The 57,009-nt window shown below is 71.2% G+C and carries 50 protein-coding genes (1 of these 50 running past the window's edge); 30 read left to right on the top strand and 20 right to left on the bottom strand.

Features of this window, described 5'->3' with window-relative positions; all coding sequences use genetic code 11:
• The first annotated feature begins 29 nt into the window (after positions 1–29).
• Complete coding sequence (locus AB0J69_RS21085; RefSeq protein ID WP_364119479.1) at positions 30–1,265, top strand: adenosylhomocysteinase; 1,236 nt, start codon at positions 30–32, stop codon at positions 1,263–1,265.
• Between the two features lie 57 nt (positions 1,266–1,322).
• Here AB0J69_RS21085 and AB0J69_RS21080 read toward each other — a convergent pair whose 3' ends face one another.
• Positions 1,323–1,958, bottom strand: a complete 636-nt coding sequence (locus AB0J69_RS21080) for a DUF305 domain-containing protein (RefSeq protein ID WP_364119476.1) — start codon at positions 1,956–1,958, stop codon at positions 1,323–1,325.
• A 166-nt stretch (positions 1,959–2,124) separates the two neighbouring features.
• Between AB0J69_RS21080 and AB0J69_RS21075 the strand changes: the two genes are divergently transcribed.
• Both AB0J69_RS21075 and AB0J69_RS21070 read left to right on the top strand, forming a co-directional pair.
• Entirely contained in the window at positions 2,125–3,519 is a 1,395-nt protein-coding gene (locus tag AB0J69_RS21075; RefSeq protein WP_364119474.1) for a hypothetical protein, read from the top strand.
• Between the two features lie 89 nt (positions 3,520–3,608).
• Positions 3,609–4,991 (top strand): hypothetical protein, encoded by a 1,383-nt coding sequence (locus AB0J69_RS21070; RefSeq protein WP_364119471.1) that lies wholly within the window; start codon positions 3,609–3,611, stop codon positions 4,989–4,991.
• Positions 4,992–5,021: 30 nt separating this feature from the next.
• On the opposite strand, the gene AB0J69_RS21065 is transcribed toward AB0J69_RS21070, so the two are convergent.
• Positions 5,022–5,978 carry an RDD family protein gene (locus AB0J69_RS21065; RefSeq protein ID WP_364119470.1) on the bottom strand — a complete coding sequence of 319 codons (957 nt, stop codon included), beginning with the start codon at positions 5,976–5,978 and terminating at the stop codon, positions 5,022–5,024.
• A gap of 51 nt (positions 5,979–6,029) precedes the next feature.
• On the opposite strand from AB0J69_RS21065, the gene AB0J69_RS21060 reads away from it, so the two are divergent.
• Positions 6,030–7,022, top strand: a complete 993-nt coding sequence (locus AB0J69_RS21060; RefSeq protein WP_364119467.1) for a stage II sporulation protein M — start codon at positions 6,030–6,032, stop codon at positions 7,020–7,022.
• A gap of 8 nt (positions 7,023–7,030) precedes the next feature.
• On the opposite strand, the gene AB0J69_RS21055 is transcribed toward AB0J69_RS21060, so the two are convergent.
• The 5 genes from AB0J69_RS21055 to AB0J69_RS21035 form a co-directional block, all read right to left on the bottom strand.
• A complete protein-coding gene (locus tag AB0J69_RS21055) occupies positions 7,031–8,404 on the bottom strand; it encodes a DUF58 domain-containing protein (RefSeq protein WP_364119465.1) in 1,374 nt (457 codons plus the stop codon).
• An 86-nt stretch (positions 8,405–8,490) separates the two neighbouring features.
• Complete coding sequence (locus AB0J69_RS21050; protein ID WP_364119462.1) at positions 8,491–9,447, bottom strand: MoxR family ATPase; 957 nt, start codon at positions 9,445–9,447, stop codon at positions 8,491–8,493.
• 13 nt (positions 9,448–9,460) lie between these two features.
• Positions 9,461–10,639 carry a DUF4350 domain-containing protein gene (locus AB0J69_RS21045; protein WP_364119459.1) on the bottom strand — a complete coding sequence of 393 codons (1,179 nt, stop codon included), beginning with the start codon at positions 10,637–10,639 and terminating at the stop codon, positions 9,461–9,463.
• Positions 10,636–11,304, bottom strand: coding sequence for a DUF4129 domain-containing protein (locus tag AB0J69_RS21040; protein WP_364119456.1), 669 nt, complete (start codon positions 11,302–11,304; stop codon positions 10,636–10,638). Before AB0J69_RS21040 ends, AB0J69_RS21045 begins: the two co-directional genes overlap by 4 nt.
• The gene (locus AB0J69_RS21035; RefSeq protein WP_364119453.1) at positions 11,301–12,578 is read right to left on the bottom strand and encodes a glycerophosphoryl diester phosphodiesterase membrane domain-containing protein; all 1,278 of its coding nucleotides are present in this window, start codon (positions 12,576–12,578) and stop codon (positions 11,301–11,303) included. Before AB0J69_RS21035 ends, AB0J69_RS21040 begins: the two co-directional genes overlap by 4 nt.
• 269 nt (positions 12,579–12,847) lie before the next feature.
• On the opposite strand from AB0J69_RS21035, the gene mtrA reads away from it, so the two are divergent.
• From mtrA to AB0J69_RS21005, 6 genes are all read left to right on the top strand, one after another.
• Positions 12,848–13,525, top strand: a complete 678-nt coding sequence (gene mtrA / locus AB0J69_RS21030; protein WP_043620615.1) for an MtrAB system response regulator MtrA — start codon at positions 12,848–12,850, stop codon at positions 13,523–13,525.
• 17 nt (positions 13,526–13,542) lie between these two features.
• Complete coding sequence (gene mtrB / locus AB0J69_RS21025; RefSeq protein WP_364119450.1) at positions 13,543–15,291, top strand: MtrAB system histidine kinase MtrB; 1,749 nt, start codon at positions 13,543–13,545, stop codon at positions 15,289–15,291.
• On the top strand, positions 15,278–17,014 hold the full coding sequence (locus AB0J69_RS21020; RefSeq protein ID WP_364119447.1) for an LpqB family beta-propeller domain-containing protein: 1,737 nt from the start codon (positions 15,278–15,280) through the stop codon (positions 17,012–17,014). Before mtrB ends, AB0J69_RS21020 begins: the two co-directional genes overlap by 14 nt.
• A 52-nt stretch (positions 17,015–17,066) precedes the next feature.
• Positions 17,067–17,825, top strand: a complete 759-nt coding sequence (locus AB0J69_RS21015; protein WP_364119444.1) for a phosphoribosyltransferase family protein — start codon at positions 17,067–17,069, stop codon at positions 17,823–17,825.
• Positions 17,826–18,452: 627 nt separating this feature from the next.
• Positions 18,453–19,121, top strand: coding sequence for a ribosome-associated translation inhibitor RaiA (gene raiA, locus AB0J69_RS21010; RefSeq protein ID WP_364119441.1), 669 nt, complete (start codon positions 18,453–18,455; stop codon positions 19,119–19,121).
• A 252-nt stretch (positions 19,122–19,373) separates the two neighbouring features.
• Positions 19,374–20,021, top strand: coding sequence for a response regulator transcription factor (locus AB0J69_RS21005; RefSeq protein ID WP_364119511.1), 648 nt, complete (start codon positions 19,374–19,376; stop codon positions 20,019–20,021).
• A gap of 368 nt (positions 20,022–20,389) precedes the next feature.
• Here the strand turns inward: AB0J69_RS21005 and AB0J69_RS21000 are convergent, their stop codons facing one another.
• Together AB0J69_RS21000 and AB0J69_RS20995 are read right to left on the bottom strand one after the other, a co-directional pair.
• Positions 20,390–21,586, bottom strand: a complete 1,197-nt coding sequence (locus AB0J69_RS21000; protein ID WP_364119437.1) for a crosslink repair DNA glycosylase YcaQ family protein — start codon at positions 21,584–21,586, stop codon at positions 20,390–20,392.
• 429 nt (positions 21,587–22,015) lie between these two features.
• Positions 22,016–22,276 (bottom strand): HGxxPAAW family protein, encoded by a 261-nt coding sequence (locus AB0J69_RS20995; protein ID WP_364119434.1) that lies wholly within the window; start codon positions 22,274–22,276, stop codon positions 22,016–22,018.
• 223 nt (positions 22,277–22,499) lie between these two features.
• Here AB0J69_RS20995 and secA point away from each other — a divergent pair, with 223 nt between their 5' ends.
• Positions 22,500–25,289, top strand: coding sequence for a preprotein translocase subunit SecA (gene secA, locus AB0J69_RS20990; RefSeq protein ID WP_364119431.1), 2,790 nt, complete (start codon positions 22,500–22,502; stop codon positions 25,287–25,289).
• Positions 25,290–25,353: 64 nt separating this feature from the next.
• Here secA and AB0J69_RS20985 read toward each other — a convergent pair whose 3' ends face one another.
• From AB0J69_RS20985 to AB0J69_RS20970, 4 genes are all read right to left on the bottom strand, one after another.
• Positions 25,354–25,797, bottom strand: coding sequence for an Rv3235 family protein (locus AB0J69_RS20985; protein WP_364119428.1), 444 nt, complete (start codon positions 25,795–25,797; stop codon positions 25,354–25,356).
• Positions 25,798–25,991: 194 nt separating this feature from the next.
• On the bottom strand, positions 25,992–27,308 hold the full coding sequence (locus AB0J69_RS20980) for a PTS transporter subunit EIIC (RefSeq protein ID WP_364119425.1): 1,317 nt from the start codon (positions 27,306–27,308) through the stop codon (positions 25,992–25,994).
• A 90-nt stretch (positions 27,309–27,398) separates the two neighbouring features.
• Positions 27,399–28,712, bottom strand: a complete 1,314-nt coding sequence (locus AB0J69_RS20975) for a PTS transporter subunit EIIC (protein WP_364119422.1) — start codon at positions 28,710–28,712, stop codon at positions 27,399–27,401.
• Positions 28,713–28,850: 138 nt separating this feature from the next.
• The gene (locus AB0J69_RS20970; protein ID WP_364119420.1) at positions 28,851–29,591 is read right to left on the bottom strand and encodes a GntR family transcriptional regulator; all 741 of its coding nucleotides are present in this window, start codon (positions 29,589–29,591) and stop codon (positions 28,851–28,853) included.
• Between the two features lie 124 nt (positions 29,592–29,715).
• Here AB0J69_RS20970 and AB0J69_RS20965 point away from each other — a divergent pair, with 124 nt between their 5' ends.
• The 6 genes from AB0J69_RS20965 to nagZ all read left to right on the top strand — a co-directional run bounded on the left by AB0J69_RS20965 (position 29,716) and on the right by nagZ (position 34,941).
• The gene (locus AB0J69_RS20965) at positions 29,716–30,750 is read left to right on the top strand and encodes an SIS domain-containing protein (RefSeq protein WP_364119417.1); all 1,035 of its coding nucleotides are present in this window, start codon (positions 29,716–29,718) and stop codon (positions 30,748–30,750) included.
• A gap of 38 nt (positions 30,751–30,788) precedes the next feature.
• A complete protein-coding gene (locus AB0J69_RS20960) occupies positions 30,789–31,025 on the top strand; it encodes a PTS glucose/sucrose transporter subunit IIB (RefSeq protein ID WP_364119414.1) in 237 nt (78 codons plus the stop codon).
• 10 nt (positions 31,026–31,035) lie between these two features.
• The gene (locus AB0J69_RS20955) at positions 31,036–31,482 is read left to right on the top strand and encodes a PTS glucose transporter subunit IIA (protein WP_364119411.1); all 447 of its coding nucleotides are present in this window, start codon (positions 31,036–31,038) and stop codon (positions 31,480–31,482) included.
• 170 nt (positions 31,483–31,652) lie between these two features.
• Positions 31,653–31,913: an HPr family phosphocarrier protein gene (locus tag AB0J69_RS20950; protein ID WP_364119408.1), complete on the top strand. Its 261-nt coding sequence runs from the start codon at positions 31,653–31,655 to the stop codon at positions 31,911–31,913.
• Positions 31,910–33,577 (top strand): phosphoenolpyruvate--protein phosphotransferase, encoded by a 1,668-nt coding sequence (gene ptsP, locus AB0J69_RS20945; protein ID WP_364119405.1) that lies wholly within the window; start codon positions 31,910–31,912, stop codon positions 33,575–33,577. The genes AB0J69_RS20950 and ptsP overlap by 4 nt, the downstream gene beginning before the upstream one ends.
• Positions 33,578–33,639: 62 nt before the next feature.
• Positions 33,640–34,941: a beta-N-acetylhexosaminidase gene (nagZ, locus tag AB0J69_RS20940; protein WP_364119402.1), complete on the top strand. Its 1,302-nt coding sequence runs from the start codon at positions 33,640–33,642 to the stop codon at positions 34,939–34,941.
• On the opposite strand, the gene AB0J69_RS20935 is transcribed toward nagZ, so the two are convergent.
• Positions 34,938–35,732 (bottom strand): F0F1 ATP synthase subunit A, encoded by a 795-nt coding sequence (locus AB0J69_RS20935; RefSeq protein WP_364119399.1) that lies wholly within the window; start codon positions 35,730–35,732, stop codon positions 34,938–34,940. The genes nagZ and AB0J69_RS20935 overlap by 4 nt on opposite strands.
• Positions 35,733–35,873: 141 nt before the next feature.
• On the opposite strand from AB0J69_RS20935, the gene AB0J69_RS20930 reads away from it, so the two are divergent.
• From AB0J69_RS20930 to AB0J69_RS20910, 5 genes are all read left to right on the top strand, one after another.
• On the top strand, positions 35,874–36,515 hold the full coding sequence (locus AB0J69_RS20930) for an HAD family phosphatase (RefSeq protein WP_364119396.1): 642 nt from the start codon (positions 35,874–35,876) through the stop codon (positions 36,513–36,515).
• A gap of 101 nt (positions 36,516–36,616) precedes the next feature.
• The gene (locus tag AB0J69_RS20925) at positions 36,617–37,126 is read left to right on the top strand and encodes a hypothetical protein (protein ID WP_364119393.1); all 510 of its coding nucleotides are present in this window, start codon (positions 36,617–36,619) and stop codon (positions 37,124–37,126) included.
• A gap of 100 nt (positions 37,127–37,226) precedes the next feature.
• Positions 37,227–37,673 carry a DUF2690 domain-containing protein gene (locus tag AB0J69_RS20920; RefSeq protein WP_364119390.1) on the top strand — a complete coding sequence of 149 codons (447 nt, stop codon included), beginning with the start codon at positions 37,227–37,229 and terminating at the stop codon, positions 37,671–37,673.
• Positions 37,674–37,754: 81 nt separating this feature from the next.
• Positions 37,755–38,381, top strand: a complete 627-nt coding sequence (locus AB0J69_RS20915; protein WP_364119387.1) for an HAD hydrolase-like protein — start codon at positions 37,755–37,757, stop codon at positions 38,379–38,381.
• 90 nt (positions 38,382–38,471) lie between these two features.
• Positions 38,472–39,179, top strand: coding sequence for a haloacid dehalogenase-like hydrolase (locus AB0J69_RS20910; RefSeq protein WP_364119385.1), 708 nt, complete (start codon positions 38,472–38,474; stop codon positions 39,177–39,179).
• 409 nt (positions 39,180–39,588) lie between these two features.
• On the opposite strand, the gene AB0J69_RS20905 is transcribed toward AB0J69_RS20910, so the two are convergent.
• Positions 39,589–41,121 (bottom strand): penicillin-binding transpeptidase domain-containing protein, encoded by a 1,533-nt coding sequence (locus AB0J69_RS20905; RefSeq protein ID WP_364119383.1) that lies wholly within the window; start codon positions 41,119–41,121, stop codon positions 39,589–39,591.
• Between the two features lie 146 nt (positions 41,122–41,267).
• Here AB0J69_RS20905 and AB0J69_RS20900 point away from each other — a divergent pair, with 146 nt between their 5' ends.
• Genes AB0J69_RS20900 through AB0J69_RS20890 form a run of 3 tightly spaced genes read left to right on the top strand, consistent with a single transcriptional unit; the run spans position 41,268 to position 45,100 of the window.
• Positions 41,268–42,209: a LysR substrate-binding domain-containing protein gene (locus AB0J69_RS20900; RefSeq protein WP_364119381.1), complete on the top strand. Its 942-nt coding sequence runs from the start codon at positions 41,268–41,270 to the stop codon at positions 42,207–42,209.
• Entirely contained in the window at positions 42,206–43,084 is an 879-nt protein-coding gene (locus AB0J69_RS20895) for a serine hydrolase (RefSeq protein ID WP_364119379.1), read from the top strand. Before AB0J69_RS20900 ends, AB0J69_RS20895 begins: the two co-directional genes overlap by 4 nt.
• A gap of 57 nt (positions 43,085–43,141) precedes the next feature.
• Entirely contained in the window at positions 43,142–45,100 is a 1,959-nt protein-coding gene (locus AB0J69_RS20890; protein WP_364119376.1) for an acetoacetate--CoA ligase, read from the top strand.
• A gap of 6 nt (positions 45,101–45,106) precedes the next feature.
• Here AB0J69_RS20890 and AB0J69_RS20885 read toward each other — a convergent pair whose 3' ends face one another.
• On the bottom strand, positions 45,107–46,774 hold the full coding sequence (locus AB0J69_RS20885) for a zinc-binding dehydrogenase (RefSeq protein ID WP_364119373.1): 1,668 nt from the start codon (positions 46,772–46,774) through the stop codon (positions 45,107–45,109).
• Between the two features lie 107 nt (positions 46,775–46,881).
• On the opposite strand from AB0J69_RS20885, the gene AB0J69_RS20880 reads away from it, so the two are divergent.
• Entirely contained in the window at positions 46,882–47,820 is a 939-nt protein-coding gene (locus tag AB0J69_RS20880) for an AraC family transcriptional regulator (RefSeq protein ID WP_364119370.1), read from the top strand.
• Positions 47,821–47,847: 27 nt separating this feature from the next.
• On the opposite strand, the gene AB0J69_RS20875 is transcribed toward AB0J69_RS20880, so the two are convergent.
• Together AB0J69_RS20875 and AB0J69_RS20870 are read right to left on the bottom strand one after the other, a co-directional pair.
• Positions 47,848–48,510: a response regulator transcription factor gene (locus AB0J69_RS20875; RefSeq protein WP_364119368.1), complete on the bottom strand. Its 663-nt coding sequence runs from the start codon at positions 48,508–48,510 to the stop codon at positions 47,848–47,850.
• Positions 48,507–49,817, bottom strand: a complete 1,311-nt coding sequence (locus tag AB0J69_RS20870) for a sensor histidine kinase (protein WP_364119365.1) — start codon at positions 49,815–49,817, stop codon at positions 48,507–48,509. Before AB0J69_RS20870 ends, AB0J69_RS20875 begins: the two co-directional genes overlap by 4 nt.
• Before the next feature lie 136 nt (positions 49,818–49,953).
• Here AB0J69_RS20870 and AB0J69_RS20865 point away from each other — a divergent pair, with 136 nt between their 5' ends.
• From AB0J69_RS20865 to AB0J69_RS20850, 4 genes are all read left to right on the top strand, one after another.
• Positions 49,954–50,871: an ATP-binding cassette domain-containing protein gene (locus tag AB0J69_RS20865; RefSeq protein WP_364119362.1), complete on the top strand. Its 918-nt coding sequence runs from the start codon at positions 49,954–49,956 to the stop codon at positions 50,869–50,871.
• Positions 50,868–52,388 carry an ABC transporter permease subunit gene (locus AB0J69_RS20860; RefSeq protein WP_364119359.1) on the top strand — a complete coding sequence of 507 codons (1,521 nt, stop codon included), beginning with the start codon at positions 50,868–50,870 and terminating at the stop codon, positions 52,386–52,388. Before AB0J69_RS20865 ends, AB0J69_RS20860 begins: the two co-directional genes overlap by 4 nt.
• Positions 52,385–53,161 carry an ABC transporter permease gene (locus AB0J69_RS20855; RefSeq protein WP_364119356.1) on the top strand — a complete coding sequence of 259 codons (777 nt, stop codon included), beginning with the start codon at positions 52,385–52,387 and terminating at the stop codon, positions 53,159–53,161. The genes AB0J69_RS20860 and AB0J69_RS20855 overlap by 4 nt, the downstream gene beginning before the upstream one ends.
• 128 nt (positions 53,162–53,289) lie before the next feature.
• Positions 53,290–54,063 carry a L,D-transpeptidase family protein gene (locus tag AB0J69_RS20850; protein ID WP_364119353.1) on the top strand — a complete coding sequence of 258 codons (774 nt, stop codon included), beginning with the start codon at positions 53,290–53,292 and terminating at the stop codon, positions 54,061–54,063.
• Here the strand turns inward: AB0J69_RS20850 and AB0J69_RS20845 are convergent.
• A complete protein-coding gene (locus AB0J69_RS20845) occupies positions 54,017–55,429 on the bottom strand; it encodes an FAD-binding oxidoreductase (RefSeq protein WP_364119350.1) in 1,413 nt (470 codons plus the stop codon). The genes AB0J69_RS20850 and AB0J69_RS20845 overlap by 47 nt on opposite strands.
• 85 nt (positions 55,430–55,514) lie before the next feature.
• On the bottom strand, positions 55,515–57,009 hold the 3' portion of the coding sequence (locus tag AB0J69_RS20840) for an NADH-ubiquinone oxidoreductase-F iron-sulfur binding region domain-containing protein (RefSeq protein ID WP_364119348.1). It continues 92 nt past the right edge of the window; 1,495 of the gene's 1,587 nt are visible here — the last part of the coding sequence; the start codon falls outside the window, past its right edge; it ends in the stop codon at positions 55,515–55,517.

Below are 57,009 nucleotides of genomic sequence, written 5' to 3'. Positions count from 1 at the left end.
TGGCCGCGTTCTTCGGTTTGAAGGCGACCATGGATCTCAGTGAAAGCGGTGAGCGGCAGATCTCCTGGGCCGCTCGTTCGATGCCGGTCCTGACCGCGATCGGTGAGCGGTTCGCGCTCGAACGGCCGCTGGACGGGTTGAAGATCGCGGCCTGCCTGCACGTCACCGCCGAGACGGCCGTGCTCATGGGTGCCTTGAAGGCCGGGGGCGCCGAGATCGCGCTGGCCGCCTCCAACCCGCTGTCCACGCAGGACGACGTGGCCGAGGCGCTGCGGGCGTACGGGATCGGGGTGCACGCCCGGGCCGGTGTCGACCGGGCCGCCTACTACCGGCACATCCACCAGGCGCTCGACCTCGGGCCCGACCTCGTGCTCGACGACGGCTGCGATCTCGTGAACATCCTGCACACCGAGCGGACCGACCTGCTGGAGCGGGTGAGCGGCGGGTGCGAGGAGACCACGACCGGCATCATCAGGCTGCGGCAGATGGCGGCCGAGGACGCGCTGCGGTTCCCGGTCGTGGCCGTGAACGACACCCGGACCAAGCGCATGTTCGACAACCGATACGGCACCGGCCAGTCCACCCTGGACGGCATCATGCGGGCCACCAACACCATGCTGGCCGGGCGGACCGTGGTCGTGGCCGGGTTCGGGTTCTGCGGGCGCGGCGTGGCCGAGCGGGCCAAGGGGTTCGGCGCCCGGGTGATCGTGACCGAGATCGACGCGGTGAAGGCGCTGGACGCGACCCTGCAGGGCTACGAGGTGCGGCCGATGGCGCAGGCCGCGCTGCTCGGCGACCTGTTCATCACCGTGACCGGCAACCGCGACGTGATCAGGGCCGAGCACCTGGCGGTGATGCGGGACGGCGCGATCCTGGCCAACGCGGGGCACTTCGACGTGGAGATCGACGTGCGGGCGCTGGACGAGCTGTCCCACGAGGTGCACCGGGGCGTGCGGCCCAACACCGACGAGTACGTCATGCCCGACGGCCGGCGGCTCCTGCTGCTCGCCGAGGGCCGCCTGGTCAACCTCACGGCCGCCGAAGGGCACCCCGCGGCCGTCATGGACATGTCCTTCTCCGCCCAGGCCCTCGCCGTGGCCTGGCTCGCCGGGGAGCGCGCGAACCTCGCGCCCGGCGTCTACGACGTGCCGGAGGAGATCGACCACGAGGTGGCCAGGCTCAAGCTGGCGGCGACCGGCATCGGCATCGACGTGCTCAGCGCCGAGCAGGAGGACTATCTGCACTCCTGGCGAGTGGGCTCCTGAACAGGACGAAGGCGGGCGGCTCGCTGGGGGCCTGAGCCGGCCGAAGGCGCTCGGCTCCTAGAGTGCTGCCTGCATTTCCTGCATGCGCCGGATCTCGGCCGACTGCGTCACGTTGACGTCGGTGGCCAGCTCCTCGATCTTGATGTGCGAGCCGCCGGCCAGCACCTGCTCGGACATCTTGAGTGCGCCCAGGTGGTGATTGATCATGAGCTGCAGGAACATCCGGTCGAAGTCCTTGCCCTTGGCCGCCTTCAGCGCCTCCATCTGCTCCGGCGTGGCCATCCCCGGCATGCCCTCGTGCGCGGCATGGTGCTCGGGCACCTTCTGCTCCTGCTCCCGCAGCCACGTCGACATGTACTGGATCTCGGGGCCCTGAGCGGCCTGGATCCGGTCCGCCAGGCTTTTGAGCTTGGCCGACTCGGCCCGGTTCGGGGCGAGCAGTGCCATGTCCATGGCCTGCCGGTGGTGCACGACCATGTCCTGGACGTACTTGATGTCGGCCGCGTTGGCGGCGTCCGCGGGCACGGCGGTGGCGGCCTCGGACGGTGACAGCGTCTTGGCCGGCTCGCCCGGCCGCCCGGGGGCGATCACGGGCGCCGTCGAATCGGCCCGCGGGGCCTGTGGCGTCGTGCTGGAGCTGCAGCCGGCGAGGGCGACGACAAGGCCCACGATGACGATGAGCGCAGCGCGCACTCAGCCTCCTGACTGACTCGGTACAGAATGCGCACTCTAGGTCATAGGGGCCATGAATGAAAGAGGCCGAACAGGAACAAAAATTGACATGTTGGACGCTGGCCTGCGGGGTTGGTGAAAGGCGAGGATTACGTAGATTTATGCCCGCTTTATCGGAGGTTCCCGAGTGTTCACCCCCCGCAGAGCTCTAGTCCTGGTCGCGGCCCTGGTCGCATTAGCCGGCACCACCGTGCCGGCCCAGGCTGCGGACATCCCGGCTCCCGGCGAGATCGTCATGAGCCCCAACATCAAGCACGTCACCAACGTGCCCAAGCCCGAGGCCCTGGCCGACATCCACACGGACATGGCCTTCCAGGGCGACTACGCGTACGTCGGCAACTACTACGGCTTCTCCATCTACGACATCAAGAACCCGAAGCGCACGTCGCTGGTCAGCTCCGTGGTCTGCCCCGGCGGCCAGATGGATGTGTCGGTCTACGGCAACCTGCTGTTCGGGTCCGTCGACTCCTCCCGCAACAACGACTCGTGCAGCAGCACCGGTCAGAGCGCCACGATCAAGGAATCGTGGGAGGGCGTCCGCATCTTCGATGTCTCGAACAAGGCCAACCCGACCTACATCAAGTCGGTCGAGACGAACTGCGGCTCGCACACGCACACGCTCGTCCCGGACCGCAGGCGGGAGAACGTCTACATCTACGTCTCCTCCTACAGCCCGAGTGACACGTTCCCGGACTGCAAGACCCCGCACGACCTGATCTCCATCATCAAGGTGCCGCTGCGGGACCCGGGCGCGGCCACGGTCATCGCCACGCCCAACCTGTTCCCCGACGGCGGGTTCCCGGGCGTGCCGGGGTCGTACCCGAACGGCAAGTCGGCCACGACCGGCTGCCACGACATCACCGCCTACCCGGAGAAGGGCATCGCGGCGGGCGCCTGCATGGGTGAGGGCATCCTGCTCGACATCCGCAACCCGGAGCAGCCCAAGGTCACCGCGACCGTGCGCGACGAGGTGAACTTCGCCTTCTGGCACTCGGCCACGTTCAACAACGAAGGCACGAAGGTCATCTTCACCGACGAGCTCGGTGGCGGCACCAGGGCGACCTGCAACGAGGCCATCGGGCCGGACAAGGGCGCCAACGCGTACTACGACATCGTCAACGGGCAGCTCGCGTTCAAGAGCTACTTCAAGATCTCGCGGCACCAGGCCGACACGGAGAACTGCGTGGCCCACAACGGCTCGCTGATCCCGGTCAAGGGCCGCGACATCATGGTGCAGGCGTGGTACCAGGGCGGGATCTCGGTGGTCGACTTCACCGACTCCGCGAACCCGCAGGAGATCGCGTTCTTCGAGCGCGGCCCCGACAACACCGCTCCGGCGCTCAGCGGCGGCTTCTGGTCCGCCTACTACTACAACGGCTACATCTACGGCTCCGACTTCAACCTGGGCCTCGATGTGCTGAAGATCAACGACTGGCGTACGAACAAGGCCAACGGCGTCAAGATGCGCTCGCTCAACGCGCAGACGCAGGCGTCGTATCCCGAACACGGGCACGGCCACTGATCCAGCAGGTGGCGGGGGCCGTATCGGGCCCCCGCCGTCCTGTTTCCCGTGTGTTCCCACAGGACAAACGTGATCAAGGAGGCTCTCGAGTGTCCCTCTCGCGCCGCTCCCTCGTCGTGGCTGCGGCGGCCACCGTTCTGGCGCTGGCAGGAATGCCCGCGCTGGCCGCCGACATCCCGCCGCCCGACACCGTGGTCACCAGCCCCAACGTGACCCACGTCCTGAACATCCCCAAGCCGGCCCCGATCGCCGCCACCATCAACACCGACATCGCCTTCCAGGGCGACTACGCCTACGTCGGCAACTACGGCGGCTTCTCGATCTACGACATCAGGAATCCCAAGAGGGCCAAGCCGGTCAGCTCGGTCGTCTGCCCCGGCGCCCAGATGGACGTCAGCGTCTACGGCGACCTGCTGTTCGCCGCCGTGGACTCCTCCCGCAGCGACGACTCTTGCAACAGCACGGGCCTGACCGCGGATAACAAGGAGGCCTGGGAAGGCGTCCGCATCTTCGACGTCTCCGACAAGGCCAACCCGAAGTACATCAAGTCGATCGAGACGAACTGCGGCTCCCACACCCTGACCCTGGTGCCGGGCAAGGGCCGCGACCGGTACAAGAACGTCTACGTCTACGTGTCGTCGTATCTGCCGGCCGCGAACTTCCCCGACTGCCAGCCGCCGCACGACAAGATCTCGATCATCAAGGTTCCGCTGCGGAACCCGACCGCCGCCGCGGTCGCCTCCACCCCGGTCGTCTTCCCCGACGGCGGGAACGAGACCCAGCCCGGGCTCCTTCTGCCGACCAGCGGCTGCCACGACATCACCACCTTCGCCGAGAAGGACATCGCGGCCGGCGCGTGCATGGGTGACGGCGTGCTGTTCGACATCTCGGACCGGCTGAACCCGAAGGTCACCGCGAGGACCACGGACCCGAACTTCGCGTTCTGGCACTCGGCCACGTTCACGAACGACGCCAGGAAGGTCGTCTTCACCGACGAGCTCGGCGGCGGCGGGGCGGCCACCTGCAACGAGGCCACCGGGCCGAACCGCGGTGCGGACGCCATCTACGAGATCGTCAACGGGCAGCTCGTGTTCAAGAGCTACTTCAAGATCTCGCGGCACCAGGCCGACAGCGAGAACTGCGTCGCGCACAACGGCTCGCTGATCCCGGTCAAGGGCCGCGACATCATGGTCCAGGCCTGGTACATGGGCGGGCTGTCGATCTGGGACTTCACCGACGCCGCGAACCCGAGGGAGATCGGCTACTTCGAGCGCGGTCCCCGCTCGGCCGGCGGTGGCGGCGGCATCTGGTCCGCCTACTACTACAACGGCTACATCTACGCGGCCGACTTCCACGAGGGCCTCGACGTCATCAAGATCAACGACCCGCTGACCAACGGCGCCTCGCGCGTTCGTACCGACCGGTTGAACGTGCAGACGCAGGAGTCGTACCGAAGCTGGGGTCACCACTGAGGTGACGGCTCGCCCGCCCTCTGACCAAGCTCACTGAGGCGGTGCGAACCCGCCCGGAGTCGCCTTCGGCGGCTCCGGCGCGGGTGCGCCGGGACCCTGGGGATACGGCCGGGGGGCGGGAGGCGCGTACGGCGGCTGCTGCGGCTGAGGCACGGCAGGTCCGTAAGGCGCTTGAGGCGCCTGCGGTGCGTACGGTGACGACGGCGGGTACGACGGGACCTGCTGCGGCAGGCTCTGACCCAGCCGCTGGGCGAACCGCACCTCCTCGCGGCGGCGGCGCTCGGCCAGGACGGCGCTCAGGTACGCGTGCGGCGGCACCCCCGCCGGAGCCGCGGGTGAGACGAAGGCCGCCGTCTGGGTCGCGATGCGGACCCCCATCTCGTGCTGGACCTGCGGCGACAGGTCGTGCCAGCGCGACAGGTACTGCCGGGCCGCCTGCGCCACCTCGTCGGGAAGCTGGGACAGCTCCAGCGTGGCCGCCCAGCTCGCGAGCTGCGGCGGCATCATGATGACCTGCGCCGAGTCGCGCGGCGCCCGCTCGGAGATCACGATGGTGCCCGCGAATATGTCGCCGAGCCGCTTGCCCCGCTGCGAGACCAGCGACGAGATCAGCGCCGGAGCCCCCGAGAACATCCAGAACTCCACCACCCCGGCCAGCCCCCGGAACAGCGCCTGCCTGAAGCGCTCCGGGCTGCCGTCGTCGCCGACCACCCGGAGCCCGAGCGCCAGCTTGCCGAGGCTGCGTCCCCTGGAGAGGGTTTCGAAGATCACCGGGTAGCCGACGAGCGTCAGCACGACCATCACGATCATGACCGCCCCGAACATGGCCGGATCCGTGACCGCCGCGAACGCACCTAAGATCGTGTAGGCCGCGATCAGGACGGTGAGCTGCACGACCATGTCGATGATGATCGCCAAGGCCCGGGAGGGCATCTGCGCCACCCGCACCTCGACGACGACGGCGTCCCCGGTCACAACCTCTGACATATGTGGAGCCTAACGGCTATGTCCCACTGATTGAGCGGCCAGAATGTTCGGGTGGACATCGATGCGTTCGTCACAGCACACCGCCCCGTGTGGGACCGGCTCGACTACCTGGTCAAGAACCGCTCGTCGCTGACGGGCACCGAGGTGGACGAGCTGGTGGAGCTGTACCAGCGGGTGGCCACGCATCTGTCCATCGTCCGCTCCTCCTCCAAGGACCCGATGCTGGTCGGGCGGCTGTCGGCGATCGTGGCCCGGGCCAGGTCGGCGGTGACCGGCGCGCACACCCCGGCCTGGCGGGAACTGGTGCGCTTCTTCACGGTGTCGTTCCCCGTGGTGGCCTACCGGGCGCGGTGGTGGTGGTTGGCCAGCTCGGTGGCGTTCCTGGTGGTCGCGTGGGTCATGGGCGCGTGGGTGGCGGCCAACCCCGAGGTGCAGGCGTCGATCGCCAGCCCCGAGGTGATCAGCCGGCTCGTCAACGAGGACTTCGCCGACTACTACTCCGAACACCCGGCCGCCTCCTTCGCCAGCCAGGTGTGGATCAACAACGCGTGGGTCTCAGCACAGATGATCATGTACGCGGTGCTGCTGGGGCTGCCGATCCCGTACGCGCTCTACGCCAACGCCGAGAACGTCGCCGTCTCCGGGGGCCTGATGGCCTCCCGGGACAAGCTGGACATCTTCTTCGGCCTGATCCTGCCGCACGGGCTGCTGGAGCTGACCGCCGTCTTCCTGGCGGCGGCCGTGGGCATGCGCCTGGGCTGGACGGTCATCGACCCGGGGCCGCGGCGGCGGGTGGAGGCGCTGGCCGAGCAGGGGCGCGCGGTCATGAGCGTGGCGCTGGGGCTCGTCGTGGTGCTGTTCGTGTCGGGGCTGATCGAGGCGTTCGTGACCCCGTCGGGGCTGCCCACGTGGGCGCGCGTGAGCATCGGGGTGCTGGCCGAGGCGGCCTTCCTGGCGTACGTGATCGTCTTCGGCCGCCGCGCGCTGCGTCAGAACGAGACCGGCGACATCGAACGCGCCCCCGACGTCGCCCCGACCGCCTGAGGACCGCGCTAGAGCCGGCCGGCGGCCTTCAGCGCGAGGTACGCGTCCGCCAGCGCCGGCGCGATGTCCTCCGGAGGCGCGTCCACGACCTCGACCCCGTGCCGCCGCAGGCGAGCCGTGATGCGCCTGCGCCCGAGCTGCGCCTGCTCGGCCGCCGCCGCGTCGTACACCTCCTCGACCGACCCCCGGCGGCCCGCCATGCCCGCCACGCTCGGGTCGGACACCCCGGCCACCAGCACCAGGTGCCGCGCGGACAGCTGCGGCAGCACCGGCATGAGCCCCTCGTCCAGGGCCGCCGAGTTCAGGTCGGTGAGCAGCACGACCAGGCAGCGCCGCTTGGCCCGGGACAGGATGGCGGCCACCATGCCCTGCGAGTCGGCCTCGATCAGCTCCGCCTCGATCGGCGCCATCACGTTGACCAGCGACGACAGCAGCTCGGTCCGCGAGGCTCCGCTCACCCAGGCGCGCACGGCCCGGTCGTAGGCCAGGAAGTCCACCTGGTCACCGGCCCTGGCGGCCAGCGCGGCCAGCAGCAGCGCCGCGTCCATCGACCAGTCCAGCCGCGGCCAGCCGGGTGCGGGCCGGGGATCAGGCCGGACGAGCAGCCCGCCGCCGCCCGACGTGGCCCCCGCCATGGGGATCGGCGCGGCGCCCACCCGTCCCGCCGACGTGCGGCCGGTGTCGAGCACGATCAGCACGCGGCGGTCGCGCTCAGGCCGCCAGGTGCGTACGACGACGTCGTGGCGGCGCGCGGTGGCCCGCCAGTCGATGGAGCGCACGTCGTCGCCCACCACGTACTCGCGCAGCGAGTCGAACTCGGTGCCCTGCCCGCGGACGAGCGCCGGGTGCTGGCCGTCGAGCTCGCGGAGCCGGGCCAGCCTGGAGGGCAGGTGCTTGCGGGACAGGAACGGCGGCAGCACGCGTACCGTCCAGGGGGCCTGGTGGCTGCCCTGGCGCCCGGCCAGGCCCAGCGGCCCGAGCGAGCGCACGGTGACCGCCACGGAGGACCGGTCGCCGCGCCTGGACGGCGTGAGCGTCACGACCACCTTGCGGCGCTCGCCGGCGGGCACGTCGAGCCGGGCCACCCGCGGGGCGGCGCCCGCGGAGGGCGGCCAGGCGTCCCTCAGCAGGCCGCGTACGCGCCTGCCGCCCGGGTTCTCCACCACCAGCTCCATCGTGGCGCGCTGGCCGAGCCGGATCAGCGTGTCGCCCGAGCGGTGGAACCGCAGCGGCCGCACCGCCCCGGCGAAGGCCAGGTCCACGCAGATCCCGGCGGCCAGCAGCAGGCAGACCCCGGCCAGCGCGGCCCCGGGCTGCGGCGCGAACATGACCACCACGATCCCGACCGCCGCGACGAGTCCGGCCCGTCCCGTCAGCGCCATCAGCTACTCCCGCCCCGCATCCCGGTCGCGATCATCGGCTCGCGCGGCCATCGGCTCCACCCGCTCACGTGCGTCGGTCGCGGCCATCAGCGCGGGACCGGGACCGAGGCGAGAATGCCGTCCAGCAGGCCGTCGGCGGTCGCGCCCTCCAGCTCGGCCTCCGGCCTGAGCTGCACCCGGTGCCGCAGCGCCGGCCTGGCCAGCGCCTTGACGTCGTCGGGGGTGACGTAGGGCCGGCCGGACAGCCAGGCCCAGGCCCGCGAGGCGGCCAGCAGCGCCGTGGCGCCACGCGGGGAGACGCCGAGCTGCAGCGACGGCGAGCTCCTGGTGGCGCGGGCCACGTCCACGATGTAGCCGAGCACCTCGGGCGCCACGTGCACCTTCGCGGCCTCCTCCCGCCCCGCCGCCAGATCCTCGGCCGAAGCCACGGGCTTGATCCCCGACAGGTCGCGCGGGTCGAAGCCGCGGGCGTGCCGGTCGAGCACCGAGATCTCCTGCTCGCGCGGCGGCAGCGGCACGGTCAGCTTGAGCAGGAACCGGTCGAGCTGGGCCTCGGGCAGCTGGTAGGTGCCCTCGTACTCGACGGGGTTCTGCGTCGCGCACACCACGAACGGGTCGGGCAGCTGCCGGGCCGAGCCCTCCACGCTGACCTGCCGCTCCTCCATCGCCTCCAGCAGCGCCGCCTGCGTCTTCGGCGGCGTACGGTTGATCTCGTCGGCGAGCAGCAGGTTCGTGAACACCGGCCCTTCGCGGAACTCGAACTCCGCCGTCTTCGCGTCATAGATCAGCGAGCCGGTCACGTCGCCCGGCATCAGGTCCGGCGTGAACTGCACCCGCTTGAAGTCCAGGGACAGCGCGGCGGACAGCGTACGGACCATCAGCGTCTTGGCCACGCCCGGCACGCCTTCGAGCAGCACGTGCCCCTTGCACAGCAGCGCGATGACCAGCCCCGTCACCACCGCGTCCTGGCCGACCACGGCCTTGGACACCTCGGTGCGCAGCGCGGCCAGCGCCTCACGGGCCGAGTCGCCCGAGTTCGTCACGCGGAAAGTCTCGTCAGAGTTCACTCAACTGCCTTTCGACGGAGTCCAAGTATCCGGCCAACCCGACGAGACCGGCGTCGTCCGCGGGCGGCGGGCCGTACAGTGCGGCGCCGACCTGCTGCGGATCCTGTCCCGTACGGGCGGCGATCGCCGCCACGACCTCGTGCTGCCCGGCGCCCGAGGCGAGCCCCAGCCTCGGCGTGAGCCGGTCGATCGTGCCCGCGCGCAGCGAGTCGGCCGCGCGTTCCCTGGCCCGCCTGGCCCGGTAGAGCCGGCCGCGCCCCTCGACCGTCTCGGCGGCCCGGACGATGACGGGCAGCTTCTCCGTCACCACCGGCCCCAGGCGCCGGCCCCGCCAGAGCGCGGTGACGGCCAGGGCGATGAGCGCCATGAAGACGGTCCAGCGGACGTTGTCGGGCATCAGCTCGTACATCGACTTGCCGCGCTCGCCGGGGAGGTCCAGGACTGGCGGGTTGTCGGGGCGGACGAGCCAGGTGACGGGCCTGCCGGTGCCGATCAGGTTGAGCGCGAGGGCCGCGTTGCCGTCCTCGGCCAGGCGCTGGTTGGTCATGAACCCGCCGTCGCCGACCACCGTGGTGACGCCGCCTCCGTACGGGAAGCTGACCAGGGTGTGACCGTCGCCCGCCGGGTAGCAGCCGGTCGCGCCCGACGGGCCGCGGAGCGTGGCGCCGCCCATGTACGCGCTGCCGGCGGCGGTCGCGGCGGGAAGCCCGCACTCCGGCTCGCGGGAGCGGGTGCGGGCCTGGCCCGGCTCGGTGCGTATCCCCGGGGCGAGGACGTCCAGGCCGGCGACGTTGCCGACGATCAGCCGGTCGCCCGGGATCCGGGCCAGGCTGTACTCGTCGTGGTAGGTGGTGTCGGTGATCAGCAGCACCCGGTTGCCCGTGGCGGCCTTCTGGGCGGCGGCCTCGGCGGAGTCGACCCGGTCGACGGTGACACCCCGGTCGCGCAGCAGCTCGGCCACGGCCTTGGAGCCCACCAGGGAGGTGTCGTCGGGGTCGAGGTGGCGGGCCGGACCGCGCTCGGGGCCGAGCAGGACGCCCAGGACGGCGACGAGCACGACGATGGCGCCCAGCAGGACGATCATGCGGCTGGAGCGCCAGGTGGACCGGGCGGTGGGGGAGGTGGAGTACGACTCCCCGGGCGCGGCCGGGCGCGTCACGACGCTCATGCCCCGGCTCCCCGCCCGCCGGTCCACTGCCCGGGACCGCCGGCTCCTACGGGGACGGTGGCGAGCGGGACCGGGCGGGCCTGGCGCAGGCGCTCGTCGAGGGACGCCATCGCGTCGTACGCCTCCCGCGTCCCCGGCACCCCGCCGTACGTGACGTCGTCGAACGATCGCGCGGCCGCCCCCAGCTCAGCGGCGAACCCGGGCAGCGACACCGCCGCCTCGGCCGCCAGCTCGTCGGCCGTCCGCCCCGGCATGCCGTCCACGAGCGCTCGCTCCTCCAGGTCGCGGGCGATGGCCCGGAGCCGCTCCTGGACGGCCTCCGTCCAGCGCCCCTCCGTGGCCAGCCGCTCGGCCGCCTGCCGGTGCTCGGCCGCGGTCATCGCCCGCTCCCCGAACAGCCCGCCCACCTCCAGCGCCTTCCTGCGGGCGGTCCGGCGCAGCTGCCAGGCGACCAGCGCGATCACCCCGAGGATGATCAGCGTGATCAGCACGGCCGCGATGATCCCGCCCGTCGAGCCGCCGCCCGTGGCCGCGTCCGCGAGGTCGCCGAGGAACTGCATGACCCGCCGGTAGATCTCGTCGAGCAGGGGTTCCTGCTCGTAGCCGGGCTTGAGGAGCTCCTCCGCGGCCTTGCGCGCGGCCTCCTCCCGGTCGATCGGGCTCACGACCTGGCGGAGTTGGACGGGCGCCAGAGCTCGTCGGCCGAGGAGTGCACCCAGCCCTGGCGCTGCTGCTCGATGGCCGCCGTCTGGAGCACGAGGTCGAACGCCTCACTGCGCATGCGACGGTCGGCGTACAGCAGGCCGGCGACGCCGGCCTCGAACGGGTAGGTGAACATCGCCCCGAGCGTGGCGCCGATCGCGATCAGCACGGCGGAGATGACGGTCGCGGCCACCGAGCTGGAGCCGAACATGCCGAGCAACGTGCCCGCGAACGTGAACGGCACCGTCAGGATGCCCGCGACGAGGCCGACGAGCAGGGACGTGAGCAGCAGGATGCCGAACACCCGCCAGAAGTCGCCGCTCACCAGGTGCCACGAGCGCCGCATGGCGTCGATCGGGCCCCGGCCCTCCAGCACCACGGCCGGCGAGGCGAACGCGAAGCGGGTCCTGAAGAACAGGTAGTAGGCGATGTACGCGATGGCGAACACGATCGACAGCCCGACGATCCAGCCGAGGTCGTCCGCTGAGGCGTTCAGCGTGATCGCCACCATGACCAGCACGAACACGAGCACCGGCACGAGCATGATGGCGGCCATCAGCCCCACCACGCCGAACAGCGCCGGCACCCGGCTCCTGACCAGCTGCCAGGCCTCACCGGCGCTGATGTTGCCGCCGAAGACGGCCCGGCCGAGTATGCGGGTCAGCACCCCGGTCAGCAGCGTGACCACGACGAACTGGATCGCGTAGGAGACCAGCGTGCCGCCGTATTGGCCGAGGATGCCGTAGAGGGAGCCGAGCTCGGCCTCGGCGGTGGCCGCGCTCGAGGGGTCGGTGAGCGCGGGGCCCATGGCGTTGAGCAGGAACGCCTGCCCCACCGCCAGCGGCACGGCGGCGAGCAGCGCGGCGACGGCCGACAGCCCGAGCACGGCCTTGGGGTTGGACCGGATCAGCTTGATCGTGCCGTCGAGGATGTCGCCGAGGCCGAGCGGGCGCAGCGGGATGATGCCGGGCCGGAGCGCCGGCGGGTGCGGCATGTAGCCGTATCCGGGTTGCGGCCCGGGGGCGTGGGGCGGGTAGGGCGGATAAGGTGTCTGCGGCCCGGGCCCGTAGGGAGCCTGCTGCTGCGGAGGCTGTGCGTACGGCGGCGCGGCGGGCGCCTGCTGCTGCGGCGAGCCGGGCGCGGTCCACGGGGAGGCCGGCGGGGCGCTGTAGGGCGGGGGCTGTTCGGCCGACCAGCCTGATGGCGTCTCGGGCGTGGGACCGTGACCGTCTGACATATCCCAATCCTGGCACGCTGGACGGGGCCTTGGTGTCACAGAGAGGATTCGCCGCATCATCTTGCCCACATTCGCGGGCGAATCCGGGCAAGGTTCGCGTCCAGGGATGGCCGAAAGTCGCTCTGTTACCGCAGACTGAGATTGCGGTCGCGGGGGCGGACCTAAAATTCGCCTTATGTAGGGCTCAGGTCACACTCATGGGCCGACCAAGGGTAACCTTCAGCGATCGTGCGGGTATGTCCCACAATGCGTAGAACGAATGAGGGGCCATGAAAGGTCGCGTGCTGGTCGTCGATGACGACGCCGCTCTCGCCGAGATGCTGGGGATCGTGTTGCGGGGGGAAGGCTTCGAGCCGTCATTTGTCTCCGACGGCGACAAGGCCCTCGACGCGTTCCGGGATACACGCCCGGATCTGGTTCTGCTCGACCTGATGCTGCCGGGGGCCGACGGCATCGACGTCGCGCGCAGGATCAGGGCTGAGTCGGGGGTGCCCATCGTCATGCTCACGGCCAAGAGCGACACGATCGACGTCGTGCTCGGGCTCGAGTCGGGCGCCGACGACTACATCGTCAAGCCGTTCAAGCCGAAGGAGCTGGTCGCCAGGGTGCGGGCGCGGCTGCGCCGTACCGACGAGCCGACCCCCGAGATCCTCCAGATCGGCGACATCACCATCGACGTGGCCGGCCACTCGGTCAAGCGCGGCGAGGAGACGATCAACCTCACGCCGCTGGAGTTCGACCTGCTGGTGGCGCTGGCCCGCAAGCCGCGCCAGGTCTTCACCCGCGAGGTCCTGCTCGAGCAGGTGTGGGGCTACCGGCACGCCGCCGACACGCGGCTGGTCAACGTCCACGTGCAGCGGCTCCGGGCCAAGATCGAGAAGGACCCCGAGCACCCCGAGATCGTCGTGACGGTTCGCGGCGTCGGCTACAAAGCCGGCCCCGCCTAACCTCGCCCTACCCTGCCATGCCCCCGACGAAGAAGAAGAGATCCCGCCGACGCACGCTCCGCCAGATCCTCGGCGGAGTTCGCCGGCGGGTACGTCGCGCGGCAGGCAGGACGCGCCGCGCGTGGCGGCGCTCGCTGCAGCTCCAGGTGGTCACCAGCACGCTGGTGATCTCGGTCATCGTGGTGGTGGTGCTGGGGACGTTCCTGTTCGGCCAAATCAACAAGTCGGTCGTGGACAGCAGCCAGCGCTCCTCCAGCAGCGAGGCGTTCGCCGACCGGCTGCAGATCGCCGACGCGCTGGCCCCCGAGGCCGACGACCCGGCCAAGGCCGCCGACAGTGGCAAGCAGGGCTCGGGCATCCCGCTCGACGAGGTCATGGACACCATCACCGGCTCGGGCGAGGGCGGCTCGGAGAAGCGCTACGAGGTGCTGATCCTCAACCTGACGACACCTGGCGAGTCCCGGGCGTCGGGCAGCGTGACCCCGGCCAACGTGCCATGGGGGCTCCGGCTGAACCTGCAGCGCAACATCCGCGAGTACAAGTACGACAAAGCCGTCGGGTACACCGGGTCGATCAAGTTCGCCGGTGAGAGCCAGCCCAGGCTGACGTACGTGGTCGCCGGCGTCGTGCACCTGCCCATGAGCGGCGAGGACTACGAGGTCTACCACTTCTTCCCGTTCGACGAGGAAGAGGAGCTGCTGTCCAACGTCAGGCTCGCCATCGTCGTGGTGGGCCTCGGGCTCGTGCTGCTGCTGGCCGCCATCGCGTACCTGGTCGCCCGGCAGGTCGTCACCCCCGTACGCCTGGCGCGCCAGGCCGCCGAGCGGCTGGCCTCCGGCAAGCTGGACGAGCGGCTCAAGGTGCGCGGCGAGGACGACCTGGCCCGGCTGGCGAACTCGTTCAACGAGATGGCCGCCAACCTGGCGCTGAAGATCCATCAGCTGGAGGAGCTTTCGCAGGTCCAGCGGCAGTTCGTCTCCGACGTCTCGCACGAGCTGCGCACGCCGCTGACGACCGTGCGCATGGCCGCCGACCTGCTGTACGACGCCCGCGAGGACTTCGACCCGATGGCCGCCCGCTCGGCGGAGCTCATGCAGGCGCAGCTGGAGCGGTTCGAGTCGATGCTGGCCGACCTGCTGGAGATCAGCCGCTACGACGCGGGCGCGGCCACGCTCGACCTCGACTCCGTGGACATCCGCGACGTGGTGCTGCGCGCGATCGGCGACTCCGAGGCGCTGGCCGAGCGGCACGCCACCCGCTTCGAGCTCAGGCTGCCCAACGAGCCGTGCATGGCCGAGATCGACAACCGGCGGGTCGAGCGGATCCTGCGCAACCTGCTGTTCAACGCCATCGAGCACGGCGAGGGCCGGGACATCGTGGTCACCGTGGGCGCCGACAGGGACGCGGTGGCCGTCGCCGTACGCGACCACGGGATCGGGCTGAAGGGCGGGGAGGACACGATGGTGTTCGACCGGTTCTGGCGGGCCGACCCGTCGCGGGCCAGGACCATCGGCGGCACCGGCCTCGGGCTGGCGATCTCCCGCGAGGACGCCACGCTGCACGGCGGCTGGCTGCAGGCGTGGGGGCAGCCCGGCGAGGGCTCGCAGTTCCGGCTGACGCTGCCCCGGTCGGCCGGGATCGACCTGAAGGGCTCGCCCCTGTCGCTGGTGCCGCCCGAGATCGAGATGCGCCGTACGTGGCGCACCGCCATGACGCCCGTGCTGCTGCCGGCGACGGGAGACGGGGCCGGGCATGACGAGGACTAGGCGGCTCGGCATGGCGGTGGCGATCGTGGCCGCCGTGGTCTGCGCGGGCTCGGGCTGCACCGTGATCCCCGTGAGCGGCCCGTACACCGTGAACGACGCTGGGGGCGGCGACCCCCTCAGCAAGTCGTTCCAGCGCATGATCGCCATCCCGCCACAGCGCGACTGGGGCACCGAGGAGACCATCAGGGGCCTGCAGGCCGCGATGGCCGCCTATCCGGACGACCCGTCGATCCTGGAGCAGTACCTGACCCCCACGGCCCTGTCCAAGTGGAAGGACTCGGCCTCGGGCCCCGTGACGGTGATCGAGGACGGTTACGAGGTCGTGCCGCCCCCTCCGCGCGACGGCACGGAGACGACGCAGAAGGTCACGCTCAAGGGTCGCTATGCGGCCATCATCAACCAGGACGACTCGTACGCGCCGACGGCCGGGCCGTGGGTGAAGCCGTACGAGCTGGTCAAGGACCCGAAGGGCGGCTACCGCGTCAACGACCTGCCCTCCGGGCTCCTGCTCACCGCCGCCGACGTGGCGCGGGCGTACCGGCCGACGAACCTCTACTACCTCAACCGGGGCCTGCAGGACCGGCTGGTCGCCGATCGTGTACGCCTGCGGCTGAAGACCACCGAGACCTTCGCGCAGACCGTGCTCGAACGCCTGCTCAAGCCGCCGACCGGGGCCCTGCAGGGCGCGGTGACCTCCAGCTTCCCGTCCGGGACCGAGATCGAGTCGATCAGGTCGGGCGAGGAGCGCGTGGTGATCAGCCTGTCCGGCCCGCTCGACCTGAGCGACCTGAGCGCCGAGGCCAAACTGAGGGCCCAGATCCGGTACAGCCTCAACATGAACGAGATCGCCAAGGGCCGCATCATCGAGGTCCAGGTGGACGGCGAGCAATATGTCATCGACCGGCCCAACTCCGAGGAGAACTGGCTCGACGACAGCGGTGACACCGCCTACTACGTCGGCAAGGGCGCGATCCAGTACCTGGGCAAGGACGGCCCGGGGGGCGCCGTGGCGGGCGCGGCGGGGGAGCCGCGCGAGGGCTACTCCGGCTTCGCCCTCTCCAAGGAGCGCAACGGCCTGGTCGCCGCCAGGACCTCGACCGGCATCTCCGTGGCGGCCCTGACGCAGGAGGGACGCTGGCAGGAGGTCATTCAGGGCTCGGACCTCACGCCGCCCACCTGGCACCGCGACGGGTCCCTGTGGACGTACGACCGCAAGAACGCCGCCCTGCTGCGCTACGACCCCGGCAGCGGGCGGACCGTGCAGGTCGGCGTGCCCGAGCAACTGGACGGGCTCGACGTCACCCGGCTGAGGATCGCCAGGGACGGGGTCCGGGTGGTGGTGACCATCGGGAAGAACACCGTCCAGATCGGCGCGCTGATCGGTGAGGGCGCGGGGGCGACGCTGGGCAACCTCCAGTCACTGACCACGACCGAGGAGGGCGACGAGATCCTCGACGTCGTCTGGGGGGATGACGAGCACGTGCTCGTGCTGGTGGAGAGCAAGGCCGGGCAGATCCTCAGCGAGATCAACGTCGGCGACGGGGAGACCACCGGGGTGCCGCTGAAGGACCGGCTCGTGTCCCTGGCCGCCCTGGGTGACCGGGTGCTGGCGGAGGCGAAGGCGGACAACAGCACCAAACTCATCGAACTGGGCCAGGACCGGCAGACCTGGGCCCCCAAGATCGACTCCGGCGCCGGCGCCCCACTGTTCCCCCTGGGCTGATCCGTCGAGGTGCCGGCGGAAATCGTCGGTGGCGGGGGGCATGCTGGGCCGCGTGCTGAACGCCGTACTCGATCTGGTCCTTCCGCCCTCCTGCGCGGGGTGCGGCGCCAAGGGGGCGTCGTGCTGCGCGCGCTGCTTCACCGCCCTGACCGGCGCCCCGGCCAGGCGTGTCCCGAGGCCCGCGCCGCCCGGGCTGCCCGACTGCTGGGCGGCGGCCCCCTACGAGGGGGTCGTGCGCAGGACGATCGTGGCCTACAAGGAGCGGGGCGTCGTGTCCCTGGCGGGGGTGCTGGCGGAGGCGGTGACCCGGACGGTCGTGGCGGCCCTCGGGCACGCGGCCGAGTGGACGGGCGGCCGGTTCGTCGTCGGGCACGCGACCGAGTGGGCAGACGGGCGGTTCGCCGTAGGGCAAGCCGCCGAGTGGACGGGCGGGCGGTTCGCCGTGGTGCCGGTGCCGAGCACGCGGCGGAGCGTCCGGGCCCGGGGGCACGATCCCGTGGGCAGGCTCGCGACGCTGGTCGCCGCACGGCTGCGGGGGCTCGGGCTGGGGGCCGTGGTGTGGGCGGGGCTGGGGCAGACCAGGCGGGTGGCGGACCAGGCGGGCCTGAGCTCCGCCGAGAGAGGCTCCAACCTCGCCGGGTCACTTCAGGTGCGACCGGCCGCGAAAGCCCCTCCAGCGGCTCGTGCGCTGCTCGTGGACGACATCGTCACGACCGGCGCGACCCTCGCCGAGGCAGCCCGGGCCCTGCGGGCACACGGGGTCGTGGTGCCGCTGGCGGTGACGGCGGGCGCGACACGCCGAAGATCTTGAAACTCATTACGGTGACGGTGAGTAAAGAAAGATCCAAATCGTGATACTAGCCTGGAGGCCACATGTCACTTCCCTTGGGGCGGCGGTGGGGCTGCTCAGTGGACGGGAGGCCCACCCTCATAAGGGATGCCGATCGGTTAAATAGGGCATCGGAAGGCGCTTACCAACCCCACGAAAATCACGGAAAGTGATCCTTTGGCCGATGCTCCGGCTGACATTCGTGCTGGATGCGGATAGCGTTCTGACATGGCACCCGTTCGGGTCCGTGGTTGCGCAGGGTCGGGGTTCCCGGCTCTGCTAGCCGATGCCAGCCGCAGGCAAAACGGTCCACGTAAGGCGACTCTTTGTCGACCGATCACGGTGCGGCTTAGGGGTAAGTCCTGCCTTCCCGGGGGTCCAGATGTCCCCCGTCAGAAGAGAAGGGCAGTAGTGGCATCAGAGCTGCGAAACCCTCAGCAGGCGGATGTGGGGTCGAAGACCAGGTCGGCCGGGCGGGTGCCGCCCGAGTTCCCGGTGACGCCGAGTCGGAAGAGGGTAACGGTGACAGAAAGGCAGACAGAAGACCCCGTCCGACATGCACATCGTCGGGCGCTCTTGCTCAGTCGTTAGACGAAGGGGGGCTGTTGCATGGACATCATCGTCAAGGGCCGGCACACAGGAGTCAGTGATCGGTTCCGAGACCAAGTGACGACCAAGCTGGCCAGGATCGAACGTCTGGACAACAAACTCATCCGAGTCGATGTGGAGGTGTCGAAGGAACGCAATCCGCGCCTCGCCGGTCAGCGAGAGCGCGTAGAGCTCACCATTCACTCGCGAGGACCGGCCATTCGCGCCGAGGCCTCGGCCGACGACCGATTCGCAGCCCTCGACATGGCCCTCGACAAGCTGGAAGGCCGCCTCCGGCGGCTGGCCGACCGGCGCAAGGTCCATCACGGCAACCATTGCCCGCCCTCGGTGGCGCAGATCACCGCGACGCTCCCTGACGTCGCCGACCTCGCGCCCACCACGCAGCCCACCGTCCCAAAGCAGGCCGAGCCCGACGAGGACGAGCTGCAGCAGAAGAGCGACCAGCTCTACGACGACATCGTCCCGATCGAGATGGACGGCGACGGGCCGCTCATCGTGCGGGAGAAGTTCCACCGAGCGGAACCCATGACCATCGACCAGGCCCTGCTGGAGATGGAGCTGGTCGGACACGATTTCTACCTGTTCCGTGACAAGGAGAGCGGCCAGCCGTGCGTCGTCTACAACAGACGCGGCTACAACTACGGCGTGTTGCGGCTCGTAGAGCCCTGATCGCGCGCTAAAAGATCTTCTCGACCACCCGAGAACCGCCGGTACATGCCATCATGGCGGTTCAACGGCTCTGGCCCCCCGACGAGGAGGAGACGTGAGCGAGCTCAGTCAGGTAGAGATGAGCGAGCGAAGCGAGGGAAAGGCAGGCGCGAGGCGGACCGTCGCGAGGTGGACCGTCGCGAGGCGGATCGAGGAGGCCTCGTGACCGAGTCTGGCGAGGTCCGCACGCCGGCGAGCGAGCCGATCCGCGTGATGATCGTTGACGATCACGAGCTGATCAGGCGGAGCCTGGCGCTGGCGCTGGCCGCTGAGCCCGATATCGAGGTGGTCGGTGAGGCGAGCGACGGGCAGGAGGCGGTCGAACTGGCCGATCGCCTCATGCCTGACGTCGCGCTCATGGACGTACGCATGCCCCGGCAGGACGGGATCGAGGCGACGAAGGGCATCAAGGCCTCTGTCCCGAGCACCCGCATCATCATGCTGACGGTCAGCGACGAAGAAGAAGACCTCTTCGAGGCCATCAAGGCGGGAGCCACCGGCTACCTGCTCAAGGACGTCCAGATCAACGACGTCCCCGCCGCGGTGCGCGGCGTGCACGAAGGCCAGTCGTTAATCAACCCGGCGATGGCGGCCAAGCTGATCAGCGAGTTCGCCAACATGAGCCGCAAGGAGGCCGAGCGGCCTCCCCAGCTCCCCGTCCCCCGGCTGACCGAACGGGAGATGGAGGTCCTCCGGCTGGTGGCCAAGGGCATGAACAACCGCGAGATCGCCAAGCAGCTGTTCATCTCCGAGAACACCGTGAAGAACCACGTGCGCAACATCCTCGACAAACTTCAGCTTCACTCGCGCATGGAGGCCGTGGTCTACGCGGTACGGGAGCGGATGCTCGAGATCACCTGACCCGGCTCGGCTCAGACGGGACGGTTGGGCCTGATCCGCCTCGCAGGGCGGGCGGCCCGCGTTCGCTCGGCTGCCCGGCTCAGCGCCCGATTCGCTCGGCGCCCGCCGGTTCGGCTCAGCGACCGGCCTGCTCGACGCCCGCCGGTTTGGCTTGGCATCCGGTGTCGGCTCAGCGCCCGGCTCGGCTCAGCGCCTGGCTTGCTCGGCGACCGGTTCGGTTCAGCGCCGGTTCGGCTTGGCACCCGATCGTTCTCAGCGCCCGGTCGGCTTGGCCCGCCACGCCCGGAGGCTTAGCTCGGCAGTCCCGGCCCGGCTCAGACGACCCCTGGTCCGGATGGGGGCCGGCTGGGCGGCGAGGCCGGGCCGGCTCAGGTCGGGCGAGGGGCGTTCAGGATCGGGAGCAGCTCCGGGGGGTCGGCGCGTTCGACGCGTACGGCGTCGCAGCCCACCCACTCGGCCGCCGACCACAGGGCCTCCCGTAATGCGTCGGCCCACTTGGCGGCCGAGAGGCCGGGCTCCAGGCTGAGCTGCCTGGCCACCAGCGTGGAGCCCTCGCGAGCGGGGTCGACACGCCCGATCAGGCGGCCCCCGGACAACACCGGCATCGTGAAATAGCCGTGCACCCGCTTGTGCTTGGGGACGTAGAGCTCCAGCGTGTACGTGAAGCCGAACACCCGCTCGGTGCGCCCCCGGTGCCAGATGAGCGAGTCGAACGGCGACACCAGCGTCGTGCGGTGCCGGCCACGCGGCTCCGACTCCAGGGCCGCCGGGTCCGCCCACGCGTTGGCCAGGCCCTTCCTGCCCGGCCAGCCGCTCACCGTCACGGGCACCAGGCCCGCCGCGCCGCTGAGCAGGACCTCGTCGAGGATCGCCGCGTAGCGGCCCTTGAGGCGCAGGAAGTCGATGAGGTCGGTGCGGTTGGCCACGCCCAGCGATCGGCCCGCGATGCCGGCCAGGCGTACGACGCACTCCTCGTCGGACAGGTCTTCGGCCAGGAGGTCGGCGGGGACGACACGCTCGGCCAGGTCGTAGACGCGGCGCCAGCCCACGCGGCGGGTGCAGACCAGCTCACCGATGTCGAGCAGCCACTCCAGGCCGATCTTCGACTCGGACCAGTCCCACCACGGGCCGCCGTTCTTGGCGCCGCCCACGTCGGAGGTGGTCAGCGGGCCCGACTCGCGGACCTGGTCGAGGAGCTTCTCCACCCCGTCGGGGACCTCGTGCCAGCGATAACGCCGCTCGCGAAACGCCCGGCGGCGGAACGAATAGAGCGGCCAGTGCTCGATCGGCAGGATGCAGGCGGCGTGACACCAGTATTCGAAGCTCTGGGCGGGGTTGTGCCAGTAGGCGCGCTCGACGTCGGAGCGCCCCACCGCGCCCAGGCGGGCGTACGCGACCAGCTCGTGGGAGCGGGCCAGGACCGAGATCGTGTCGAGCTGCACGGCGCCCAGCCTGCGCAGCATGGCCCGCACCCCGCCCTTGCGCGCCTCGGCGCCGACGAAGCCCTGAGAGCGCAGGACGACCCGGCGCGCCTCATCGGGGGTCAGGTCGATCGCACCGGTCATGTCTGCGTGTACGTACGGCGATGCATGCGAGCAATCTAGCGGCGGGCACCGACAGAAAATCGGGCTGGTGCCACCAGGGCGGCGCCCGAAGCCACTAGGGCGGTACCCGGAATCCGCCAGGGCGGCGCCGGAAGGCCACCAGGGCGGCGCCCGGAATCCGCCAGGGCGGCGACGGCCGCCGCCAGAGCCCAGCAGGTGCCGTCAGGAACGGACCGGCGCTGTCAGAGCGGGGCGGGCGCTGACGGGAGCGGGGCGGCGCCTACAGGGCCGGGGGCAAGTGCCGACGGGGCCGGAGGCAGGTGCTAACGGGGCCTGGGGCGAGGCCGCACGTGCCGATCCGGGGCCGGGGTGGGGCCGTGCGTGTCGATCCGGGGCCGGGCATGGAAACGGCGGGCGGCCCGGGGTCGGGCGCCCGCCGGTGGAGCCTGCTCAGCGGTGATCTTCGGCGCGCATGCCCACGCGGGGCGCGTCGATCACGACATCGGTGAAGATGTCGAAGACGAGGGCGAGGACGCCGCCGACGACGAACACCCCGGCGCCGATCCAGACGAGCGTCCAGTTGGCGGCAGTCAGCCCGAAGCCGGCCACGACGGTTCCCACCAGCATCACGGTCACCGCGAGCCACGAAGACGCGCGCCCCCCGTGGCTGCCGAGATTCTCCGTTTGCTCCGACTTCTTCCCCTCAACCATGACTAATCCTTCCTTTGCCGGATATCCCGCATATTGGTGCGAGCCGGCGCTCAACCGGCATACCCTCTGCCTTGCCCCATTCTCCCAGACAGGTTCCGCGCCCACGTCGTCACGGTGGCTGTGTCTGGTTGCGGAACCGCCTACGATGGCAACGGGGAAGTTTGTCTCGGCCTCTCCTCCTGGCGGCGCCGCCGGGGTAGACCTGCGAGGAGCTTTACATAAAGTGGCAGCCATTCTCGACAAGATCCTACGTGCCGGCGAAGGCAAGATCCTGCGCAAGCTCAAGCGGATCGCAGACCAGGTCAACTCCATCGAGGACGACTTCACGAGCCTGTCCGACGCGGAGTTGCGTGCGCTGACGGACGAATTCAAGCAGCGCTATGCGGACGGCGAAACCCTCGACGATCTGCTTCCCGAAGCGTTCGCGACCGTGCGCGAGGCGTCCCGCCGCGTGCTCGGCCAGCGACCGTACGACGTGCAGATCATGGGTGGCGCCAACCTTCATCTGGGCAACATCTCGGAGATGAAGACCGGTGAGGGCAAGACCCTGACCTGTACGCTCCCGTCCTATCTCAACGCCATCTCCGGCAAGGGCGTGCACGTCATCACGGTCAACGACTACCTGGCCAAGCGTGACGCGGAGACCATGGGGCGCATTCACCGCTTCCTCGGCCTCGAGGTCGGATGCATCATCTCCGGCCAGCAGTCCGAGGAGCGGCGCAAGCAATACCAAGCCGACATCACCTACGGCACCAACAACGAGTTCGGCTTCGACTACCTGCGCGACAACATGGCGTGGTCGCTCGAGGAGTGCGTGCAGCGGGGCCACAACTACGCGATCGTCGACGAGGTCGACTCGATCCTGATCGACGAGGCCCGCACCCCGCTGATCATCTCCGGCCCCGGCGAGCAGTCGGGCAAGTGGTACCAGGAGTTCGCCAAGATCGTCCCGCGCCTGCGCAGGGGTGTCGAGGCGAAGAACCCGGGCGAGGAGAGCACCGGCGACTACATCGTCGACGAGAAGAAGCGCACGGTCGGCATCCTGGAGGCCGGTGTCGAGAAGGTCGAGGATTGGCTCGGCATCGACAACCTCTACAAGCCGGAGCACACCCACCTCGTCGGCTTCCTGAACAACGCGCTCAAGGCCAAAGAGCTGTTCAAGAAGGACAAGGACTACATCGTCTCCGACGGCGAGGTCCTGATCGTCGACGAGTTCACCGGCCGCATCCTGCACGGCCGCCGCTACAACGAGGGCATGCACCAGGCCATCGAGGCCAAAGAGGGCGTGAAGATCAAGGACGAGAACCAGACTCTCGCCACGGTCACCCTGCAGAACTACTTCCGCCTCTACGACAAGCTGGCCGGGATGACCGGCACGGCGGCCACGGAGGCCAACGAGTTCCACCAGACGTACAAGCTGGGCGTCGTCCCCATCCCCACCAACCGGCCGATGATCCGCAAGGACCAGGCCGACGTGGTGTACAAGACGGAGGACGCCAAGTTCGACGCGGTGGTCGAGGACATCAAGGAGCGCTACGAGGCCGGCCAGCCGGTGCTCGTCGGCACCACCTCGGTGGCGAAGTCGGAGCGGCTGTCGAAGGCGCTCAAGCGGCGCGGCGTGCCGCACGAGGTGCTCAACGCGAAGAACCACGCGCGTGAGGCGTCGATCATCGCCGAGGCGGGCCGCAAGGGCGCCGTCACCGTCGCCACGAACATGGCCGGTCGAGGCACCGACATCATGCTCGGCGGCAACTCCGAGTTCCGCGCCGACCTCGAGCTGCGCCAGCGCGGCCTCGACCCGGTCGAGACGCCGGAGGAATACGAGAAGGCCTACCCCGAGGCGCTGGAGAAGGCCCGGGCGGCGGTCCAGGCCGAGCACGACGAGGTCACCGCGCTCGGCGGCCTCTACGTCCTGGGCACCGAGCGGCACGAGTCGCGCCGCATCGACAACCAGCTCCGCGGCCGCTCCGGCCGTCAGGGCGACCCCGGCGAGTCGCGCTTCTACCTGTCGCTCGGCGACGATCTGATGCGCCTGTTCAACTCGGCCCGCGTCGAGATGATCATGACCAGGCTGCAGATCCCCGACGACCAGCCGATCGAGTCCGGCATCGTCTCCAAGGCGATCGCCTCCGCCCAGCACCAGGTCGAGCAGCAGAACTTCGAGATCCGCAAGGACGTTCTGAAGTACGACGAGGTGATGGACCGCCAGCGCAAGGTCATCTACGCCGAGCGCCACCGCGTGCTGGAGGGCGCCGACCTGCACGAGCAGGTGCGCGGCTTCGTCGGCGAGGTGATCCAGGGCTACGTCCAGGGCGCCACGGCCGAGGGCTTCGCCGAGGAGTGGGACCTCGACAAGCTGTGGAAGGCGTTCGGGGAGCTCTACCCGGTCTCCGTCCGGACCGAGGACCTCATCGAGGAGGCCGGCGGCCGCGAGGAGCTGACCGCCGAGCTCATCAGCGAGAAGGTCAAGGCCGACGCGCTGGCCGCCTACGACCGGCGCGAGGAGGAGTTCGGCGCCGAGACCATGCGTGACCTCGAGCGCCGCGTGATCCTCTCGGTCCTCGACCGCAAGTGGCGCGAGCACCTCTACGAGATGGACTACCTGCGCGAGGGCATCGGCATGCGGGCCTACGCGCAGAAGGACCCGAAGATCGAATATGCCCGCGAGGGTTACGAGATGTTCGCCGCGATGCTCGAGGGCATCAAGGAGGACTCCGTCGGCTTCCTGTTCAACCTCGAGGTGGAGGTCCAGGAAAACCCGATCGTCGAGGAAGAGGACGCGGTGCTGGCGGAGACCCGCTCGATCATCGCGCGCGGGCTGCGGGGGCCGGAGCGGCCCGCCGAGCTCGAATACTCCGCCCCCGGCGAGCAGGGTGAGGTCGAGCACGTGAAGGTCCGCACCACGCAGGAGGAGCGGGCGGCGTACGGGAACGTGGAGCGCAACGCGCCTTGCCCGTGTGGGTCGGGCAAGAAGTACAAGCGCTGCCACGGAGACCCGAAGCACGCGGCCTGATCCGAATTGCTTCGAAGACCCCCACTTTCCAGGTGGGGGTCTTTTTATTGGGGTCGCATGTCCGCTACGCCGTTTCGAAGTCGGTGCACAGCCATTGCAGTCCCTGTCTTTCCAGGCGTACGGCGAGGACGTGGTCGCGGTCGCCGCAGTGCACGAGGACGCACATTTCTATGGCGCCGTCGCGGGGCTCTTTCATGTGCACGCTCCCGGCGAACGGGGGCCGGCTGGCGTTGATCATCCGGCCGGCTCTCACCAGCTCCCGGTAGGCACGGCCGGTGAGCCGGTCGGCCATGGTCTCGGGCGGGCGGCGACCGGCGAGCACCTCGGCCAGGGCCTGCCCGAGGTGGCGGAGCTTGCGCTCGTCGGGCATGGCGCCCGGCGGGCCCCAAACCAGGGGGCGGGTGTCCAGGGCCAGCGCGCCCTGGGTGGCCGGGGTCCGCGGTGGTCGCTCCTCGTCGTGGGACGGCTCGGGGGCGGGGGTGAGGCCGATGCGGGGTGCCGGGGACACGCAATCCTCCAATTCCTTGGGTGAAGAAAGAATCGATATAAGGAGTTTTCGGCCCGGCTCAGGAATACAAATCGCGCCAACTTCTGCGGTCGGTGGCCGACTTCGTGCGTTTTTGCGGGGGAAGGTTGTGGGAAGTTGGATTCCCTCTCCTGGGGGTGCCAGGGTGTTGCGGGCCTGATCAGTGAGGTCTGGGGCTATCCCAAACCGTTTTGGTCAGTCGGTTCATGGATTTGGGTAACGTCCCTTTCCTGATCGGGCTCGCGGCCGGGGGTGGGCAGGTCGAGGGCGCGGATCAGGAGGGTGAACAGGGCGTAGTAGAGAAGCAGGTACACCAGGCCGAACAGGATGATCAGCCCCAGGCCGTGCGTGTTGGACTTGCCGGCGTTCAGCAGCAGGTCGATGGCGCCCCCCGAGAACGTGAAGCCCAGGCGGGCGCCGAGCTCGGCCATCAGGGCCATGGACAGGCCCGTCAGGAGGGCGTGGAGGACGAAGAGCGCGGGGGCGACGAAGATGAAGGCGAACTCCAGGGGCTCGGTGATGCCCGTGACGAAGGCCGTCAGGGCGGCCGAGAGCAGGATGCCCCCCACGGCGGGGCGGCGGGCCGGTGGGGCGGCTCGCCACATCGCGAGGGCGGCGCCCAGGAGGCCGAACATCATGACCGGGAAGAAGCCGGTCATGAAGATGCCCGCCCCCTGCTCGCCGGCGAAATAGCAGTTCAGGTCACCCGCCGCGTTTCGAGTCGCGCCGTCCACGCCCGCGTGGCACTCCGGGAGGGTGAACCACACGATGGTGTTGAGGAAGTGGTGCAGGCCGACGGGGATGAGCAGGCGGTTGGCCACGCCGTAGATGCCGGTCCCGGCCGTGCCGTGGGCCGAGAGCCAGTCGCCGACCTCCGCCAGCCAGTCGCCCACCGGGCGCCAGAGGAGGCCGAAGGCGACGCCCAGGACCAGGGCGGCGACGGCGGTGATGATGGGCACGGCGCGGCGGCCGCCGAAGAAGGCCAGCCAGGCGGGCGGCTTCAGGCGGTAGAAGCGCTGCCAGAGGAGGGCGGCCGTGATGCCGATGAGGATGCCGCCCAGCACGCCCGTGGGGTTCGGGGCGCCCACGTTGAGGGTGGGTGCGCCGTTCTGGAGGGTCACGGCGACCTTGGTGTAGACCGCGCCGTGCCCCGCCTCGAAGAACAGGGTCTTGGTCACGTGGTCGAAGACCAGGTAGCCGACCAGGGCCGCCAGCGCCGTCGAGCCGTCGGACTTGCGGGCGAAGCCGATCGCCACCCCCACCGCGAACAGCAGCGGGAGGTTGTCGAAGAGGGCCCCGCCGGCCGCGGCCATGACCCTGGCCACCGGGAGGAGCCAGGGCAGGGTGCCGCCCAGGCCGTCCTTGCCGAGCATGTCGTCCTGGCCGAAGCGGTAGAGCAGGCCCGCGGCCGGGAGCACCGCGATGGGCATCATGAGCGAGCGGCCAATGCGTTGCAGCACGGCGAAGGTCGATGACGACCAGGCTGCGCGCATGGTCCTGGTCACCCCCCGCGGCAGGTGTGTCCGTTCGTGACGCGGGGGTTGGAGGGTTACTACCCCCTGGCGGTTCCGCGGGAAACGCCGCTAGGTCTCGCCGGAGTCGAGGTCGGGCTCGGGTTCCCGGCCGGGGGTCAGGATGTTGAGCCTGCGGATCAGGAACGTGAACACGGCGTAGTAGAGCACGCCGTAGATCACGCCCAGGAGCAGGATGCCGGGCAGGTTCTCGGTGTTCGACTTGCTGGCGTTCAGCAGCATGTCCAGCAGTCCGGCGGAGAAGCCGAAGCCGAGCTGGCCGCCGATCAGCGTGGTCAGGGCCATCGCCAGGCCCGTCAGGATCGCGTGGACCACCAGCAGCAGGGGGGCCACGAAGATGAAGGCGAACTCGATCGGCTCCGTGATCCCCGTGACGAACGACGCCAGCCCCGCCGACAACATGATGCCGCCCACCGTGGCCCGCCGGTGCCTGGGCGCCGCGCGCCACATCGCCAGGGCGGCGGCCGGCAGGGCGAACATCATGACGGGGAAGAAGCCGGCCATGAACTGGCCCGAGTGCGGGGCGCCGCCGAAGTAGCAGTTCCAGTCGCCGCCCAGCACCCGGCCGCCGACGTCGCACTGTGGCACCACGTACCAGACCACCGAGTTGACGAAGTGGTGCAGGCCCAGGGGGATGAGGAGGCGGTTGATCAGGCCGTAGATGCCGGTGCCGATCGGGCCGATGGCGGTCAGGGCCTCGCCGCCGTGCCGGATCCACTCGCCGATCACCGGCCAGAGCCAGCCGAAGACCACGCCGATGAGCAGGGCCACGATCGAGGTGATGATCGGTACGAAGCGCCGCCCCCCGAAGAACGCCAGCCACGACGGCAGCTTGATGCGGTGGAAGCGCTGCCAGAGCAACGCCGCGACCAGGCCCATGACGATGCCGCCGAGGACCTTGGTGGGGTTCTGCATACCGTAGTTGATGATCTCCTTGATGCCCTGGTCCTGCACCTCCTTGATGCTTACGGTGTCCCGGATGTCCGAGCCGAAGAACATCACCTTCGTCACCCGGTCGAAGACCAGGTAGCCGACCACGGCGGCGAGGGCCGTGGAGCCGTCGGACTTGCGGGCGAAGCCGATGGCCACGCCCACGGCGAACAGCAGCGGCAGGTTCTCGAACAGCGCGGCCCCGGCTGCCGCCAGCACGTCGGCCACCTGGTTCATCCAGGCCAGGCCCGCCACGTCGGCCAGCCCGCCCGGCTCGGCGCCGTTGGAGCCGAGCATGTCGGGCTGGCCGAAGCGCAGCAGCAGGGCGGCCGCCGGCAGGGCGGCGATGGGCAGCATCAGGGAGCGGCCCAGCCGCTGGAGCACGGTCATCACGCGAGCGAACGGCGAAGGCCGGGCGGCGGTGGTCTCGTTCACCGGTCGTTCCTCCGGGGCCTGTGGGGCCAGGACTGGACTCTGGGTTCGATCCTCCGGGAGCCGGGTATCGCGGGGAACGGGTTTCTCCGGGACTCTCCGAGGGGGTAGGGGTGGCGGCGGTGAAGGACCGGTCGGGTGTCAGCTCCGCCTGGAGGGCATCTCGAGGAGGGTGCGCAGCTGGTAGCGGTCCGCGCGGTACGTGGACACGCCCAGCTCCGCGCAGGCGCCGCCCGAGAACGACCGGCGCTGCAGCAGCAGTACGGCCCCGCCGCGCGGCAGTTTCAGCAGGTCGGCGTCGCTCGGGTCGGCGATGCCGCCGTCGATGGTGAGCTCCCCGGCGTCCATGACGAGCCCGTAGCGGCTCTCCAGCAGCTCATACAGTGATTTATCCGACAAGTCGTAGTCGGCCAGGTCCGGGGCGAGCTTGACCGGGATGTGGGCCCGTTCGATGGACAGCGGCTCGCCGTCGGCCGTACGCAGGCGCTCGATGAAGTGCACCTCCTCGCCCGGCTGGATGCCCAGCTCCTTGGCCAGATGGGCGCTGGCGCGCACGATCCGGCGGTCGAGGTCGCGCGAGCCCGGGATCATGCCCCGCGCCCGCATGTCGTCGGTGAACGACGTGAGCTGCAGGGCCAGCTCGATCTTCGGCCGGGCGACGAACGTCCCCTTGCCGGGCACGCGGTGCAGGCGGCCCTCGGACACGAGGTGGTCGACGGCCTGCCGTACGGTCATCCTGGACAGGCCGAAGCGCTGGCAGAGCTCGCGCTCGGACGGGATGGCCGCCCCGATGCTGAGCTCGTCGCTGTCGATGAGGTCCAGCAGGATCTCGCGAAGCTGGAAATACTTGGGCACCGGGCTGTCCGGATCGATGTGCGCCACGGATCCTCCCCTCGTCACTACCTGGGCAATGGGCTATGGTTCGTACTGGTCTAGTCCGGACTAGACCACATGTCGCGAAAGACGGTCAAGTCTGAACCGCAATGAGTTGAGGGATGAGCCCGAGATGACCACCAAGATGCGCAGCGAGATCGCCGAGCAGCCGACCGCGCTGCGGGCCACGCTGGACTCCCTGCTCCCCAAAGTCGATGAGATCAAGGCCATGGGCGAGCAGACTCGCCAGTTGCTGTTCATCGCACGTGGCACCTCCGACAACGCAGCAGTGTACGGGCGCTACCTGGTCGAATCGCACGCCGGGCGGCTGTCCGCGCTGGCCGCGCCGTCGATCGCGACCACGTACAAGCGCCGCCTCGACCTGGATGGCGTGCTGGCGGTCGCCATCTCGCAGTCGGGGCGGACCGAGGAGATCGTCGAGACGCTGACCTGGGCCAAGGACTGCGGGGCCAAGGCCGTCGGCATCACGAACGGGGGCCCGGACAGCCCGCTGGCGCAGGCGGCCGACGTCGCCCTGTGCACGGTGGCGGGCGAGGAGAAGGCCGTCCCGGCCACGAAGACGTACACGACGCAGCTCGCGGCCCTGGCGGTGCTCGCGATCGGGCTGGGCGCGGACGTCGACGCGGACGAGCTGCAGCGGGTGCCCGAGGCGGTGGAGAAGCTGGTCGCGGAGCCGGGGGACCTGGACGCCGTGGTCGAGGGGCTGCTCGACAAGCCGGGCGTGGTCGTGTCCGGGCGAGGGCTGGCGTTCTCGACGGCGCTGGAGACCGCGCTGAAGCTCAAGGAGGCCTGCTACCTGCACGCCATGGGCCTGTCGTACGCCGACCTGCTGCACGGCCCCATCGCCGTGGTGGACGCCGACACGCCGGCGCTGCTGGTGGCCTCCGAGAACAGCCCCACGCTGCAGGGGACGGTCGCGCTGGCCGAGCGGGTCGTGGCGGCGGGGGCGGCGGCGTACACGATCGGGGGCGGCACCGCGCTCGCCCAGGCCGGTACGGCCGCGCTGAACGGCCCCGACCTGCCCGAGTGGCTGGCCCCCATGGGCCTGATCGTGCCGGGGCAGCTGCTCACCGAGGCGCTGGCCCGCCGGCTCGGCATCGACCCCGACGCGCCGCGCGGCCTGAACAAGGTCACCCAGACCGACTGATCTAGCCTGGTCAGAGTGCTAGTCCTAGGGAGGACCGGATGGCGGCGGATGTGAATGCGATCATCGCCGGGCTGGGCGGCGCCGACAACATCATCGACATCGAGCCCTGCATCACCCGCTTGCGCACCGAGGTGCGCGACGCGGCCAAGGTGGATCAGACGGCGCTGAAGGCGGCCGGCGCGCATGGCGTGATGGCCGCGGGGAACGTGGTCCAGGTCGTCGTCGGACCGGAGGCGGACACGATCGCCAGCGACATCGAGGACATCATCGGCTAAGGGCGAGACCATGACGACTGTTCTCGCCCCGGTTGAGGGGGCAGCTGTGGGGTTGGCCGCCGTGCCCGATCCGGTGTTCGCGGCGGGCCTGGTCGGGCCGGGAACGGCGATCGATCCGCTGCGGGGGCCCGGGAATGCCCTGGCCCCCATAGCGGGAAAAATAATGAAACTGCACCCGCACGCGTACGTCATCGTGGGGGACGACGGCAAGGGCGTGCTGGTGCACCTGGGCATCGACACTGTCCAGCTCAAGGGGAAGGGGTTCCAGTTGCTGGCGGCCGAGGGCGACAGGGTGAGCGCCGGGCAGCCGGTCGTCGCCTGGGACCCGGCGGTCATCGAGGCGGGCGGCCGCTCGCCGGTCTGCCCCGTGGTCGCGCTGGACGCGTTCTCCGAGGCCCTGAGCGGGGTCCGGGAGGGCGCGGTGCACGCGGGAGACGAGCTCTTCAGATGGGAATAGTGGCCGCTCCGGCCGGCTTCGATGTGACGCCGGTCGCTGCCTCCGTATTGGGCCGGACCCGTCACAATAGGCCCGGCACAATAGAGAAGCGCCTGATTTGCCCCGAGCGGCCGGCGCTGACGTCCACAGGTCCGGGTGGTCTGGACCGGCACAGAAGGAGGAGCGGCACGATGGGTGAGCGCAAGGTCACCGTGGCGGCGGAGGTAGGGCTGCACGCCCGTCCCGCGGCGACGTTCGTCTCGCGGGCCAAGCTGGCCCCGATGGACATCACGGTGGCGAAGTCCCACGGCGGTGGCCCGGTCAACGGCAAGAGCATCCTCGCGATCATGGCCCTCGACGTCCGTCAGGGCGAGACCGTGGTGATCTCCGCGGAGGGCGAGGGCGCCGAGGAAGTGCTCGACGAGCTGGCCACGATCGCCAGTACGCCATGAACCTGCGGGGGGTGGGGGTCAGCCCGGGGATCGGGCACGGGCCCTCTTACGTTCTGACCGTCTCCGTGCCCGAACCCCCCGAGGGCGCCACCTACACCGGTGAGGCGGAGCAGGAGAAAGAGCGCGCCATGACCGCGCTCACGCGGGTCGCGGGCGAGCTGGAGGCCCGCGGCAACCAGGCGGGCGGCGAGGCCGAGGAGATCCTCAAGGCCCAGGCGCTGATGGCCGAGGACCCGGGGCTGGTCGTGAAGGTGAGGACGCTGATCGACCGCGGCCTGGCCGCTCCCAGGGCCGTCTTCGAAGCTTTCACGAAATATCGGGACGTGCTGGCCGGGTCCGGCGGATATCTGGGCGAGCGGGCCGCCGATCTGGGCGACATCAGGGATCGCGTGATCGCGTTGCTCTACGGGCAGGCCATCCCGGCGCTGCCGTCGAGGCCCGCGGAGCCGTACGTGCTTGTCGCCAGGGATCTCGCCCCCGCCGACACCGCGCTGCTGTCCAGGGAGCACGTGGTCGCGTTCGTCACCGAGGAGGGCGGCCCGACCAGCCATACCGCGATCATGGCCAGGGCGATGGGCGTGCCCGCCGTGGTGGCCTGCCCGGGCGCGACCGGCATCCCGCCGGGCGTCCAGGTGATGGTGGACGGGACCTCCGGCGACGTACGCGTGGAGCCCGCCGAGTCCGACGTGGCCGACGCGGTCGGCGCCGCCACGGCCCGGCAGGCCGTGCTCGCGTCGTGGACCGGTCCCGGCGCGACCGCCGACGGGCACCCGGTGCCGCTGCTGGCCAATGTCGGCAGCCCGGCGGACCTCGACGCCGCCGTGGCGGCGGGAGCGGAGGGCGTCGGGCTCTACCGGACCGAGTTCCTCTTCCTCGACCGCGCCGAGCCGCCCTCCGCAGAGGAGCAGCGGCAGGCGTACGATGCGGCGCTGGAGGCGTTCCCCGGCGGCAAGGTGGTGGTGCGGACGCTGGACGCCGGCGCGGACAAGCCGCTGGCGTTCCTGCCGGCGCCCACCGAGCCGAACCCGGCGCTGGGCGAGCGCGGCCTGCGCACGTTCCGGAAGTTCCCCGAGGTGATGGACGCGCAGCTGGGCGCGCTGGCGGAGGTCGCCGGCGCGGGGCTGCAGGTGATGGCGCCGATGGTGGCGACGGCCGAGGAGGCCGCGTGGTTCGCCCGGGAGTGCCGGGAGAAGGGCCTGGCGGACGTCGGCGTGATGATCGAGGTCCCGGCGGCCGCGCTCCGTGCCCGCGACCTGCTCGCCAGGGTGAACTTCGTCTCGATCGGCACGAACGACCTGAGCCAGTACGCCTTCGGCGCCGACCGCCAGCTCGGCGCCGTGAGCACGTTGCACGATCCGTGGCAGCCGGCGCTGCTCGACCTGGTGGCCATGGCCGCGCAGGCCGCGGCGCGGGTGGGCAAGCCGTGCGGGGTCTGCGGGGAGGCGGCCGCGGATCCGGCCCTGGCCTGCGTGCTGGCCGGTCTCGGGGTGACCTCGCTGTCGATGGCGCCGTCCGCGCTGGCGGCCGTCCGCGCCGGGCTGGCCGCGCACACGCTGGAGCAGTGCCGGACGGCGGCCGGCGCGGCGCGCGCGCAACCTTCGGCGGCCGACGCGCGTGCCGCGGCCCGCGTTCACCTGCCCGGGCTCGGCAGGCTGGGGTTGTAGTTCCGGCCGGTTTCGGTAAGCGCCGGGCCCGGCCGGGTCGTCACATGGATACCTTTGAAGGCATGCTTCGACGGATCGGCACGACAGGGCTCCTGGTGATCGCGCTCACTGCGTGCGGCGGTGGCGGGGCCTCGCCGGGCACGGCCGGCACGGCCGGTTCGGCGCCGACCGGGGGCAAGGCCGCCCCGCCCGCGACGACGCCCGCTCAGACGACGGCGGCGCCGCAGCAGAGCCCGGTCCAGCGGGTCCTGGCGAAAATGAGCGTCGAGGAGAAGGTCGGCCAGCTCTTCATGCCCGTCCTGTACGGCACCGCCGCCGACACGGTCTCGGGCGAGAACCAGGCCCGATACGCCGCCCGGACCCCGGCCAAGGTGATCGCGAAATACCACCTGGGCGGCGTGATCCTCTTCCCGCAGAACGTCAAGAGCATCGGCCAGGTCGTCGGCCTCACCAACGGCCTGCAGCGCGCCTCGGACGAGGTGCCGCTGCTGATCGGCACCGACCAGGAGAACGGCCTGGTGTCCCGGATGTCCGCCCTCATGACGGACTTCCCCGGCGCCTCCCAGATCGGCGCGACCGGCGACACCGACCTGTCGAGAGAGGTGGCCAGGGCGACCGGCGACGAGCTGCGCGCGCTCGGCGTCAACCTCGACTTCGCCCCCGTCGCCGACGTGAACGTCAACCCGCGCAACCCGGTCATCGGCAGGCGGGCCTTCGGCGACGACCCGCAGCGGGTGGCCAAGATGGTCGCCGCGGCGGTCAAGGGCTTCGGCGAGGCGAAGATCGCCGCCACCGCCAAGCACTTCCCGGGGCACGGCGACACCTCCGTGGACAGCCACACCGGGCTGCCGGTGATCAAGCACACCAAGTCGGAGTGGGAGCGGATCGACGCGCCGCCGTTCAAGTCCGCCATCGGCGCGGGGGTCGACGCCGTGATGAGTGCCCACATCGTCTTCCCCAAGCTCGACTCGTCCGGCGACCCGGCGACGCTGTCCAAGCCCATCCTGACCGGCCTGCTCCGGGAGCAGCTCGGCTTCAAGGGCGTGATCTCCACCGACGCGCTCAACATGGCCGGGGTGCGCAAGAAGTACAACGACGGGGAGATCGCGGTGCGGGCCGTGCTGGCCGGGGCCGACCTGCTGCTCATGCCCAACGACCTGCCCAGGGCCTACCAGGCGGTGCTGGCGGCGGTGAAGTCGGGCCGGATCTCCAAGCAGCGCCTCGACCAGTCGGTCACCAGGTTGCTGACGCTCAAGCACGACAAGGGACTGCTGACCGAGGCGCCCGTGGCCTCGGCGGAGGAGGCGGCCGGCGTGCTGCGCTCGTCCGAACACCGCAGGCTGGCCGCCCGAGCCGGGAATTAGTGCGCGCCGCGCAGCCCGCTGGCGATGAAGATCGCGGCCAGCATGGCGAACAGGAACGCCTGCAGGAACTGGATGAACATCTCGAACGCGGTCATCAGGATCGTCATCAGCACGCCGAGGACGCCGAGGCCCGCACCGAGCGGGGTGAGCTGCTCGAACAGGAACCAGAAGCCCACCGAGCTGAAGAAGGCCACGATGATGTGGCCGGCGAACATGTTCGCGAACAGCCGGATGAAGTGGGTGAACAGCGAGGTGATGAACACCTCGGCGAGGATCAACGGGGCGTAGAGCCCGTACGCCCAGATGGGCAGGCCGGGCAGGTGCACGATGCCGCGCAGGTAGCCGCGTACGCCGTGGTGCTTGACGCCGAGGTAGATCTTGACGCCGTACACGCTGAGCGCCAGCACCGCCGGGAAGTTGACGTTGGCGGCAACAGGGTACTGGATGAACGGGACGATGCCCATCAGGTTCCAGATGAGCACGGTGAGGAAGATCGTCAGGAGCAGGCCCATCCAGCGGTCGGAGTCCTTGCCCAGGCTGGGTCTGGCGATGTGGTCGCGTACGAAGTCGTAGGTGTACTCGCCGATGCTCTGCCAGCCCCGTGGCACGATCTTCGGCTTGGCGAACGCGGCCCAGCACAGGGCGATGGCGATGACCGAGCTCAGCAGGACAATCAGGACCGGTTTGGTAAACCATTCAGGTCCACCGGGGATGATCGGGGCGAATTGGAAGAGTTCGAGTCCCGGGGCGGTCCACTCTTCCGGGGAGGTGATCAGGATCGTCGTCCGCACGGCGGTCCCTTCTGGGTGGCGATCTAACGCTGGGGGAACACCTTAACTGGATATTACAGACATCCTTTTGGGTGGGTTTTATCCATAGATAAATAGTTGAGTTGCGTTAAAGTCATTTGCGGGACGCTCTACCCTAGAACGATGGTTACGGGTGTGCTCATCGACTGGGGCGGGGTGCTGACGACCAGCCTCTCCGACTCCATCGCGCGCTGGATCGTGGCGGACCGGATCGACAGGGACCGCTACTACACCGTGATGCGCGAACTCATCGACCACGCCTACAGCGGGGGCGACGGCGAGAGCCTCATCCACGCCCTCGAACGGGGCGAGATCGACGGGCCCTCCTTCGAGCGCGACCTGGCCTCCCGGCTGCTCACCCTGGACGGGGTGCCGCCGGTGGCCGAAGGGCTGCTGGAGCGCATGTTCGCGGGCTTCGAGCGGGTCGACGCGATGTACGACATGCTGCGCGACGTACGACAGAGCGGTCTCAAGACCTGCCTGCTGTCCAACTCCTGGTCCAACACCTACCCGCGGGACGACTGGGAGGAGCTCTTCGACGCGGTCGTGATCTCCGGCGAGGTCGGCATGCGCAAGCCCGAACCGCGCATCTTCCACCACGCCCTCGGCCAGATCGGCTTGGCCGGCGAGGAGTGCGTGTTCGTCGACGACATCGAGGCCAACATCGTCGCCGCGCAGGCGCTGGGCATCGCGGGGATCCACCACCGCGACGCGGACACCACGATCGCGGAGCTGGAGACCCTCCTGCGCCTCAGGCTGAAGTAGGCCGTCACTTCGGTCTTGACCAGGCACTATGAGTAGGGTGGCGGTCTGGTGACGCTGGTTTCCCCATAGCAGTGCCCTTGCAAAGCTTGGAAAGGTTCGTCATGCGCGTCTATCTGCCGTGCACTCTTCCGGCCCTGGCCTCGGCGGTCGAGGCCGGAGAGCTGGGCCCGGCCCCGCTGACCGGCTACGCGGTGACCCCCGCGCTGACCGAGTGGTACGCCTCGGGGGACACCGAGGAGCTCGAATACGTCGCGCTCACCGAGGCGGCCCGCGCCTCGCTGCGCATGCTGGCCGCCGACCGCGCCGACGGCGTCGAGGCGCCGCCCCGGCGCGTGGTGGTCGCGGCCGAGGTGCCGGACCGCTCGGTGGCCGCCGGGGTCGACCTGGAGGAGCGCGCCAGAGTACGCCTCGCCGAGCCGATCCCGGTGGCCAAGGTGGCTTCGGTGCACATCGACGACGAGTTCGCGGTCCCCGACATCGAGGCCGCCATCGCCGCGCTGCCCGCCTCCGACCAGGGTGACGACGACGCGCGGTTCACCGTGGACGGGGCGGAGGCGCACGAGCTCATGTGGTACGCGACCCAGGAGATTCCCGACCTCCTCGGTTCATAACGGTGAGATCACATGGGGCGCGCTTCCTTGGCCGGACGGAGCCGCGCCTCGCTAAGGTCCCGACGCAGCACATTCTTCTGACCGAAGGAGTCGGTACCACGTGAAGCGTCGAGTCGCGGCGATCGCCATAGGTGCGATGACCCTCCTGGCGGGCTCTCCCGCGCACGCCCAGGCTGCGCTCAAGCCGTACGACCATCAGGACCCCTACAGGTCGGGCTGCGGCAACTCCGCCCGCGCGGTGAAGTCCGCCACGATCAAGAGCCGGGCCAACGGCCAGGTGGGGACGATCAAGCTCATGTGGTCCGGCAGGTGCAAGACCAACTGGATCGAGATCAGGACCGGCACGTCCATGCGCGGCACCATCGGCGTGTACACCGCCGACGGCCGCTACGACACCTTCCGGTTCAAGGCCGGCAACGGCGGCCGGCACTGGGGCGACATGCTCTGGGCCAACAACATGTGCGCCTGGGGCAGCGCGTCGGTGCAGTGGGGCGGCGGCAACGGCGGCCAGAACGGCTCCGGCACCACGGGCAAGGCCTGCCGCTAGCGCGATCGGGGGGTCGTGGCCGCGCGGTCGCGGCCCCCGGTTCACCGGAATGTCACACCGGCCATCTAGGCTGGATGCGACATGACAAAGCACATAATCTGGGATTGGAACGGCACGCTCTTCCACGACGTGGCCGCCGTGGTCGGGGCCACCAACGAGATCTTCAGACCGTACGCGCTGCCCGAGCTGACCGCCGACGGCTTCCGCGCGGTCTACACCCGGCCCATCTGGGTCGCCTACGAGCGCCTGCTCGGCCGCCCGCTCGGCGAGGGCGAGTGGGAGCTGCTCGACGACGGGTTCCACGAGCACTACTACCGGCTGAGCGACGTGTGCGGGCTGGCCCCGGACGCCGAGCGCCTGCTGTCCACCTGGGCGGGCACCCAGTCGCTCTGCTCGATGGCGCCGCACGCCCACCTCGTGCCCAAGGTCGAGTCGTTCGGCATCACCCCGCACTTCACCCGGATCGACGGCCTCACCGGGGCCACCGGTGGCGAGAAGGCCGCGCACATGACCGCGCACATCGAGGCCATCGGGGTCGACGCCGGCGAGATCCTGGTGATCGGTGACAGCATCGACGACGGGCTCGCCGCCAAGCACGTGGGCGCCAAGGCGGTGCTCTACACCGGCGGGATGACCGCCAGGGCGGAGCTGGAGGGCACCGGGCTGCCGGTGGTGGACACGCTGGCCGAAGCGTTCGACTATGCCTGATCATGCTTAAATCGGTCAGGCAGGAGCCCTGAGAGCGGCGACAGCCGTACCCTTGCAGGGACCCCTCAGGAGGCCGCCATCAATCGCCTTGTGCTGTGGAACGTCGACCTGACACTGGTCGACGTCGCCATCGTGACCAGAGACGCCTACGCCGAGGCGTTCCGCCTGGTGACCGGGCGCCCGCTGGTCAAGCTCGTGCCCCCGCTCGGCCGCCCCGACTCCGAGATCGTCTTCGAGACGCTCGCCGTCAACGGCATCGTGGCCGAGGACGGCCACCTGCCCCGGTTCCTGGCGGCGCTCGCCACGGCCTTCGCCGACCGGCGCGGGCGGCTGGCGAAGGAGGGGCGGATGATGCCCGGGGCCAAGGACGCGCTGAAGTCGGTGTCCCGGCTCGACGGCGTGGTCCAGACGGTGCTGACCGGGACGATCAAGAGCAACGCCGTGCACAAGCTGAAGGCGTTCGGGCTCGACAAGCACATCGACTTCGACCTCGGGGGTTATGGCGAGGAGGTCTACCCGAAGGCGACGCTGCTGCAGGTGGCGCAGTCGCGGGCCAAGCAGCGGCTCGGCACGCCGTTCACGGCGGCCAACACCGTGGTGATCGGGGACTCGACGCGGGACGTCCAGGCGGCCAAGATCGGCGGGGCCGCGATGATCGGGGTCGCGTCGGGCCGCTCGATGGCGGGCGAGCTGCGCGAGGCGGGGGCCGACGTGGTGCTGCCCGACCTTTCCAACGCCTCCGAAGTGGTGGCCGCCGTCGCCGGCCTGACCTCCCCCCTCGACCGCAAGGCCGGCTGACCCGCCCACCCCTTCCCCGACCCGCCGTGGCGCTCGGCGCGATCCGTCGGCCCACCCGACCCCGCCGCTCGCCCGGCCCAAGCTTGCCCGGCCCAGGCCGCGCCCGGCCCGTCCGGGGCTCGCGCTGGTTCGCTCGGAGGCTGACGCTGGACAGCCCGGCTCGCTCGCCCCGGCCGCCTGGCCCGCGCTTCCGGCCCTCGGCCGCCCGGCCGGCTGTCGGGCCCCGGCTGTCCGGGTCGTGCTGCTGGCCTGCGCCGCTGTGCTGTCGGCCTGCGCCGCTGTGCTGCCGGCTCGCGCCGCTGTGCTGCCGTTCCGGGTTGCGAGCGCAGCACACTCGCCTTCCTCCTCCCCGGAGGACCTCGGGCGAAGTGCGGTGGGGGCGGGCCCGGTCCCCGGTCAGGGCACAGGGTCAGGCGAGAGCGTGGAGGAAGCGGGCCGCGATGGGAGCCGCCACGGCGGAGCCGGCGCCGCCGCCCTCGACGATGACCGAGAACGCCAGGTCCCCCTTGTAGCCGATGAACCACGAGTGCGCCGGCGGTTCCTTGCCCGAGCCGTACTCCGCCGTCCCGGTCTTGCCCGCCGTGCCGGCCGGGAAGCTCACCCCGTGCGCCGTGCCGTCGGTGACGACGGCGGGCATGAGTTTGCGCAGTGCCTTCACCACCCCCTCCTCCAGCGGGCGCGGGTTGTCCGGCTGCTGCCCGGGGAAGTGCTCGCCGGTGACCAGCCTGGGCGGGATCCAGGCGCCGGAGGCGATCGCGGCGGCGACCGAGGCCATGTTCAGGGGGCTCGCCAGCACCCGGCCCTGACCGATCGAGGCGGAGGCCAGGTCGGTGTCGTCCTTGGGGTCGGGGAACTCGGCGCGTACGGCGGGCACCCCGGGCGTGATCGGGGTGTCGAAGCCGAAGCTCCTGGCCACCTCGGCGAGCCGGCCGTCGTTGAGCTGGGCCACGCTCATCTCCCCGAACGTGGTGTTGCAGGAATGCGCGAACGCGTCCCGGAACGACAGCGTGCCGAAGTCCTCGAAGCCCGCGTTGTGGAACGGGAAGCCGCCGATGTTCTTCTCGGCCGGACACGTCACCTGCCGGCCCGGCTCGACGCCGCCGGCGACCAGGGCGGAGGCGGTCACGACCTTGAACGTCGAGCCCGGCGGGTACTTGCCCATCAGCGCCCGGTTGAACCCGCCGGGCGCGTTGAGCGCGGCCAGGATCTCCCCGGTCGAGGCCCGCAGCGCCACCAGGGAGACCGGCTTGTCCACGCCCTTCAGCGCGCTGGCCCCCGCCCGGTGCACCTTCAGGTCGATCGTGGTCTGGATCGGCCGGGTCCCGTCGGCCGGCACGACGGTCTTGAGGAGCTGGTCGCCGCGGTAGAGGCCGATCCTGGTACGGCCGGGCGCCTCGAAGCGGTCGGGGAAGGTCTGCTTCATGCCCTCGACGAGCTGCTGCACCGAGCCCGGCGCGCTCGGGTCGTTGACCTCGGTGCCGTCGGCAGCCAGGACGCGTACGGGGTCGCCCTGCTGCGTGACCGCCCGGAGTGACAGGTCCTTCTTCAGCAGTGGGTGGATGGTGGCGGGCGTCCAGGCAACCTTCCACGCGCCGCCGCGCTCCACGAGCTGCAGTCGGCCGCCGTAGTCCCAGTCCCGCCGCCCCGTCAGCTTGGCCTGGAAGGAGACGCCGTCGTCGTCGTCCGCGCCCGGGTCGGCGAAGACCCCCGTCGGGGTCGGCCGGTGGAAGGCGGCCTGGGTGACCTTCAGGTCGGTGAGGAAACGCCGGTGCCGGCTCTCGAAATCGGCGGGCGGGTCCGCGACCAGCGCCCGCATCGCCGCGTAATTCTGCGCGGACCAGGCCGCAAGGTATTGGTCGGCCGTCTCCTCCGGCGACCCCTCCGTACGCAGGACCCAGATGACGCCGCCCGCCACGAGCGCCGGGACCAGGAGTGCCGTCACGATCCAGGGCCACCGTCTGCGGCGACGCCTGCCATAAATTCTCCCCGTTTGTGGTGCCATGTCGGGATGACACCAGAGCTCAGATGCTCGTGTCCAATATTGATATGAGCCCAACATAGATATAAATCTGGATATAGTGGCTGGTCATGGACCTGGTCCGACATCTCCGCTACTTCACCGTGGTGGCGGAGGAACTCCACTTCGGCAACGCGGCGATCCGGCTGGGCATGGCCCAGCCGCCGCTCAGCCAGCGCATCAAGCGCCTGGAGGAGGAGCTCGGCGTGCGGCTCTTCGACCGCTCAGCCCGCCAGGTCCGGCTCACCGAGGCGGGCCGGCTGCTGCTGGGCGAGGCCCGCGAGATCGTGGCCCGGGTGGACCGGCTGCACGAGCTGGCCAGGCAGGGCCAGGGCGCGGTGCTGAAGGTGGGCGTGCCGCCCGACCTGGCCGCCGCCGTGCTCGCCGCCCTGGTCGCCGCCTTCCGCGAGAGCAACCCGGACGTACGCCTCGCGCCCGCCGAGATCTGGACCGCCGACCAGGTGACGGCCCTGGCCGAGGGCGCGATCGACGTCGGCCTCGTACGCCATCCGGTCACCGCGCCCGGCCTGCGCTTCGGCCAGGTCCTGGTGCAGGCGCAGGGCGTGCTGCTGGCGTCGGGTGACCCGCTCACCGGCGTCGGCGAGGTGCATCTGGCCGACCTGGCGGGGCGCGAGCTGCTGATGCCGCCCAAGGAGGGCGAGCCCGGCTGGCACGGCGAGGTGCTGGCGGAGTGCCGCCGCCACGGTTTCGTACCGGCGCAGGTGCACGAGGGCGCCGGGCTCGGGCTGGTGCTGGCGGGGGCGGCGGTGGCGTTCGGGCCGAGGATGGAGCTGCCGGGACTGGCGTGGCGGCCGCTGCTAGGCTCGCCGATCACGAGCCGGGTCTCCACCGCCTGGCGCGCGGTGACGGCCGCCACGGATCACCCGGTCACCGACTTCGCGGCCGTGGCCGTACGGACGTTGAAGGAGAGCGCCGGGATGACCGACGAGGGCGCCCTGCCGGAGATCGGGCCCGCCCGGCGGGTCCGGGGCAGGCCGGGGATGCTGGCATGAGCGTCGCGATCACGGGCCGGGGCGCGCCCGACTTCGAGAGCCTGTTCCGGGCGGCCGGCGTGACGGGCTGGATGTACGCGGCCGACATCGACACCGGCCACGAGGTGGGCCACGGCCCCGACGAGCCGCTGCCCACGGCCTCGATGTTCAAGGTGCCGCTGCTGGTGGCGCTCTGCAGGCAGGCGGACGCGGGGCTGCTCGACCTCACCGGCCGGGTCACCGTGCCGGCCGGCGTGCGGTCGATGGGGCCGACGGGGATCTCGGCGATGCTCGACGACGTGACGATCTCGCTGCGCGACATGGCGTACCTGATGATCGCGCTGAGCGACAACACCTCGGCCGACGTGCTGCTGGAGCGGGTGGGGTTCGACGCGGTCAACGCCACGATGGACGCGTTCGGGCTGACGGGGACGCGTGTGGTGCAGGGCGCGGGGGAGATCAACGAGAGCATGAGCCGCGACACCGGGCACGGGTGGCCGTACGTGGATCCCGACGACATAGCCCGCCTGAGCGCGCTGGACCCCGCCCGCGCCAACCGCAGCACCCCCCGGGAGATGACCCGGCTGTTCGGGCTGATCTGGCGGGACGAGGCGGCCTCGGAGCCGTCGTGCGCCTGGATGCGGTCGGTGCTCAACAAGCAGGTGTGGCCGCACCGGCTGGCCTCCGGCTTCCCGTACGACGACGTGGCCGTCAGCGGCAAGACCGGCACGATCCCGACCCTGCGCTGCGAGTCGGGCGTCGTCGAATACCCCGACGGCGGCCGCTACGCGGTGTCGGTCTTCACCCGCTCCTTCAGCACGGCGCTCAACCAGCCGCGCGCCGACGCGGTGATCGGCACGGCCGCACGTATGGCGGTGGACCACCTACGGAGGTAGCAAGTTATGGGGAAGGCCGGGTATGACTTTCCCCCGGACGGGCGACAGGATGGGCACATGGTTGCTGAGGGCGAGCTTCTCTGGGAGCCGAGCGAAGAGGTCGTCGAGTCGGCGAGGCTGACCCATTACCTGAGGTCGCTGGGCAGGTCCGGCGACTACGAGGACGCGTGGCGGTGGTCGGTCGACCGGCCCGGGGAGTTCTGGACGTCGATCTGGGACTACTTCGAGGTGATCGGGGACCGGGGCGACGGGCCCGCGCTCTCGGGGACGATGCCGGGCGCGACCTGGTTCCCCGGCGCCTCGCTCAACTACGCCGAGAACGCGCTGCGCCACACCGAGGGCACCGCCCTGGTGTTCGTCTCCGAGGACGGCGCCCGGCAGGAGCTGAGCCGGTCCGAGCTGCGTGATGAGGTCGCCCGCGTCAGGGCCGGGCTCGTCCGCCTCGGCGTCGGGCGCGGCGACCGGGTGGCCGCCTACCTGCCCAACATCCCGCAGGCCCTGATCGCCTGCCTGGCCACGGCCTCGCTGGGCGCCATCTGGTCGGCCGGATCGCCCGACTTCGGGGTGCCGAGCATCGTCGACCGGTTCAAGCAGATCGAGCCCAAGGTGCTCATCGCCGTCGACGGCTACCACTACAACGGCAAGAGCTACGACCGCTCGGCCGCCGTCAACGAGATCGCCGCCGAGCTGCCCTCGCTGCGCGCGACGGTGTGGATCCCCTACCTGACGGCGGCCGAGGAGGGCCGCCCGCCGCAGCAGGCCGAGCCCGCCCCGGCGCGCACGCAGGAGATGCCGCACGGCGAGGTGATCGGCTGGGAGGGGCTGCGGACCGAGGAGGGGCCGCTGGAGTTCGAGCGGGTGCCGTTCGACCACCCGCTGTGGATCCTCTACTCCAGCGGCACGACCGGGCTGCCCAAGCCGATCGTGCACGGCCACGGCGGCGTGGTGCTCGAACACCTCAAGTCGCTCGCCTTCCACCAGAACCTGGGCGAGGGCGATGTGTTCTTCTGGTACACCACCACGGGCTGGATGATGTGGAACTACCTCATCGGCGCCCTCCTGGTGGGAGCCACGCCCGTGCTGTACGACGGCGCGGCCACCCACCCCTCGCCGGCCGCGCTCTGGCGGATCGCCGCCTCGGAGAGGGTGACCTACTTCGGGGTCGGGGCGCCGTACATCATGGCCTCGCTCAAGGCCGGCATCCGCCCCGAAGGGCTCGACAGGCTGCGCGGGGTGGGCTCGACCGGGTCGCCGCTGCCGCCCGAGGGGTTCGCCTGGGTGGCGGCCGCGCTGCCGGGGGTCCCGCTGGGGTCGTTCTCCGGCGGCACCGACGTGTGCACCGGGTTCGTCGGAGCCACCGTGCTGCACCCGATCAGGGCCGGGATCATCCCGTGCCGGTCGCTGGGGGCGCGGGTGGAGTCGTTCGACCCCCTGGGCAATGCGGTCGTGGGCGAAGTGGGTGAGCTGGTGCTGACCCGGCCGATGCCGTCGATGCCGGTGATGTTCTGGAACGACCCCGGCGGCGAGCGCTACACCGAGAGCTATTTCGACGTCTACCCCGGCGTGTGGCGGCACGGCGACTGGATCAAGATCAACGAGGACGGCAGCTGCGTGATCTACGGCCGCTCCGACTCGACGCTCAACCGCGGCGGTGTGCGGATGGGCACCAGCGAGTTCTACCGGGTGGTCGAGCGGTTCGACGAGATCGCCGACAGCCTGGTGATCGACACCGGCCAGCTCGGGCAGGAGGGGCGGCTGCTCCTGTACGTGACGCTCGCCGAGGGCACCGAGCTGACCGAGCCGCTGGAGCGGGAGCTCTGCGCCGCCCTGCGCACGGAGTTGTCGCCGCGCCACGTGCCCAACGAGATCCGCGTGGTGCCCGGCATCCCGCGCACGCTGTCGGGCAAGAAACTCGAGGTCCCCGTACGCAAGATCCTCCTCGGCACCCCCGTCGAGCAGGCGGCCAACCCCGACGCCATGGCCAATCCGGAGGTGCTGCGCCACTTCACGCCCTGAGCCGGCTCAGGGGTGGATCGTGATCTTCCCGCGGGTGTCGCCGGCCTCGGCGCGCCGGTGGATCTCGGGGAGCTCGGACAGCGGATGCGACTCCGCGACCTCGACCACCAGGGCGCCCTCGTCGATCAGGGTCGCGAGGTGGGCCAGCTGCTCCGGGTCGTCGTGCGTCACGAAGTGCGTGGCGCCCTCGATCGGGGTGGCGACCGTGACGGCCGCCGGCGCCAGCCCGGCCAGCTCGGCGGCCGTGTCGCCGGGGATCGCGGCCAGGTTGAGCAGCACGTCCATGTCGCGGGGCAGCGGCTCGGCGGTGTAGTCGACCAGCACGTCGGCGCCGAGCCGGCGTACCGCTTCGGCGCTGCGCGGGCTCGCCGTGGCGGTGATGTGCGCGCCGATCAGCTTGACGAGCCGTACGGCGAACAGGCCGATGCCGCCGCCCGCGCCGTTGATCAGGACCCGCTGCCCGGGGGTGATGCGGGCGTGCTCGTGGATGGCCTGCCAGGCGGTGAGCCCGGCCACGGGGACGGCGGCGGCGTCGGCGAGCGGGATGCTGCGCGGCGCCCGGGCCAGGAGGTCCGCGGCGGCCACCACGTACCCGGCCGCCGCGCCGCTCACCACCCCGAACACCCGGTCGCCCGGCGCCAGGCCGGTGACGCCCGCGCCGGTCTCGACGACCGTGCCGGAGACGTCCCAGCCGAGTGTCCGCGGCAGGTCCGTCCCGAACACCTCGGGCAGCAGCCCCGACCGCAGGCCGACCTCGGCGGGGTTGAACGACGTGGCGGCCACCTCGACGAGCACCTCCCCGGGCCCCGGCCGGGGCGTGTCCACCTCCTCCTCGCGGATCAGCGAGGCGTCCCCGAACGCGTGGATGCGGGCCGCCCGCATCGTGGGCGGCGCGGGGGGCACGTCGCGGAAGGCGTCGGCGTGCTCCGCCACCCACTCGCGGAACGTGCTCGCCGGGACCTTCGTGACCTCCTCGACCGTCGAGGTGACCGGCACCGGCTCGGTCACCAGCCCGGCCTGGGCCCGCAGCACCTCGTCCACCACGCCGGCCGGCCAGCCCTCGGCTGGCAGGCCGGCGCGGGCCCGCTCCGGCGGGAGCTCCTCCCAGCGGGCCGGGATCCCGGTGGCCTCGGAGATGATCCGCACCTGGTCGGCCTGCGAGATCGTCTCGGGCCCCGTCAGGTGAAGGGCCGCGCCGTGGTGCCCCTCGTCCAGCAGCGCCCGTACGGCCACGGCCGCGATGTCCCGCTCGTGCACCGGCGGCATGGCGGCCGCCCCGTAGGCACCGCGTACCACTCCGGCCCTGACCTGCCGGGCCCACCGCAGCGCGTTGGCCGCGAAGGCGTGCGGGCGCAGGAACGTCCACTCCCGGGCCGACCCCTCGATCAGCCGCTCGATCTCGCGCTCGTGATCGCGCCGCGCGGCGGAGGACAGGTAGACCACCCGCCGCGCCTGCCCGGCGATGGCCGCCACCACCTCCCGCGCGCCCTCGGCCGTGGCGAACGGCCACACCAGCAGCACGGCGCTCACCCCGTCCAGCGGCAGCGAACCCGGGTCCCGCAGATCGCCCGTGCTGCTGCTCAGGGCCACGACCTCGGCCCCCTCCCGCCGCAACAGCGCCACCGCGTGCCGTCCGACCGTGCCGGTCGCCCCGGTCACCAGAATCCGTCCCACAGTCGCTCCCCTTTCCTCTCCTGGAACCGTAGGGGAGCGCTGAGAGATGGCCAATGCGCTGATGTCTTCCATTCATACGCCAGCGTCTTTCGAGTTAGAGTTCTCGTGTGGATGTGCTCAGCGACGTGATCGCCATCATGCGCACCGGGCGGCCCCGCTCGGCGCGCGTCGAGTGGCGTGCCCCCTGGGGCCAGCGATTCCCCGCCTCGCCCGGGTCGGCCGCGTTCCAGGTGGTCCTGCAGGGGTCGGGCTGGCTGCTGCCGCCGGGGAGCCCGCCGGTCATGCTGTCCGCCGGCGACGTGGTCTTCTTCCCGTACGGGCACGGCTACGCGATGGCCGACAGCCCGGGCACGCCGGTGGCCGAGCCGGAGTGCGACCCGGCCGAGGACGCCGAGCTGTTCGCCTCCGCGTCGATCGGCGGGCAGGGCCCGGCCACGGTGCTGCTGTGCGGCGGCTACCGGCTCGACCCGAGCCGGGCGCACCCGCTGCTGCGGGACCTGCCCGAGATGATCCACCTGCCGGCCGGCCCCGGGCTCCACCCCGAGGTGCGTGCCGCCGTCGACCTGCTGGGCGCCGAGATCCACCATCCCCGGCTGGGCGCCGACACGATCGTCTCGTCCCTGCTCGACACCCTGCTGCTGTACATCCTGCGGGCGTGGTTCACGGCCGAGCACGGGCACTGCGAGGTCTCCGGCTGGTCGGCGGCGCTGGCCGACGCGGAGATCAGCACGGCGCTCGACGCCATGCACCGCGACCCGGCCCACCCGTGGACCGTGGCCGAGCTCGGGTCGCGGGCGGGGCTGTCGCGGGCGGCGTTCGCGCGCCGGTTCGCCACGCTGGTGGGGCAGCCGCCGCTGGCGTACCTCACGTGGTGGCGGCTGGCTTCCGGCGCCCGGCTGCTGAAGGAGACGGACGCGCCGCTGAGCGAGATCGCCGCCCAGGTGGGCTACGGGTCGGAGTTCGCCTTCGCCAACGCGTTCAAGCGGGAATACGGCATGGCGCCGGGCCGCTACCGGCGCGACGGCTGCCCGGCACCGGCGGCCTGACGGCCGGCCCGCGGATCCGGATCCGGGTCAGCCTCGTTCGCCCGGTACGACCAGGCCGGTCTCGTATGCGGTGACGACGGCCTGGGTCCTGTCGCGCAGGCCGAGCTTGTTCAGCACGCGGCTCACGTGGGTCTTGACCGTCTCCTCCGTGACGATCAGCCGGGCGGCGATCTCGGGATTGGACAGGCCCTCCGCGACCAGGCGCAGGACCTGCGTCTCGCGCGGGGTGAGCGTGGACAGCGTCCTGGCCGGCGGGCGGGGGCTCAGCCGGGCGAACTCGCTGATGAGGCGCCGGGTCACGGCTGGGGCCAGCAGCGCCTCCCCGGCGGCGATCACGCGTACGGCGTCGAAGAGGCGCTCGGCGGTGACGTCCTTGAGCAGGAAGCCGCTGGCGCCGGCCCGGAGGGCGTCGTAGACGTACTCGTCGAGGTCGAACGTGGTCAGGATGAGCACCCGCGGCCCCTCGGGACCCGCCAGCAGCCGGGTGGCCTCGATGCCGCCCATGCCGGGCATGCGTACGTCCATGAGCACGACGTCCGGTGACACCTCGCGGCAGACCCGGACCGCCTCGGCCCCGTCGGCGGCGGTGCCGGCCACCTCGAAGTCCGGCTGGGTGTCGAGCAGCTCGGCGAACCCGGTGCGCACGACCAGGTGATCGTCGGCGATCACCACCCGGATCGTGGCCCTCATGCGGCGCTCTTCCCGGGCAGCCGGGCCTCGACCAGGAAACCGCCGCCGGGTGCGGGGCCGGTGCGCAGCTCGCCCCCGACCGCCGTCGCCCGCTCCCGCATCCCGGACAGCCCGTGCCCACCCCCCACCTCCGCGCCATCCGCCCCCGTGCCGCGTGGGCCCGGGCCGTTGTCGCGGACGGCCAGGTGCAGGGTGTCGCCGGTGTAGTCCAGCTCCACGTCCACGGCGGCGCCCGGCGCGTGCCGCCGGGCGTTGGTGAGCGCCTCCTGGACGATCCGGTACGCCGCCAGCTCCACCCCTGGATCGAGCTCGACCGGCGCGCCGCGCAGGATCAGCCGCACGCCGCTCCCCGACGCCTCCCGCGCCTCGTCGAGCAGCTCGTTGAGCTCGTCGAGCCGCAGGCCGGGCTGCGGGCGCCAGGTCGGCTCCGCCTCGGCGTCCTCGCGCAGCACGCCGAGCAGCCGCCGCATCTCCGTCAGCGCGGCCCTGGCGGTGTCGCCGATCGCGGACAGCCGCTCCGCCCCGGCCGCGGGCATGCCGGGGACCGCCAGCCTGGCCGTCTCGGCCTGCACGGCGACCATGGAGATGTGGTGCGCCACGACGTCGTGCAGCTCCCTGGCGATGCGGGCGCGCTCGCCGCGGGCCGCGTGCTCCAGCAGGCTGTCGGCGATGACCTGCCGGGCGGCGGTGTCGGTCCTGGCCTGGCCGCGGGCACGGCGGGCGATCCCGGCCAGCGCCGCCGCCGGGACCAGGCAGGCCAGCAGCAGCATGAGCAGGCGGGTCGTGCCTCCGGGCAGGCCGGCGCGTTCGAGCGCCACCGCCAGCAGCGGGTAGGGGACGGTGATGAGCACGGCCCGCCACGCCGCACCGCCGAGCCGGTAGGCCGCGACGAGCTGCGCCACCAGACCGGCCGCGGTGAAGGTGTGGAAGGCGCCGATCGACAGCAGGCTCGCCCCCGTGACCAGCAGCCCGGCCACGGCCGGCTGGTTCCACAGCAGGACGAGGGGCAGCGTGGTGGCCAGCGCGAGCAGCGGGAAGATCACGACCTGTGGAATCGCGCCGCCGCCGCCGGCTTGCGGGGCCGGGGCATCGCCGGGCTGTGCGGCCGGGACGCCGCCGGGTTGCGAGGTCTGGTCGCCGGCCGGTGCCGCGACCGTCTCCGAGAACGACAGGCTCGACGCGTGCCCGGACTGCGCGATCGACTCGGCCACGGCGAGCAGTGTCAGCAGCGCGACGATCACGATCGGCAGGTAGGGGACGATCCACCCCACCGGCCCCGCCCACCTGCCACGCCGGTCGTACTCCACGGCCATCATTGTTTCCCGCCGTCCCCCTGTCTGGCATCCCTCGTACGAGGGACGGGTTCTCGCTGGCACGAGCGACGGCGAGGATCGCTCCCCGGCGTGACGATCGTGCCCGCCACCGCTGCCTAGTCTGCCTGGCATGGAAGCGACCATCGAAGTCAGCGGGCTGCGCAAGCGGTTCGGAGGGACGACGGCGCTGGACGGGATGACGTTCAGCGTCCTGCCGGGGCAGGTGACCGGGTTCGTCGGGCCGAACGGCGCGGGCAAGTCCACGACGATGCGGGTGGTGCTCGGCCTGGACGCGCCCGACGAGGGCCGGGCGCTGGTGGGCGGGCGGCCGTACCGGAGCCTGCGCCGCCCACTGAGCCACGTCGGCGCGCTGCTCGACGCCGCCGCGCTGCAGCCGAGCCGTACCGCGCGTAACCACCTGCTGTGGCTGGCCCACTCCCAGGGTCTGGGGGCCCGGCGCGTGGACGAGGTGCTGGAGCAGGTGGGGCTGGCCACGGCCGCGCGGCGCCGGGCCGGCGGCTACTCGCTGGGCATGCGCCAGCGGCTGGGGATCGCCGCCGCGCTGCTCGGCGACCCGCCGGTGCTCATGCTGGACGAGCCGTTCAACGGGCTCGACCCCGAGGGCATCGTGTGGATCCGCGGCTTCCTGCGGTCGCTGGCCGCCGAGGGCCGCGCCGTACTCGTCTCCAGCCACCTGATGAGCGAGCTGCAGGACACCGCCGGCCATCTCGTGGTGGTGGGCCGCGGCCGGGTCGTCGCGGACGTCGGGGTGGACGAGCTGATCACCTCGGCGTCCCGCGACCGGGTGACACTGCGTACGGGGGCACGCTCGGCGGCCATGTCGGCCCTGGCCCGGGCCGGGGCCACGGTGGCGGCCGGCGAGCGGGACGCGCTGGTCGTCTCCGGCCTGCCCGCGGGGGAGATCGTGCGGCTGCTCGGGGCGGAGTCGGTGCCCTTCTCCGAGGTGAGCGCCCATCGGGCGACTCTGGAGGAGGCGTACCTGGATCTCACCAGGGACGCCGTGGAGTTCCGGGGAGCGGCGCGATGACCCGCCTGCTGCGCGCCGAGTGGACCAAGCTCAGGACGGTACGCGGGTGGGTGGCCGGCCTGGTGGCCTCCTCGCTGCTCATCGTGGGGCTCGGCCTGCTCTTCGCCACCGCCAGCAACTCCTCGTGCAGCCAGGGCCCGATCGAGGTGCCCTGTCCCTGGCCCACGCTGGGCCCGAACGGCGTGGCCGTCGACGACCGGTTCTACTTCGTCAGCCAGGAGCTGAACGGGAACGGGTTCATCACCGCCCGCGTGACCTCCATGAGCGGCCAGATCCGTCTGCCCGACGAGACCCCGGGCGTGCGGAATGTCGTCTCCGGCGTCGTGCCGTGGGCGAAGGCCGGGGTGATGGTCAAGGAGAGCGCCGAGCCGGGGGCCGCGTACGCCGCGGTGATGGTCACGGGCGCGCACGGCGTGCGCATGCAGCACGACTTCACCGAGGACGTCGCCGGCGGCCCCGAGGGCGCGTCCGCGGGAGCCCCGCGCTGGTTGCGGCTGACCCGCGCCGCCGACACGATCATCGGCGAGGAGTCGCGCGACGGCAGGACGTGGACCAGGATCGGCACCGCCCGCCTGGAAGGGCTGCCGGCCAAGGTACGCATCGGCCTGTTCGCCGCCTCCCCGGGTGACGTCCGGGTGACGCGGAACCCGCTCGGCGGATCGGCGGCGGCCTCGCGCTTCACCGAGGTCACCGCGGTCATGGACCAGGTAGGCGTGCGCGGCGTGGCGCCCGGCGGCACGTGGCGCCGGGACGACATCGGCGCCGACGTGAACCCGGACGGGAACGTGCATCACCCCGGCACGCACATCCGGCACGGCGGCACGTTCGCCGTCACGGGGACCGGCGACATCGCCCCGAACACACACGAGGGCACCATCGAGCGCGCGCTGACCGGCACGCTGGTCGCGCTCATCGTGGTGATCGTGGTGGCGGTGCTGTTCGTCACGGCGGAGTACCGGCGGGGGCTGATCCGCACCACGCTGCTGGCCAGTCCGCGGCGCGGCCGGGTGCTGGTGGCCAAGGCGGCCGTGGTGGGGGCGGCCACGTTCGTGGCCGGGCTGGCGGCCACCGCCGTCACGATCCCGGTCGCCCGCGGGATCCTGCGCGGCAACGGCATCTTCACCCTTCCGGTGAGCACGCTGACCGAGGTGCGGGTGATCGCGGGCGTCGCGGCCCTGCTCGCCGTGGCCGCCGTCCTCGCCCTCGCCCTCGGCGCGCTCTTCCGGCGCAGCTCGATGGCGGTCATCGTGGCGATCCTGGCGCTGGTCGTGCCGTACGTGCTGGCGACCGCGTCCATCCTGCCGGACGAGGCGTCGCGGTGGCTGCTGCGGCTCACCCCCGCCGCCGGCTTCGCGATCCAGCAGAGCATCCCGGAGTACGCGCAGGTGATCTCGCACTACGCGCCGGCGTCCGGCTACTACCCGCTGCCGCCGTGGGGCGGGTTCGCCGTGCTGTGCGCGTACGCGGCTCTCGCCCTCGGCCTGGCCGTCCAGCGGCTGAACCGGAGGGACGCGTGAGGCGGGAACTGCACGCGGAGTGGACGAAGCTGCGCACGGTGGCGGCTCCCGGCCTGCTGCTGCTCGGGGCGGTCGTGCTGACCGTGGCCGGGAGCGCGGTCGCGGCCGCCGTCATGACGTGCCCGTCGGCGGGCTGCGGGCAGGACGCGGCCCGGATCAGCCTCTTCGGGGTGCAGATCGGCCAGGGGCTGGTCGCGCTGCTGGCCGTGGTGGCGGTCTGCGGGGAGTACGGCACGGGGATGATCCGGACGAGCCTCACCGCGATGCCGCGCCGGATCGCCGGGCTGGCGGTCAGGGCGGGCCTGCTCGCCGGGCTGACGGCGGCCGCCGGCACCGTGGCCGTGCTCGGGTCCGTGCTGGCGGGGCGGCTGCTGCTGCCCGGCAACGGCTTCACCCCCGAGCACGGCCATCCGCCGCTGTCGCTGCTCGACGGGCCCACGCTGCGCGCGGCGGCCGGCTCCGTGCTCTATCTCGTGCTGGTCGCGCTGATCAGCCTGGGGGTGGCGACGGCCGTACGCGACTCGGCGGCGGCCACCGGGGCCGTGCTGGGGCTGCTCTACCTCTTCCCGCTCGTCGTCCTCATGGTCAGGAACCAGGACCTGCAGCTGATGCTGTGGCGGCTCTCGCCGATGAACGCCGGGCTGGCCGTCCAGGCCACCACGAGCCTGCCGAGCATGCTCATCGGCCCGTGGGCCGGCCTCGGCGTGGTCGCCGCCTGGGCCGCGGCGGCGCTGGTGGGCGGCGGCCTGCTGCTCCGCTCGCGCGACGCCTGACGCGCAATTGTGCAGCCATAAAAGGGAAATGCCCATATTTAACGTGATTCGCTTATTAGGCCGGGACTTTGCTTGCCAAAACCTCTGTATGAGATGAATTCTCGGCGAACCTGGGTACGCGTCGATTTATGAGGACAAAACTTCGGGGAATTGTCGCCCTCGGCGTCGTTGTCGGCATCAGTTGCGGCCTGCCGGTCGCCGCCGCGGCGGACACGCCGGACACAACGGACACGGAAGCGGTGAAAGGGGTCGTGCTGCGGCCCGGAGACCGCGGAGAGGCCGTCAGGCTGCTGCAGCGGCGGCTGCACGCCGGGCGCTACTACTACGGGCGGATCCATGGCGTGTACGACGAGCAGACCAAGCTCGCGGTGTGGGCGCTGCAGAAGAGCCGGCGGATGATGCCCCAGGGGGAGATCGGGCCGCAGGTGTGGAAGGCGCTCGACCGGCCGTTCCGCTGGCGCCCCCTGGTGCCGGAGGGCGGGCCGGACCGGGTCGAGATCAACCTGCGCGAGCAACTCCTCACCGTCTACCGTGACCGCAGGCCCGTGCTCTTCTCGCACATCTCCTCCGGCGCGGAGGTGCGTTACTGCAAGGACGGGCGCTGCGGGAACGCGATCACGCCGGTCGGGAACTTCCGCGTGTCGCGGCGGGCGCCGGGCTGGACGACGGGGCGGCTGGGGTCGATGTTCAATTCGCTGTACTTCACCGGTGGCATCGCCATGCACGGCTCGACCAGGGTGCCGCTGCGCCCGGCCTCCCACGGGTGCGTACGCCTGCCGATCGAGACCTCCAAGCGCCTGTACGAGATCGTGAAGATCGGCGAACCCGTGTACGTCCGGGGCGGGTTCGACTGGTCTAGAGACCGTGCGGCAGGCGGAACACGCGATCGGGATCGTAGGTAGCCTTCACCTCCGCCAGCCGCGCGGCGTTCGACCCGTAGTACGCGCTCCGCCAATTTCCTAAATCCGGGTCAATGTAATTCACATAGGCGTGATCCCCGAAATATCGGGACATGTCGCCATGCAAACCACGCAACCAGCTCCGACCCATCCCTTCCGCGTAATACTGCACGCTGAAAAGCGCCGCCCGATGGGGAAACGCCGTGGCCGACGGGCTGACCCGGCCGATCGCCCCGCCCATGGCGTCCATCAGCACCGAGTGCCGCCCGCCGCGTGCCACTCCGTTCACCAGCGCCCGCACGCCGTCCGCCGGCAACCTCCGGTAGGCCAGGTGCGACCTGGCCGAGAACGCCGCCCGCGGCATCCGCCGGCACTCGGCCACCGACATCGACGAGCAGCCCGCCATGATCTTCATGGCGTCCAGGTAGGAGGTCGTGCGCACCGAGCGGGACGACGGCCGGCCGATCCCGGCGACGAGCGGGGCCAGCAGCCGGTCCAGCGCGGACCTGGGCCCGAGGTGGACGCCGCCGATCTGCACGTCCAGCCCGCTCGCCGAGCGCGTCAGGTGCAGCGACGACCACAGCTCGTCCGGGGCGGACGGCCCCCACGACTGCCACGCCCGCACCGCCCGGGCCGCCTTCGCCCACGGCCAGTGCAGGAAGAACACGGTGAGGTCGCCGGCCGGGTGCGTCCTGAACGTGCAGGACACCGCCACGCCGAAGTTGCCGCCGCCACCGCCCCTGCAGGCCCAGTAGAGCCCGGCGTGGTGCCCGGCGTCGCAGGTCAGCAGCCGGCCGTCGGCCGTGACCACGCGTACCGACTCAAGGACGTCACACGTGAGCCCGTACTTCCTGGACACCACGCCGATGCCCCCGCCCAGCGTGAGCCCCGCGATCCCGACGGTCGGGCAGGAGCCCGCGGGGATGCTCACGCCACGGCGGGCGAGGCGGTCGTAGACGTCGATGAGCTTGGCGCCCGCGCCGATCGTGGCCCGGCCGCCGGAGTAGGCGACCGAGCTCATCCTGGACACGTCGATCACCAGCCCGGTGCCGGTGGACCAGCCCGCGTACGAGTGGCCGCCCGAGCGGCTGGTGACCCGCACGCCGGCGGCCCGCGCGAAGGCCAGGCACGCCGAGACGTCCGCCGGGTTCGCGCAGTAGGCGACCGCCTGCGGCCTGATCCCGTCGTAGGCCGGGTTGTACAGGCGGCGGGCGGCGGCGTATCCGGCATCCCCCGGCAGCACGAGCGTGCCCGCCAGCCGCCTCCGCAACCTGGCCCAGTCGGGCGGTGGCCCAGCGAGAGCAGGTGCCGGTGCGGAGAGTGCCAGCGGGGTGAGCGCGGTGGCGTGCAGGAAATCCCGGCGGTTCATGGGCTGTCTTCCCGTAGAACGTGTGAACCATGGGTGAGACGCGCCGGAGATCCGCCGGGTTGGTCACATATGCATCACTTCGGGATCACCCGGCCGTCCCTCCGACTCTCGTGATCCGTGTGACGCCGCCCACCCGGCTGAGCCGTGGCGCGCTCTCCCCGGCCTTCTTGAGCACTCCGTCCTTGACCAGCCGCAGCGGCGATCCGGCGGGCTGGGGGCCGTCGCCGGTGGTCTGCGCCAGCCGCAGGGCCAGCGCCGGGCACATGTCGACCGCCCGCCGCGCTTCCCTGGCCATGAACCCGGGGATCTTCCTGAACGAGGGGAACCCGTAGTCGTCCAGGTCCACGAACTCGGGCAGCAGGTGCGCGCACAGCCCGTGCCCCTGGCAGCGGGACCAGTCGACCTCCAGCCGGAACTCGGCCTCGGCCTCGCGCTCCGGCATCGGCAGCACGCCGCGGACCGGCCGGCCGCAGGAGCCGTGCTCCAGGTGGGTGGCGATCTCGGTCTCGAACGCGTCCAGCGCCGACAGCACGAACTTGGCCGTCCCGTCGGGGTGGAAGCAGGCGCCGCGGCGCTCGACGACGCGTACGGAGCGGCGTACCGCGTCCACCGAGCCCGTGCCCTCGGCCAGGGCGCAGATGGCCCGGGCCACGTCGGGCAGCCCGAGCCGGCAGGGGCCGCACTGGCCGGCCGACTCGGCCGCCAGGTACGAGGCAACCCTGGCGGCCTCGCCCAGCGGGCACGTGGACTCGCCGAGCGGGACGATGATGCCGGCCCCCAGAGTGGCGCCGGCCATCTTCATGCCCTCGCGCGAGATCACGGCCGTCTCGGCGACCTCCGCCGACAGCCACGCGCCGTGGTAGCCGCCGACGAGCACGCCGTCGCCGGCCTCCGCCTCGCACAGCGCGAGCACGTCGGCCAGCAGGGTGCCCGTGGGCGTCTCGATGACCGCGCCGTGGGCCGCGCCGCCGCTGACGGTGAGCAGGATCGTGCCCGGCTCCTTGCTGGTGCCCACCTCGGCGTACTTCTCCGGCCCGTACTCGGCCAGCAGCGCGAACTGCGCGTACGTCTCCGTGTTGGACAGCAGCGTCGGCAGCCCGTCCACGCCGCTCGTCGCGGCCCGCTTCTTCCTGCCCGGCGGGATGCCCTCCTCCCCGTTGACGGCGCGCACGAGCGCGCCGCCCTCGCCGGAGATGAACCGCTCCTTGATCCCGACCACCCGGATCGGGACGCGGCTCTCCGCGCCGCCGGAGATGTTGGCCGCGCGGCGCTCGGCCACGGCGGCCGCGACGGACGCCTCGGCGACCTCGCCACCGGCCGTGGCGACGACCACCTCGCGGGCGCCCAGCGCCTCGGCCGCCAGCACCGCCCCGTCCAGCACCAGGTGCGGGTTGCGGGTGAGGAGCATGGCGTCCTTGGAGCTGGCCGGCTCGCCCTCGGCGCCGTTGACCAGCACGACGCTCTCTCCGGAGCCGGCCGCGTCGGCCACGGCCTTCAACTTCCGGGCGAACGGGAACGCCGCACCGCCCCGGCCACGCATGTCCACCTCGTTGGCGTACGACATGAGCTCGCCCAGTTCC

The organism is Nonomuraea sp. NPDC049709 (assembly GCF_040674815.1).
GTDB lineage: Bacteria > Actinomycetota > Actinomycetes > Streptosporangiales > Streptosporangiaceae > Nonomuraea.
This window is presented reverse-complemented; position numbering and strand designations above follow the sequence as displayed.

Bases quoted from the DNA above. Each gene is read 5' to 3' on its own strand.
- AB0J69_RS21085 (WP_364119479.1), top strand. From the start codon at position 30: ATGGATCTCAGTGAAAGCGGTGAGCGGCAGATCTCCTGGGCCGCTCGT.
- AB0J69_RS21065 (WP_364119470.1), bottom strand. From the start codon at position 5,978: ATGTCAGAGGTTGTGACCGGGGACGCCGTCGTCGTCGAGGTGCGGGTG.
- AB0J69_RS21055 (WP_364119465.1), bottom strand. From the start codon at position 8,404: ATGGCGCTGACGGGACGGGCCGGACTCGTCGCGGCGGTCGGGATCGTG.
- AB0J69_RS21045 (WP_364119459.1), bottom strand. From the start codon at position 10,639: ATGAGCGTCGTGACGCGCCCGGCCGCGCCCGGGGAGTCGTACTCCACC.
- AB0J69_RS21035 (WP_364119453.1), bottom strand. From the start codon at position 12,578: ATGTCAGACGGTCACGGTCCCACGCCCGAGACGCCATCAGGCTGGTCG.
- mtrA (WP_043620615.1), top strand. From the start codon at position 12,848: ATGAAAGGTCGCGTGCTGGTCGTCGATGACGACGCCGCTCTCGCCGAG.
- mtrB (WP_364119450.1), top strand. From the start codon at position 13,543: ATGCCCCCGACGAAGAAGAAGAGATCCCGCCGACGCACGCTCCGCCAG.
- AB0J69_RS21020 (WP_364119447.1), top strand. From the start codon at position 15,278: ATGACGAGGACTAGGCGGCTCGGCATGGCGGTGGCGATCGTGGCCGCC.
- raiA (WP_364119441.1), top strand. From the start codon at position 18,453: ATGGACATCATCGTCAAGGGCCGGCACACAGGAGTCAGTGATCGGTTC.
- AB0J69_RS21005 (WP_364119511.1), top strand. From the start codon at position 19,374: ATGATCGTTGACGATCACGAGCTGATCAGGCGGAGCCTGGCGCTGGCG.
- AB0J69_RS21000 (WP_364119437.1), bottom strand. From the start codon at position 21,586: ATGACCGGTGCGATCGACCTGACCCCCGATGAGGCGCGCCGGGTCGTC.
- AB0J69_RS20995 (WP_364119434.1), bottom strand. From the start codon at position 22,276: ATGGTTGAGGGGAAGAAGTCGGAGCAAACGGAGAATCTCGGCAGCCAC.
- AB0J69_RS20980 (WP_364119425.1), bottom strand. From the start codon at position 27,308: ATGCGCGCAGCCTGGTCGTCATCGACCTTCGCCGTGCTGCAACGCATT.
- AB0J69_RS20965 (WP_364119417.1), top strand. From the start codon at position 29,716: ATGACCACCAAGATGCGCAGCGAGATCGCCGAGCAGCCGACCGCGCTG.
- AB0J69_RS20960 (WP_364119414.1), top strand. From the start codon at position 30,789: ATGGCGGCGGATGTGAATGCGATCATCGCCGGGCTGGGCGGCGCCGAC.
- AB0J69_RS20955 (WP_364119411.1), top strand. From the start codon at position 31,036: ATGACGACTGTTCTCGCCCCGGTTGAGGGGGCAGCTGTGGGGTTGGCC.
- AB0J69_RS20950 (WP_364119408.1), top strand. From the start codon at position 31,653: ATGGGTGAGCGCAAGGTCACCGTGGCGGCGGAGGTAGGGCTGCACGCC.
- ptsP (WP_364119405.1), top strand. From the start codon at position 31,910: ATGAACCTGCGGGGGGTGGGGGTCAGCCCGGGGATCGGGCACGGGCCC.
- nagZ (WP_364119402.1), top strand. From the start codon at position 33,640: ATGCTTCGACGGATCGGCACGACAGGGCTCCTGGTGATCGCGCTCACT.
- AB0J69_RS20930 (WP_364119396.1), top strand. From the start codon at position 35,874: ATGGTTACGGGTGTGCTCATCGACTGGGGCGGGGTGCTGACGACCAGC.
- AB0J69_RS20925 (WP_364119393.1), top strand. From the start codon at position 36,617: ATGCGCGTCTATCTGCCGTGCACTCTTCCGGCCCTGGCCTCGGCGGTC.
- AB0J69_RS20915 (WP_364119387.1), top strand. From the start codon at position 37,755: ATGACAAAGCACATAATCTGGGATTGGAACGGCACGCTCTTCCACGAC.
- AB0J69_RS20900 (WP_364119381.1), top strand. From the start codon at position 41,268: ATGGACCTGGTCCGACATCTCCGCTACTTCACCGTGGTGGCGGAGGAA.
- AB0J69_RS20895 (WP_364119379.1), top strand. From the start codon at position 42,206: ATGAGCGTCGCGATCACGGGCCGGGGCGCGCCCGACTTCGAGAGCCTG.
- AB0J69_RS20890 (WP_364119376.1), top strand. From the start codon at position 43,142: ATGGTTGCTGAGGGCGAGCTTCTCTGGGAGCCGAGCGAAGAGGTCGTC.
- AB0J69_RS20875 (WP_364119368.1), bottom strand. From the start codon at position 48,510: ATGAGGGCCACGATCCGGGTGGTGATCGCCGACGATCACCTGGTCGTG.
- AB0J69_RS20865 (WP_364119362.1), top strand. From the start codon at position 49,954: ATGGAAGCGACCATCGAAGTCAGCGGGCTGCGCAAGCGGTTCGGAGGG.
- AB0J69_RS20860 (WP_364119359.1), top strand. From the start codon at position 50,868: ATGACCCGCCTGCTGCGCGCCGAGTGGACCAAGCTCAGGACGGTACGC.
- AB0J69_RS20850 (WP_364119353.1), top strand. From the start codon at position 53,290: ATGAGGACAAAACTTCGGGGAATTGTCGCCCTCGGCGTCGTTGTCGGC.
- AB0J69_RS20845 (WP_364119350.1), bottom strand. From the start codon at position 55,429: ATGAACCGCCGGGATTTCCTGCACGCCACCGCGCTCACCCCGCTGGCA.